Genomic DNA, 55,278 nt, shown 5'->3' with positions numbered 1-55,278 from the left:
CTCGCGGAGCTGGACGACGTCGACGCCGTTGGCGAGCACGGCGTCGAGGAACTCGGCCAGGTCACCGCGCCGGCGCCGGCCGTCGGTGCAGAGGTAGAGCCGGGCGTCAGAAAGCGAGGGCCTGGGCACGCCGCTTGACCTCGGTGTGGCGGCCCGCGCGGATCGCCTCGACGGGCGAGCCGGGCAGCGAGTCGTCCGGGGTGAACAGCCACCGCAGCGCCTCGGCGTCGTCGTAGCCCGCGTCCAGCAGCACGGTCAGCGTGCCGGGCAGGCCCTTCATCACGTCCCTTCCGTCAAGGAACACCGCGGGCACGTGCGGCCCGCCGCTGCCCCGGCGCACGCCGAGCAGCTTGTGGTCCTTGAGGAGTTGCTTGGTCCGCCCGAGCGAGAGCTGCAGGCGGTCGGCCACCTCGGGGAGAGTGAGCCACTCGTTGACGAGCTGGTCGGTCTCCCGGTCGATCTGTGCAACAGAAAGCGTCACGAAACCACAACTACCACATGGCGCGCTTGCTCAAACAACACAATCCCGTAGAGGGACATCGGGATCTACCAGGCGTTCCGGGTCCATCCGGTGCCCTGCCTCGATGATGCGGCGGCCCTGGACGAGGTCGCGGGGCCGGTCCACGGCGAGCACCGCGGCCAGCGCGCCGTCGCCGGTCAGCCAGCAGGCCGACCACTTGCCCTCCGGGTCGCCCCGGTACAGGAGGCGGTCGCCGGCCGGATGGTGGCCCGCGTACTGGACCATGTGGCCGAACTGCTCGGACCAGAAGTACGGCACCGGGTCGTAGACGGCCTCCTCGCCCAGCAGGGTGGCCGCGGCGACCTCGGGCGCGCCGAGCGCGGTGTCCCAGTGCTCCACCCGCAGGCGCGTGCCGTAGCGGCGCGACCACCAGGCGGCGCAGTCGCCCACCGCGACCACGCCCGGCAGGGAGGCGCGCAGGTGCTCGTCGGTGACGACGCCGTTGTGCAGGTCGATGTCGGCGCCCGCCAGCCACTCGACGGCCGGGCGGACCCCGATGCCGGAGACGACCACGTGCGCCTCGACGAACTCGCCGTCCACCAGCCGCACCCCGCCCTCGTCCACCGACGCGACCATGGTGTCCAGCCGCAGGTCGACGTCCTCGTACCAGCCGGTGGTGCGGGCGCCGATCCCGGCCCCGACGGCGTGGAAGAGCGGCGCGGGTCCGGCCTCAATCACGGTCACCTCGCAGCCCGCGCGGCGGGCGGCCGTGGCCACCTCGGCGCCGATCCAGCCGGCGCCGACCACGGCGACGCGGGCGCCGCGGACCAGCCGGGCGCGCAGCTCCAGCGCGTCGTCGAGGGTGCGCAGCACATGCTGCGGCCCGTCGCCGGGCAGCGTGATCGGCTCGGCGCCGGTCGCGATGACCAGCCCGTCGTACGGCAGCTCCCCCTCGCCGGTCTCGACGACGCCCGGACGCAGGCCGGTGGCGCTGACACCGGGGCGGAAGTCCACCTCCAGCGTCGCGAGGTCGGAGTCGACGAAGCTGGAGTCGCTGGTGCCCAGCAGCACCGCCTTCGACAGGGGCGGCCGGTCGTACGGGCGGTGCCGTTCCTGTCCCAGGAGGGTGATCTCGCCGCCGAACCCCCTCGCCCGCAGGGCCTCGATGCTGCGCACGCCGGCCAGGCCCGCTCCTGCCACCACGACACGGTTCACGGTCAAGACCATAACGGGGCCGCCGCCTGCGCTCCGCACCGAGGCCGTAGGCTGGAGGGGTAAGACGCGCGGGAGTCCGGCCGTGACCGGGCTGAGAGGAAGGCTTGACCGGGCCTTCGACCGCAATCCACCTGATCCGGATCATGCCGGCGAAGGGAGCGCGCATGGAGCTGGTCGTGGGCGGCGGGATCGTCGGGCTGTCGATCGCCTGGCGGCTGTCGCGGGCGGGGCGGCCCGTCACCGTGGTGGACCCGGCCCCGGCCTCCGGGGCCTCGCACGCGGCCGCCGGCATGCTGGCGCCCGTCAGCGAGGTCGCCTACACGGAGGAGCCGCTGCTGCGGCTGGGGGTGGCGTCGCTGCGCCGCTGGCCGTCGTTCGCCGCCGAGCTGGCCGAGGACGCCGGCCTGCCGCCGGGCGTCCTGGCCCCGTCCCGCCCACCCGGGCCCTTCGGCGGCGCCCGTCCCGTGCCGTCGTCCCCTTCGCGGTCGGGCCCCGTCCTGTCGTCCCCGGCGCGGTCGGGCCCGGTCCCGTCGTCCCCGGCGCGGTCGGGCCCGGTCCCGTCGTCCCCGGCGCGGTCGGGCCCGGTCCCGTCGTACGGGCTGGACTTCCGTGCCGACGGCACCCTGGACGTGGCGTTCGGCGCGGACGACCTGGCGGCACTCGACGAGCTGGCCGGGTTCATGGGCAAGCTGGGGCTGCCGGTGGAGCGGCTGACGGGCCGGGAGTGCCGCCGCCTGGAGCCGATGCTGGCCCCGTCGGTCCGGGGCGGGCTGCTGGCGCCGGGCGACGCGTGGGTGGACCCGCGCCGCGTCACAACAGCCCTGCTGGCCGCCCTGGAGCGGCTGGGCGTCCCCGTGGTGCCGGGCCGGGTGTCCGAGCTCCTGCGTGCCCCCGGCGGCCCCGGTGGCGGCTCCGGGCGCGGTCAGGCGGTCGTGGGCGTGCGGCTGGACTCTCCGGCGGACGGCGGGGACCTGCCGTCCGAGATCCGGGCCGACGGGGTGATCCTGGCCGCCGGAGCGTGGAGCGGCGAGCTGTACGACCTCCCGATCCGGCCGGTCAAGGGCCAGATCATGCGGCTGCGGTCCCCCGAGCCGCTGCTGGGCCGGTGCGTGCGCGGCATGGTCCACGGCGCCCCCGTCTACCTGGTGCCGCGGGGCGACGGCGAGCTCGTGGTGGGCGCCACGCAGGAGGAGATGGGGTTCGACACGCGGGTGACGGCCGGCGGCGTGTACGAGCTGCTGCGCGACGCCCGGGAGCTGGTGCCCGGCGTGACCGAGCTGGAGGTGGCCGAGGTGGTGGCGGGCCTGCGTCCCGGCACCCCGGACAACCTGCCGCTCATCGGCCCGGCCGGCGTCCCGGGGCTGACGCTGGCGACCGGGCACCACCGCGGCGGGGTGCTCCTGGCGCCGCTCACGACGGCGATCCTCCTGGGCGAGGAGCCCGAGTCGGCGGCCCTCTGCTCCCCGGCCCGCCACCACCCGGCCCCCGGCGCTCACGACAGGCCCTCCGGCCCCTACGACGGCAACTCCGGCTCCGAGGAGATGGGATGAGAGTGACGATCAACGGCAGCCAGCGCGAGGTGCCCGACGGCACCACCGTGGCGCAGGCCGTACGGATCCTGACCACCGCCACCACCGGCGTGGCGGTGGCCCTGAACGACGAGGTCGTGACGCGCGGCTCGTGGGACACCACGGCGCTCGGCGACAGCGACCGCGTCGAGGTGCTCACGGCGGTGCAGGGTGGATGACCTGATCATCGCCGGGGAGAAGTTCTCCTCCCGGCTCATCATGGGCACCGGCGGCGCGCCCTCGCTGGAGGTGCTGGACCAGGCCCTCGCCGCCTCCGGCACCGAGCTGACCACGGTCGCGATGCGGCGGCTCGACCCGTCGGCCCGCGGCTCGGTCCTCGACGTGCTGCGCGTGCGCGGCATCAAGGTGCTGCCCAACACCGCGGGCTGCTTCACCGCGGGCGAGGCCGTGCTGACGGCCAGGCTGGCCCGCGAGGCCCTCGGGACGAACTGGGTCAAGCTTGAGGTCATCGCCGACGAGCGGACGCTGCTGCCGGACCCGATCGAGACGTTCGACGCGGCCGAGCGGCTGGTGGCCGAGGGCTTCGTGGTGCTGCCGTACATCGGGGACGACCCGGCGCTGGCGCGCCGCCTGGAGCAGGCCGGCTGCGCGGCCGTCATGCCGCTCGGCGCGCCCATCGGCTCCGGCCTCGGCATCCGCAACCCGCACAACATCGAGCTCATCGTGGAGGCGGCCTCCGTGCCGGTGATCCTCGACGCGGGCATCGGCACGGCCAGCGACGCCGCGCTGGCGATGGAGCTGGGCTGCGACGCCGTGCTGCTGGCGACGGCGGTCACCCGCGCGCAGCGTCCCGACCTGATGGCGGCGGCCATGCGGGGCGCGGTCCAGGCCGGGCGGCTGGCCCGCCAGGCCGGGCGCATCCCGCGCCGCCGCTACGCCGAGGCGTCCTCCCCGATGACCCCGTGACCCCGTGACCCGGTGACGTGGGCCCCCACGAATCGGGTCAAGCCGGCCCCGGCGTCACGCCGGGGCCCGCGGGGCCTCCGTGAGCCGGTGGATCCCCTGGTCCCGGAGTGGTCCGGGAGGTCAAGAGAGGGCGCGGCAGGGGCCACGGCTCCGCATCGTTTCGGGTGGTCGCACCCTGGCGGTGGCCAAACGCCCGTAAACTCGGCGGCGTGGACACGACGACGGCGGACCCCCTGGTCGGGCGACTCCTCGATGGGCGCTACCGCATCGAGTCCCGGATCGCGCGGGGCGGCATGGCGACCGTCTACCTCGCCCTGGACGTCCGGCTCGACCGCACGGTCGCGCTGAAAGTCATGCACCGCTCGCTCGCCGAGGACCCGGCGTTCGTGCGGCGCTTCATCGGCGAGGCCAAGTCCGTGGCCAGCCTCTCCCACCCCAACGTGGTGCACGTCTTCGACCAGGGCACCGACGGCGACGTCGTCTACCTGTCGATGGAGTACGTGCCGGGCAGGACGCTGCGCGAAGTACTGCACGAGCGGGGCAGGCTGCCCGCCCGCGAGGCGCTGGAGATCCTGATCCCGGTGCTCGCGGCGCTGGGCGCGGCCCACCAGGCGGGCATGGTCCACCGCGACGTCAAGCCGGAGAACGTCCTGATGACGGCCGACGGCCGGGTCAAGGTCGTGGACTTCGGGCTGGCCCGCGCCATCGAGGCGACCAACCAGACCCGTACCGGCGTGATGATCGGCACGATCGGCTACATGTCGCCCGAGCAGGTGACCACCGGCCGCGCCGACGTCCGCACCGACGTCTACGCGGCCGGGATCATGCTGTTCGAGCTGGTGACCGGCCGGCAGCCGTACGACGGCGAGACGCCCATGTCCGTGGCCTACCGCCACGTGCACGACACCGTCCCGGCGCCGTCGTCGCTGACCCCCGACGTGCCTCCGGTGGTCGACGCGCTGGTGGCGCACGCCACGGCGCGCGAGCCGGACGCCCGGCCCGCGGACGCGACCGCGATGCTGGTGGCGGCCGTCGAGGTGCACCGCCAGCTTCCCCGGCTGACCGCGCCGGGCCTCTCCCACTCCTCGGCGCAGCACTCGATGCCGGGCACCGGCTCGTACGCCCCCTCGGGGCCGCTGGCGGCGCCCACGGCACAGCCGTCGTCCGGCGCCCACCCCTTGCCCCCGGGACCCCGCACAGGGACACACACAGGGGCGCACACAGGGGCTCGCACCGGGCCCCAGAGCGGCGCCCGGCCCACCGGCCCGGCGGCCGGCGGCTACGGCTCGCAGCCGGCCTCCCAGCCGGGCCTGCCTCCCGGGTCGCCCGCGATGACGCTGGCCATGCCGCAGGTCCCGCCGGGCGGGGCGGCCGGGCCCAACCCCACGGTCGTGCAGCCCCGGATCGAGGGGCCGGCCGAGCACGCGGGCGGGCGGCGGCGCGGCGGGTTCCGGCCGAGCTGGATCATCATCGGCCTGGCCGTCGTCATGGTGGCGGCGATCGGCCTGACCGCCTGGTACGTCTCCCGTCCCCAGTACGTGGCCGTGCCCGCCGACCTGGTCGGCAAGGACGTCTCGATCGTGGAGCAGAAGCTCACCTCCGGCGGATTCAAGGTGCGCCTGGCGCCGGGCGAGTACAACGACAAGGTGAACGAGGGCCTGGTGCTCCGCATCGACCCCGTGACCGGGCAGCAGGTCCTGGCCGGCGCGACCGTGACCCTGGTGCCCTCCCTCGGTCCCAAGCTGGTGCTGGTGCCCAAGGTGGCGGGCATGTCGGCCGACGACGCCCGCGCCACCATCGCCAAGGCGGGCCTGACGGTCGGCAGCGTCCGCCGGCTGGCCAGCCCCGACGTGGCCCGCAACACGGTGATCCGCACCTCGCCGCTGGTGGGCGAGAAGCTCAAGGAAGGCTCGAAGGTCTCCATCTACGTGAGCGCCGGGCTGACCATGCCGGACGTCAGCCACATGCCCAAGGACCAGGCCGCCGCCTACCTGCAGGAGCAGGGCTTCCAGGTGCAGGTCAACGAGGTGGACGACGACGCCGAGCCGTGCACGGTCATCGCCCAGGCGCCCAAGGCCGACGCCGAGGTGGACCGGGGCGCGGTGGCGATGGTCACGGTGGCGCGCTGCCAGACCGACATCGGCGAGTGGTTCCGCAGGGGCGACAACGAGGCCCGCGAGGACCAGCAGTTCCAGATGATCCCGCAGGTGATGGGCAAGAACATCAACGACGCCCGCCAGGAGCTCCAGCAGCTCGGCTGGAGGGTCAAGGTCCGCAAGCTGGGGCGCGGCAGCGGGGTCGTCCGCTTCCAGCAGCCCCTGCCCAACAGCGAGCGCCCGCCGGGCTCCGAGGTCACCCTCTGGCACTGACGTCCCGGCACTGACATCCCCGCGTGGGGGACGCCGGTCCGGGGGCCGGCCGCTCAGCCCGTGAGGTGGCCGTGCAGGCGCACGCGGGCCAGGCCGCCGTCGGGGTGGATGTCGACCCGCACGTGCGTCACCGGATCGGCGTGGCCGAGGCGGAAGCGGTGCGGCGTGTCCGGCTGCAGCCGCGTCCATGGCAGCAGCTCGACCTCGCGGTCCCCGTCGAGGCCGGTGAGCGTCACGGCGGCGGGCGCGTTGAAGATCAGGTTCGTGGTGTCGATCTCGGCGAGCCTGACGACGCCCCGCCCGGCCAGCCGGATGACCAGCCACTCGTTGCCCTCCTCGCGGCGGCGGGCGGTCTCCCAGCCCTCCGCCTGATGGCGGGCCAGGCCGGGGGCGATGACGTTGTCGGGGGCGGAGTAGTACGCGTTGGAGCAGGCGGTGACCCGGCCGCCGTTCTGCAGCGCCGCCAGGTCGAGGCTCAGGCCGTCGTACACCGACAGGTCGGGGCGCGCCTCGCCGTGGACGCGCAGCCGGGCGATGCCGCCGTCGGGGAACATGTTCAGCCGCACGTGCGTGTAGCGGCCGTCGTCGGCCACCTCCACCGGGTGCTCGGCGTCGCCGCGCAGCGGCAGCCGGGGCACGATCTCCACCCAGCGGGCGCCGGCCAGCTCGGCGGGCGACGGGTGTCCGTCCACGGCCGCCGCCTCGACCGACGCGTGGGTCGGGTGGTTGCCGGTGAACCAGGCCGTGTCGATGACCACGCCCCGGACGGCGCCGGGCAGTCCGAGCCGGACGATCGCCCAGTCGTGCCCCGGCTCGCGCCGTCGCCGCGTCTCCCACCCGTCGTACACCTGGCCCCTGCCGCCGAACGTCTCCGGCCGGAACGCCGGCCGGCCGGGCCGGATCAGGCTCTCCTTCTCGGCGAACGACTCGTCGCTGGCGGCGACGACCGAGCCGCCCAGCGTGCGCAGCGCCAGGTCGGGCAGCGTGGTGAAGCCGGAGGTGGGCCGCTGCGACATCATCTACTTCTCTCCCAGCAGGAAGGTCCCGTACGGCTCTCCGTCGACGGGCCGGCCCCGGAGCCACGTGGTGAGCACCACGCCCTTCAGGGTGCGGCCGTGGTACGGGGTGACGGGATTGCGGTGGTGGAGGCGGCCGGCGTCCACGAGGTTCGGGGCGTCGGGGTCGAAGGCCACCAGGTCGGCGTCATTGCCCGGCTTTATCGCGCCTTTTCGCGAAATTTTGGCTATTGCGGCTGGATGGGTGGACATCCAGCGGGCCACGTCCGCCAGCCCGTACCCCCTGCGGGACGCCTCCGTCCAGACGGCGGACAGCCCGAGCTGGAGGGAGGCGACGCCGCCCCAGGCGGCGGCGAAGTCGGGCACCTTGAGGTCGGCGGTGGACGGCGAGTGGTCGGAGACGACGCAGTCGAGCACGCCGCGCGCCAGGCCGTCCCAGAGCAGGTCGCGGTTGGCCCCGTCGCGGATCGGCGGGCAGCACTTGAAGCTCGTGTCGCCCTCCGGCACCTGCTCGGCCGTGAGCGTGAGGTAGTGGGGGCAGGTCTCGGCGGTGACCGGCACGCCCCGCGCCCGGGCGTCCTCCAGGGGTTCGAGGCAGGCGGCGCTGGAGACGTGCAGCACGTGCACCCGCGCGCCGGTCTCCTCGGCCAGCCGGATCACCTGCTCCACCGCGCTCCGCTCGGCCGCGCCGGGCCGCGACTCCAGGAAGTCCCGGTACGCGGGTCCGGCGGGCTCGGCCAGCAGCGCCGGGTCCTCGGCGTGCACCACCAGGAGCCCGCCGAACCCGGCGATCTCGACCATCGCCCGCCGCGCCTCGCCGGGGCCGAGCGGCGGGAACTCGTCCACCCCGGAGGGCGACAGGAAGCACTTGAACCCGCGCACCCCGCGCTCGTGCAGCGGCCGGAGCCACTCCACGTTGCCCGGGACGGCGCCGCCCCAGAAGCCGGTGTCCACGTGGCAGCGGCCCTCGGCGGCGCGCAGCTTCGCGTCCAGGGCGTCGGGGCTGACGGTGGGCGGGATGGAGTTGAGCGGCATGTCCACGATCGTGGTGACGCCTCCGGCCGCCGCCGCCCGGGTCGCCGACGCGAACCCCTCCCAGTGGGCGCGGCCCGGCTCGTTCACGTGGACGTGGGTGTCGACCAGGCCCGGCAGGAGGGGCAGGTCGCGCAGGTCGACGTCCTCGGCGGCCTCGACGGGGGCGGCGTACGCGTGCAGCGCCGTGATCCTGCCCCCGCGCACGGCGACGGCGGCGGGCCGCACGCCTTCGGGGGTGACCACCCTCCGCGACCGCACCACCAGCTCGTCCATGACCGTCTCCTTCCCCCGTCCCTTCATCGCGTGCCGCATGTGCCGGGAGTCAGAGGCGGTCGGCGGCCAGGCGGGCCGCCAGGCGTTCGAGGAGGGCGGCGGCGTCCGTCATGCAGCGCTCGGGGTCGGGCTCCAGGTCGGTGAGCGCGTACGCGGCCTCGATGCCCGCCGCCTTCAGGTCGGCGTCGGACAGCGTGCGGCGCCCGCAGACGGCCACCACGGGCACGCCCGCCCTGGCCGCCGCCTGAGCGACCCCGACGGGGGCCTTGCCCCGCAGCGACTGCTCGTCCAGCGATCCCTCCCCGGTGACCACCAGCCGGGCGCCCTTCACCAGCTCACCGAACCCCAGCAGGTCGAGCAGGTACTCGATGCCGGGACGGATCTCCGCCCCCAGGAACGCCAGGGCGGCGAAGCCCACCCCGCCGGCCGCCCCCGCGCCGGGCGCGCCCGCGACGCCCATGGGCCGCGGCCTGTCGTCGTGCTCGACCGCGCCCACGAGCCCGTGCGTCCTGGTGGCCACGGCGGCCAGCCTGGTCAGAGCGGCCTCCAGCACCTTGACCTGCGCCGGGTCGGCGCCCTTCTGCGGGGCGTAGACGGCCGCGGCGCCGTGCGGGCCGAGGAGGGGGTTGTCGACGTCACTGGCCACCACGAACTCGATGCCCGAGAGGTCGGCGAATGCGCTGATGTCGATGCGGTCGAGCCTGGTGAGCGCCGCCCCTCCGGGCTCCAGCTCCTTGCCGTCCGCGTCGAGGAACCGCGCGCCGAGGGCCCGCGCCATGCCCGCCCCGCCGTCGGTGGACGCGCTGCCGCCCAGGCCCAGCACGATCCGCCGGGCGCCCCGGGCCACGGCGTCGGCGACGAGCTCGCCCGTGCCGTGGCTGGTGGCGGTCAGGGGGTCACGGCCGCCGGGCAGCCGGCGCAGCCCGGACGCCTCGGCCAGCTCCACCACCGCGGTCGGGACCCCGCCGGCCCCGGTGCCGGAGGGCGTCCCGGTGGGGTGCCAGGCGTAGGAGGCCCGTACGGGCAGGCCGGTAGGGCCGGTCACCTCCAGCGTGACCCGGGTGAAGCCGCAGGCCACCACCGCGTCCACCGTGCCGTCGCCGCCGTCGGCCACCGGCAGCTCCACCACCGGGACGCCCAGTCCGGCCGACACCCTCGCGGCGACCTCCGCGGCCGTCAGCGAACCCTTGAACTTGTCCGGGGCGACAAGCACGTGCTCAACCACTGCGAACTCCCACGCGACGACGAACGTTGCCCGGCCCTCCCACCCCGCCCGGCCGGTCGAGCGGTCGGAGCGGCGGCGTGCCGGCGTGGGACTCATCATCACACTTCCCCCACCGCCGCCCGGCGCGGGTGCCGGGTGAGCCGGCCACGGGTCAGCTGCCGCGGCGGGTGGAGGCGGAGGCGCCGGTGCGTGTCCGGTCCCCGATCCACCGGGTGAGGGCGTCGAGGTGGCGGGGGGCCGGGCGGACGCCGCCGTCCGTACGGACACGGTGGTCGGCGCCGGGGAACACCTCCACGGTCAGCGTCGCGCGGGGATGGCGGCCGGGACGGCAGGCCGCGCCCGCGAGCAGGCGGACGCTGTCGGCCACCGGGACCAGCTCGTCGGCGCCGCCGAAGAGCGCGAGGTGGGGGCAGCGCAGGCGGTGGACGTCCGGGAGGGGGTCGTGGTCCTGCTTGCGGCTGAGGAAGCCCCAGAGGCGCTCGTCCATGCCGGCCCAGTGGTCGCCGAGCGTCGACGGCCCGCCGCCCGCCTCCACGAGCCGTGCCGCCGCGGCGAAGCCGGCGCCGCGGCGTCCCGCGTCCACGAGGGCGTCGTACAGGGCGAGGGCCGTGCCGGCGTCCCGGGGGGCCGCGCCGGCTTGGCGCAGGCGGTTGAGCAGCGCGTGGCGTTCCTGGACCGCCGGGGTCGTCGCGGGGCCGCTGTTGGTGACCACCCAGGGCAGGTCGTCGCGGGCCGTGGCGGCGCGCAGGACGACCCAGCCGCCCTCGCTGTGCCCGAACAGCCCCACCGCGTCGGCGCGCACGCCGGGTCGCGTGCGCAGGAAGTCCAGCGCGGCCACGGCGTCGGCGGCCAGGTCGTCGACGGTCGCGTCGCGCCAGTCGCCGGACGACGCGCCGACGCCGCGCTTGTCGTACGACAGCACCGCGATGCCGGCCTCGACCAGGTGCCGGCGGATCGGGGGGAAGTAGGTGTCGTTGTCCCGGTCGGTCGGACCTGACCCGCCGACCATCACCACGCCCGCGCCGCCCGCCGCGGTGCCGGGGACCGCCAGCGAGCCGGCCAGCGCCACCTCGCCGCTCGCGAAGGTGACGTCGTGCGCGTTCGGACGGGTCGGCATGCCCACCAGCCTACGGATCAAGGCGCGGGCGGGGGCCGGACCTTCCCGGCCGACGGCGTCAAGGGTCCCGTCGCGGCTCCGGGGTGACCGGGACGCCCCGTTCCCGCGCCAGCCGGGTCAGCCGGCGGTGCGCCCGGGCGCCCGCCTCCCCCGCCGTGTCGTGGGGCACGGTCCGCAGCTCGCCGTCCTCCACGACCGTCTCGCCGCCCACGAGCAGGCGGGCCAGCGGCGGCTGCGCGGTGGCGAGGACCAGCGCGCACACCGGGTCCTCCACCGCCGAGGCGAACGGCCCGTCCACCCGCCACAGCGCCACGTCGGCCAGCTTGCCGGGCTCCAGGGTGCCGAGCTCGTGACCACGGCCGAGGTTGCGGGCCCCGCCCAGGGTGGCCAGCTCCAGCGCCTGGCGGGCGGTCAGCGCCGTGGGCCCGTTCAGCGCCCGCTGGAACAGCAGGGCCTGCCGCATCTCCCCCGCCAGGCCGGTCAGCTCGGCGGAGGCGCTGCCGTCGACGCCGAGGCCCACGTTCGCGCCGCGCCGCAGCATCTCGGACACCCGGGCGACGCCCGCGCCGAGCCGGCCGTTGGACGACGGGCAGTGCGCGGAGCCGGTGCCGGTCGCGGCGAACCGGTCGATGTCGGCGTCGCTCAGGTGGACGGCGTGCGCCACCCACACGTCCTCGCCGAGCCAGCCGAGCTTCTCCATGTGATCGACCGGCCGCACGCCCGTCTGCTCCAGGCAGAGCTCCTCCTCGTCGAGCGTCTCGGCCAGGTGGGTGTGCAGGCGCACGCCCTTGGACCTGGCCAGCGCCGCCGCCGCGGTCATGAGGTCGGAGCTGACCGAGAACGGCGAGCACGGCGCCACCGCGATCCGCAGCTTCGAGGAGAACGACGGGTCGTGGTAGGTGTCCACGGCCTCGGCGGTGGCGTCGAGGATGGCGTCCAGCGGCTCGACCACCTCGTCCGGCGGCAGCCCGCCCCGTGACCGGCCGCGGTCCATGGAGCCGCGCGCGGGGTGGAAGCGCAGGCCCACCGCGCGGGCGGCGTCGATCTCGGCCGCCAGCAGGTCGCCGCGGCCCCGGGGGAAGAGGTAGTGATGATCGCTGGAGGTCGTGCACCCGGACAGCGCGAGGTGGCCGAGCCCCGCCGTCGCCGCGCCGTGGACCACCTCGGCGTCCATGGCCGCCCACACGGGGTAGAGCGTCACCAGCCACTCGAACAGCGTCGCGTCCTGGGCCAGTCCCTGGGAGGCCCACTGGTACAGGTGGTGGTGGGTGTTGACGAGGCCGGGCGTCACCAGGCAGCCGGTGCCGTCGATCCGCTCCGCGCCGGCCGCCCCGGGGACCTCGCTCATGGGACCGAGGGCGGCGATCCGGTCGCCCTCGACGAGGACGTACCCGCGGCGGATCTCGGGCCCGGCGACGGGCGCAACGTACGCGTTCTCGATGAGCAGCGCGCTCAAGCGCCTCCCTCCCCCTGTGGCGAGCCGGCCGTCGCCCTGCGGCCGGCGGCGAGGCGGACGGCGTCGAGGATCTTCTCGTAGCCGGTGCAGCGGCACAGGTTGCCCGCCAGCGCCTCGCGGATCTCCGCGTCGGAGGGCCGCTCGACGCGGCTCAGCAGGTCGTGGGCCTGCACGATCAGGCCGGGCGTGCAGAAGCCGCACTGGACGGCGCCGCACTCCACGAACGCCTCCTGGACGGGATCCAGCCGGCCGGCCTCGGCCAGGCCCTCGACGGTCCGCACGCGGCGGCCGTCGGCCTGCCCGGCGGCGACCAGGCAGGCGCAGACCGGCGTGCCGTCGAGGTACACCGTGCAGGAGCCGCACTCGCCCTGCTCGCAGGCGTTCTTGGAGCCGGGCAGCCCCAGCCGCTCGCGCAGCACGTACAGGAGGCTCTCGCCCTCCCAGACGTCGTCGGCGGTCTCCTCGCGGCCGTTGACGGTGAGCGTGACGCGCATCAGGCGGCCCTCCTTCCCACGTGGTCGTGCCAGGCCCAGGTCAGCGTCCGCCGGGCCATCACGGCGACGGCGTGCCTGCGGTAGGCGGCGGTGCCGCGCACGTCGTCGATCGGCGAGGCGGCGGCCGAGCACAGCTCGCCGAAGCGCCGCAGCAGCCCCGCGCCGAGCGGCGCGCCGGGCGGCGCGTCCCAGTCGAGCTCGCGGGCCAGGAAGTCCTCGGCCTCCGTCGCGCGCAGCGGCGTGGGCCCGGCCGAGCCGATGCCGGTGCCGGCCCGCCGCTGCGCCGGGTGCAGCGCCAGGGCGAACGAGCAGACCGCGATGACCATGGCGTTACGGGTGCCGACCTTGGAGAAGTACTGCGGCCCGGCGGCGACGCCGGCGCGCACGGCCCGGATCAGCTCGTCCGGCTCCAGCGCCGGCCGCTTCACGCCCAGGTAGAAGGCGTGGGCCGGGATCACCCTGACTCCCCGGTCGCGCGACTCCACCTCGACGACGGCGCCCGCGGCCAGCAGCGGCGGGTGGCTGTCGCCGGCGGGCGAGGCCGCGCCGAGGTTGCCGCCGACCGTCCCGCGGTTGCGGATCTGCGGCGAGCCGACGGTCCGCGACGCCTGCGCCAGCCCCGGCAGCACGCCGCCCAGCTCCTCGACCACGGTCGTGTACGGCACGCCCGCGCCGAGCCGGCACACGCCGTCCGCCACGGACCACTCCCGCAGCTCCGCCACCCGGGTGAGGTCCAGCAGCGCCTCGGGCCTGCGCACGCCGAAGTTGATCTCCACCATCACGTCGGTGCCGCCCTGGAGGGGCAGCGCCTCGGGCCGGTCCGCCTTGGCGGCCAGCGCCTCCTCCCACGTCGTGGGGCGCAAGAAGTCCATCGTCACTCCCAACCGTCACTCCCAGGCGAATCCGGGCTCGGGCGCGTCGTCCCGCAGCACGGTCCCCTCGATGAGGCCGTAGGGGCGGTCGGCGGCGTGGAACACCTCGTTGTCGTTGTCGAGGCCGAACGGCGACAGGTCCACGGCGACGTGGTGCCGGTTCGGCAGCGCGAGCCTGATCTCGCAGATCTCGGGGCACTCCGACAGGGCCCGCTCCCCCATGGCGTACAGGGTCTGCTGGAGCGACAGGCTGTGCGTGCCGGCGAACGCCGCCAGCAGGCAGGACCGCACCCGCTCGTACGAGTCGCCGTAGGAGGGGGTGTCGCCGGCGTGCCGCCACCGGGCGGTGACGGCGGTGGCGAGCACGCGGTCAGTGGCGGGCGGGAGGGTCGTGTACTCGTCGACGGCGTAGCCGTGGAACTCCGAGCCGGTGGTGTTGAGGACGACGAGGTCCGTCAGCCCCGACACGACGGTGGCCCGGCCGTCGCGGTCGTGGTGGACGACGCAGGTGCGTACCTCGCCGCCCCGGCGCACGAACGAGTGGCCGGTGACGGGGATCCGGTCCCAGGCGTACTCCTCGACCTCCACGCGGGCGTGGCGGATCGCCTGCTGCGCGGTGGTGAAGTGGCGGGCCAGCAGCAGCGCGAAGTCCTCGACCTGGTCCACGCCGTGCTTCCTGGCCAGGGCGTACACGGTGTTCTTCTGCGTGTCGGTGGGCAGCACGGCGGTGTTGTCACCGGTCAGGTGCACGGCCTCCATGTCGCCCGACAGGGAGGTGCTGACGTTGACGTCCTTGAGGTGGTGGGTCGCTCCGTCCCTCGTGACGCGCACGAGCCTGGTCTCCGCCTTGCCGTAGCGGTTGGGCCCCAGGATGATCGCCATCTAGCTCCCTCGGTAGGTGGAGTACGCGTACGGGCTGAGCAGCAGCGGCACGTGGTGGTGCGCCGAGGGGTCGGTGACGGTGAAGGCGACGACGACCTCCGGGTAGAAGGTCTCGGCCAGGTAGCCGCCGGTGTCGAAGACGACGCGGTTGACGCCGGGGCCGGGCGTCCAGCCGGTGATCCGGCCGTCCTCGTCGGTGCGGCCCTCGGCCAGCACCCCGCCGTCGTGCTCCAGCCGTACGAGGACGCCGGCGGCGGGACGGCCGCTCACCGCGTCGAGGACGTGCGTCGAGAAGCTCACGGCCTCTCACCCCGGCTCACTGTGCCTCCCCGAGGAGCCTGCCGACGCGCAGCCGGGTGATCTCGGCCAGCTCGTGGCGGACGACGGCCCGCTCGGCGGCCTCGTCGTTGCCCAGGCGCTCGCGCAGCCGCGCCAGCATCTCGGTCCCCGTCAGACCGGCGGCGCAGATCAGGTAGACGTGGCCGAACCGGTCCTCGTAGGCGCGGTTGCCCTCGGCCAGCTCCCGCCGCGTCCGGTCCTCCACGCCCGCCTGCTCCCGGCGCGACCAGGCGGCCTCGCGGGCGGCGCCCGCCGGGCGCTCGCCGATACGCGGGTGGGCGGCCAGCGCCTCCAGCACGTCCGGCCAGTCCAGGCCGCGCACGGCCGCCTCGGCCGCGCCCGCGAGCCGTTCCGGGTCCTCGTACGGCCGGCCGGCCGCGACGGCGGTGGCGAACGCACGGGAGGCGCAGCAGGACAGCAGCTCCCGCTCCGCCTCGGCGTCCGCCGCCGCGTTGAACCGGTCCAGGGCGGTGAGCGTCTCGGGCATGCCAGCAGTACACACATGCCCGTCATTCCCGGTCCATCCCCGAGAACTCCGAACCGCGCGCCCCGTTGGCCAGGTCTTTTCGTGGCATGCTCCAAGGCGCGTGCGCGGCGGGAACGGTCGGCGGCGCCTCCTAAACTGAGAGCATCATGACCTCACGCTCTCTCATCGGCGCACACGTCTTCGTCACCGGCGGCCTGGCCAAGGGCGGCCTCGCCTACATGGCCGAGATCGGCGCCGAGATGATCCAGGTGTTCGTCACCAACCCGCGCGGCTGGGCGCTCGCCGAAGGCAGGCCCGACGAGGACGCCAAGCTCGCCGAGTCGGGCGTCGAGACCTACGTCCATGTGCCGTACCTCGTCAACTTCGGCTCGCCCAGCCCCGAGACGCTCGCCAACTCGGTCGCGGTCCTGCGCCACACGCTGCGGCGCGGCGCCGAGATCGGCGCCAAGGGGGTCGTGGTCCACACCGGCTCGGCCGTGACGCAGCCGCGCGACGACGCGATGCGCCAGCTTCACGAGCACCTGCTGCCGCTGCTCGAAGAGATCCCCGACGGCGGGCCCGACGTGCTGCTGGAGCCGATGGCCGGGCAGGGCGCGATGCTGTGCGCGACGGTCGAGGACGTGGAGCCCTACCTGGCGGCCCTCGACTGGCACCCCCGGGCCGGGGTGTGCCTCGACACCTGCCACGCCTTCGCCGCCGGCCACGACCTCACGAGCGAGGAGGGGCTGCGGGAGACGTTCGACACGCTGCACAAGGTGGCGGAGGGACGGCTCAGGCTCATCCACGCCAACGACTCCAAGGACGCGTGCGGCTCCAAGAAGGACCGCCACGAGAACATCGGGGCCGGCCTGATCGGCAGCGCGCCGTTCGGCGCGCTGATGCGTCATCCGGCGGTGGCGGGCGTGCCCATCTGCATCGAGACGCCCGGCAAGGCCGACCAGCACCGCGCCGACCTCGACCTGTTGAAGAGCCTGCGCGACCAGATCTGAGCCGGCCCTTCCGGGGAGGAAGGCTCGTGTGGGGCGCCCGCTGGCGCGATCCAGCGCCCCCGATTGGCGGATCGCGGCCAGAGGCTCGCGGCCCTGGCGGGCGCCCCTACACGTGGCCGGCGGACGGGCCCTACCCCCCGGCAGGGGCCCGGCGGCCGTGGTGACCTGGGCGGTCACCGGCGGATCCGGCGCATCAGGCGTGCGGTGAGCCCCCCCGGCTCGTCCCCCGATGCGCCGGGGTGGCTGGTCCGATGCCGAAACACTACGGTCGCGATCTTCCGGCCGACACCCGGTTTCCGCACAGCTCGATGAACGGTGTGTAGTCATCGCCATACGGAGCGTCGCCGTCGGACGAGCGGTCATTCCGGCGCGACGAGCGGTCTCCCAAGGGGCTCGCGCACCGGCGCGAGGGGTGTGAACGGCGAGTGAACGGAGCGCGGACACCCGAGGACGGCGAGCCAGGACCCGATTACCCCGCTGTGACCAGCGGAAACCACCGCGCGTCACAGAACCTGGGCAGGCTGGAGGGGGCAGGCACGCGGGCAGGGCGCGCACGGCTTTCACACCCGCCCGGTCCCCGCACGAGCGTGCCCCTCACGCCCCCCGGGGGGGCGTCCCGAGCCCCCAGGTCCGGGCAAGGGCCGGGCGAGGGGGCCGGGGATCAGGTGCAGGCGCCCCTGTGCTGGTGAACGAGCGCCTCGCGGACCTGCCGGCTGTGGCGGCGGCTGACCCTGAGGATCTCCGTGCCGACGGTCAGGGTCACCCTGCCGCCCTCGAAGCGCATCTCGCTCACGTGCCGCGCCGACACGAGCGTGCTGCGGTGGACCCGGATGAAGCCCGCCTCGGCCCAGCGCCGCTCCAGCGCGGCCAGCGACATGCGGACGAGGTAGCTGCCGTCGACCGTGTGCAGCCGCACGTAGTCGCCCTTGGCCTCGGCGAACCAGATCGACTGCTGCGGCACGAAGCGGGTCCGCCCGCCCAGCTCGACCGGGATCACGTCCTCGTGGCCGGACTCGGCGGCCGGACCGGCGGCGGCCTGGAGCCGGCGGACGGCCTCCGACAGGCGCTCGGCGCGGACGGGCTTGAGGAGGTAGTCGACGGCCTCCAGCTCGAACGCCTGCACCGCGCACCGCTCGTGGGCGGTGACGAAGACGAGCTTGGGCGGGCTCGGGAAGCCGCCGACCAGGCGGGCCAGGTCGAGCCCGCTCAGGCCGGGCATCTCGATGTCGAGGAACACCCCGTCGAGCCGGTCGCCCGCCCCGATCATCTGGACCATGTCCTGGAGGGCAGCGACGCCGTCGGACGCGGTCAGCACCTGCTCGACCCGCGCGTCCTGGCGGAGCAGGTATGCCAGCTCCTCCAGTGCGGGCAGTTCGTCGTCAACGGCCAGGAGACGCAGCATGGCATCTACGCTGACGCAAGAACGCCAAGGTCACAAGCGATACGCAAACCCACAGTAAAGATTTGGCCACAAAGAGCCAGATCCTCTCCCGGTTTGCCCCGATCAAGAGTTACTCGGGCCCTTCGCCCGGCTCCTCCTGATACGAGTAACGCTGCTCGCCCCACGGGTCGGCGATGTTGTGGTAGCCCCGGTCCTCCCAGAAGCCCCGCCGGTCCTCTAACAGGTACTCCACGGCCCGCACCCATTTGACGCTCTTCCACGCGTACAGGCGGGGCACCACGAGGCGCACCGGGAGGCCGTGCTCCGCGGCGAGGGGCTTGCCGTCGAGCTCCAGCGCGAACAGCGTGTCGGCGGCCGTGAAGTCGGACATCCGGATGTTGGCGCTGTAGCCGTACTCGGCCCAGATCATCACGTGCCGCACCCGGGGGTCGGGCGGCGCGGCCGCCAGGATGGCGGCCGGGCTCACACCGCGCCACTCGCTGCCCATGATCGACCACTTGGTGACGCAGTGGAGGTCGGCCAGCACGCTCCTGCGGGGCAGCCGCTCGAAGTCGGGCCAGGTGACGCAGTGCTCCTCTCCGGAGGCGGTCGCGCCGAAGACGCGGAAGTCCCAGCTCTCCGGCTTGAAGGCGGGCACCCTGCCGTAGTGGATCACTGGCCGGCCGCGCGGCACGTACTGGCCTGGCGGCAGGCGCGACTGCTCCACGGGCACTCCCCTCGCACGGTGTCGTGGTCCGGAGTCATCCTCCCACCCGGGCCGCGGGGGATCCGCGTCCGGGTGCGATACGTGTTCCCCGGCGGTGCGCTACTATGACGGGACTATGCGCACCGCGATCCAGTTTTGGTATGGCGACGGACCCGAGTCCGTTCGCCATCTGACGCTGCGCTAGCAGACAGGCGAACGAAAGGCCCCGGGTCCGTCAGGACCCGGGGCCTTTCGCGTTGTCCGGACACTTTTCCCTTCCCGAACTTCACTTCCAGCGGCATCGCTTCAAGGAGGCACAGATGGTGATCGTGATGGGCCAGGAGGCCACGCGTGAGGACGTCGAGTCGATCGTGGCGGTCGCCACGGCGGCCGGGGTCGAGGCGTTCGTGAGCAGGGGCGTGCAGCGCACGATCGTCGGCCTGGTGGGCGACGTCGCCCAGCTCGACGCCGCGGGGCTGCGCGGCATGGACGGCGTGCGGGACGTGATGCGCGTGTCGACCCCGTACAAGCTGGTGAGCAGGGAGAACCATCCCGAGCGTTCGACCGTCCACGTGGGCGGCGTGCCGATCGGGCCCGGCACCGTGACGCTGATCGCGGGCCCGTGCGCGGTGGAGACGCCCGAGCAGACGCTGGGGGCGGCCCGGATGGCCCAGGCGGCGGGCGCGACGCTGCTGCGCGGCGGCGCCTACAAGCCGCGCACGTCGCCGTACGCCTTCCAGGGACTGGGCGAGCAGGGGCTGCGCATCCTGGCCGACGTGCGGGAGGAGACGGGCCTGCCGATCGTGACCGAGGTGGTCGACGCCCACGACGTGGCGCTCGTCGCCTCGTACGCCGACATGCTCCAGGTCGGCACCCGCAACGCGCAGAACTTCGCGCTGCTCCAGGCGGTCGGCGCGGCGGGCCGGCCGGTCATGCTCAAGCGCGGCATGAACGCCACGATCGAGGAGTGGCTCATGGCCGCCGAGTACATCGCGCAGCGCGGCAACCTCGACATCGTGCTGTGCGAACGGGGCGTCAGGACGTTCGAGACCGCCACCCGCAACACGCTGGACATCTCGGCGGTGCCGGTCGCGCAGCGCCTGTCGCACCTGCCGGTGATCGTGGACCCGTCGCACTCGGGCGGGCGGCGTGACCTGGTGCTGCCGCTGACCCGCGCGGCCGTGGCCGTGGGCGCCGACGGTGTGATCATCGACGTGCACCCGCAGCCGGAGCTGGCGCTGTGCGACGGCCCGCAGGCGCTGGTGGACGGCGACCTGGACGAGCTGGCCACGGTGATGCGGGACCTGCCGCCGCTGCTCGGCAAGACCGCCGCGGCGGCGCTGACCGTCTGACGCGCCCGCGGATGTGCCCGTAGATGTGCCCGTAGATGTGCCCGTCCCGCCACGAGCGACCTGCCGTGGTACGGCGGCCCGGCCACGAGCCCGCCGCCGTACCGCCCCGCACGGGCTCTACAGGGTGTACTCCTGGATGGAGTCGGCGAGTTGGACGGCCAGCTCCTCGGCGTCGAGGCGCTTCTCGATCTGCTTGAGGTCCTCGATCTTGGCGCGGGTCTCGGCCCGCTTGGGGGCGAGGAGGCTGCAGCAGTCCTCGTCGGGCAGCTCGGAGATCTCCAGCGTGCCGATGCGCCGGGCCTCGGCCATGATCTCGGTCTTGTCCCAGCCGACCAGCGGGCGCAGGATCGGCAGCTCGACGGCGTGGTCCTGGGCGGTGATGTTGGTCAGCGTCTGGGAGGAGACCTGGCCGAGCGCGTCGCCGGTGATCAGCGCCGCGGCGCGGATGCGGTGGGCGACCTCCTCGGCGGTCTTGAGCATGAGCCGCCGCTGGGTGATCACCGCGAGCCGGTCCTGGCCGGAGGTGCGGATCGACTGCTGCGCCTTGCCGAACGGCACCACCCACAGCCGCGACTGGCCCTGGAAGCGGTCCAGCTTGCGCACCAGCGCGTACGCCTTGTAGATCGACTCCGAGGTGGTGAACGGGATGCCGGAGAAGTGCAGGAAGTCGACGTGGAGGCCGCGCCGCATCATGCGGTAGGCGGCCACCGGCGAGTCGATGCCGCCCGACATGAGGACGAGCGCCCGGCCGCTGCTGCCGACCGGCAGCCCGCCCTGGCCGGGCAGCCCGCCGGTGAAGACGAACACCTCGTCGCGGTCGACCTCGATGTGCACGGTCAGCTCGGGGCGCCGCAGGTCGACCGGCAGGCCGTACTCGTCGTTGATGGCGCCGCCGACGAGCCGGTCGAGCTCGTTGGAGCGCAGCGGGAAGCGCTTGTCGCGGCGGCGGGACCGGACCGCGAACGGCGCCTTGCGCCGGACCTCGTCGGTGTCGCGCACGAGCTCGATGCCGGCCTTCAGGACGGTGTCGGGGTCCTTGGCGACGCGCCAGGCGGGGTGGATCCAGACCAGCCCGGGGACGTCGGCGACCCGCCGGGCCACGGTCTCGGCCTGCTCGGGGGTCGAGCCCGCGGGCAGGAAGATCGCGATGACGCCGTGCCTCTTGCGCACGTCGAGCTCCAGGCCGAGCTCCTTGAGGGCGTGGCGGATGTTGGCGATCAGGCGCCGCTCGAACAGCTCGCGATTCTTGCCCTTGAGGACGATCTCGCCCAGCTTGAGCAGAACGCACGGCTCGCCCAGGGCGGACATCGTCATGGTGGAACCTCCGGGGAAGACAGGGATGCGCGCCGCGGGCAACGCCGCGACCCATCGAGTTTAGTCCGCCCGCGGCCTCACAGCTCCGTCCGGGCAGCTGTGAGCACTTCTCATGTTCCCGACACGCCCACTTGACAGATAGTCCGGTTATCCATGCGTATGGGACAGGACAACTGGCACAATCCGGTGACCCCTATTGCAAGGAACTCCACCGTATGTCTTCCGCTGTTAACCACTTCACCCATGGGCTCATCACGCCGGTCCTCGCCTACGTGATGTCGTGCATGGGCTCGATGCTCGGACTGCGGCTGACCGCTCAGGCTCGCGCCTCGCGCGGCGCCTCGCGGGTGCGCTGGCTGCTCGGGGCGGCCGTCTCCATCGGAGGCACGGGCATCTGGGTCATGCACTTCATCGCGATGATGGGATTCCAGGTCGAGGGCACCCAGATCAGGTTCGACGTGCCCCTGACCGCCGCCTCCGCGCTGGTCGCCATCGTGGTCGTCGGCACCGGCCTGTTCCTCGTGTCGTACGGCCGCGGCCGGGTGCTCGCGCTGCTCGGCGGCGGTCTGCTGACCGGCCTCGGCGTGGCGAGCATGCACTACCTCGGCATGTACGCGATGAACATGTCCGCGCACGTCTCCTACGACCGCACGTTCGTCGCCGCCTCGGTGGTCATCGCCGTGGTGGCCGCCACCGCCGCCCTCTGGTTCACCATGCGGGTCCAGAGCCCCGTCTGGATCGCCGGCGCGGCCCTGGTCATGGGCGTGGCCGTCTCCGGCATGCACTACACCGGCATGTACGCGCTCATGGTCACGGTCGACCCCGAGCCCGGCGTGGTGGGCGGCGCCGACGCGCTCGACTTCCTGGTGCCCCTGATGACCGTGATCAGCCTGATCACGCTGACCATGCTGCTCATGGTGATCCTGTCGCCCTCGGAGCAGGAGCTGAACGAGGACGCGGAGCTGACGGCCCGCCTGGAGCAGCGCAGGCGCACCCGGCAGCAGCTCACCGACACCCCGCTCGCCGAGGCCACTCCCATCACCGGCACCGGCCGGCGCCAGCGGGGCGGCCCGCTGTTCGCCGCGCCCGTCGCCGACCAGCCCTTCGCTCCCGGGGCTCACCCGCACGGCTCCCCCGCGCCCGATTCCTTCACCCCCGGACCGCAGCAGGCCCCTTACTCCGGCCGTCCGTATCCTGACGCCCGCGCGGAGCCCGGACAGGGCGCGCCCGTCATCCCGTTCCCCGGCACGCCCGCCGGGCAGCCCCAATCGCCCGAGCCCGCCGCCGACCCCCGGCAGCAGCCTTCCGGAAAGAGATCACGATCTCGCCGTAGGTAGTTGATTTCGGTCGAGCCGAGCCCGATACTCCAGGCATTGCCGAGGGGGGCTCACGTTGTCGATCGACCAGTTCTCGTACGGGTTACTCACTCCCGTTCTCGCCTACGCCATGTCCAGCGTCGGCTCGCTGCTCGGCCTGCTGCTGGCGTCACGGGCGCGCCTGATCGGCGGGCGGGAGAGCCGGTTCTGGCTGGCCGGCGCGGCGCTCGCCATCGGCGGCACCGGGATCTGGACCATGCACTTCATCGCGATGATCGGCTTCGCCGTGGAGGGCGCGGAGATCCACTACGACGTCCCGCTGACCGCCGCCTCCGCGCTGCTCGCCGTGGCGGTGGTGGGCGCGGGGCTGTTCCTGGTCTTCCGCCGCGGCGAGCAGGGCTCGCGTCCGATCGCGGGTGGCGAGCAGGGCTCGCGTCCGATCGTGCGTGGCGAGCAGGGCTCGCGCGTCGCGGGTGATCGGCAGGGCTCGCACCTGATCGCGGGCGGCGTCCTGACGGGCCTCGGTGTGGCCGGCATGCACTACCTGGGCATGACCGGGATGCGCCTGGACGGCCACATCTCCTACGACCCCGTCACCGTGGTCCTGTCGGTGGCGATCGCGATCGCGGCGGCGACGGCCGCGCTGTGGTTCTCGCTGCGCGTCCGGGGCGCCCTGCGTACCGGCGGAGCGGCCCTGGTCATGGGTGCGGCCGTCTCCGGCATGCACTACACCGGCATGTACGCCATGGCCGTGGAGGTGCACTCCGGCGGGACGACCGTCGGGGGCACCGAGCCGATCGACTTCCTGGTGCCGCTCGTCGTCGGCGTCAGCGTGGTGACCGTGGGCCTGCTGCTGGCCGTGCTGCTGTCGCCGTCGGAGCGGGAGGTGCGCGCCGAGCGGGAGTTCCAGGACCGCATGCTGGGACGTGAAAGGGGCGCGCCGGAAACAGATCTGTTCGGCACGCCCCGTGGATGACGCCGCCCGTGGCCGCCCCCGTGACCTTCCGGGCGGGCGTCTCCTGGGTACGGCTCGCGTCGCGTAGTGGGCCGCCAACTCGCCGCGGCGCAAGCCGTACCCCGAAGGGGATCGTCGGTGACCCCTCGGCTCCGAAGGTACGGCCCGCCGCTTGCAGGCGGCTTACAGGTCGCTTCCGGCCCGCATGCCCGCCCGGGCTCCGCTATCCGAAGAAGACCTCGGCCTCGGCGTACCTCTCCACCGGCACGGTCTTCAGCTCGGAGGTGGCCTCGTCGAGGCTGACGCGGACGATGTCGGTGCCGCGCAGCGCGACCATCGTGCCGTGGTCGCCCTCGTGGGCCGCGTCGATGGCCTGGAGCCCGAACCGGGTGGCCAGCACCCGGTCGAACGCGGTCGGCGTGCCGCCGCGCTGGATGTGGCCGAGCACGGTGGTGCGGGCCTCCTTGCCGGTGCGCTTCTCGATCTCCTTGGCCAGCACCTCGCCGATGCCGCCCAGCCGTACGTGGCCGAACGCGTCGAGCTCGCCGGCCTGGAGCGCCATCTGTCCCTCGATCGGGTGGGCGCCCTCGGCGACCACGAGGATGGGCGAGTAGCGGGTACGGAAGCGGGACTCGACGTACTCGCAGACCCGGTCGATGTCGAACGGCTTCTCCGGGATGAGGATGACGTTGGCGCCGCCCGCCATGCCGGCGTGCAGCGCGATCCATCCGGCGTGGCGGCCCATGACCTCGCAGATCAGCGCGCGGTGGTGGGACTCGGCGGTCGTGTGCAGCCGGTCGATGGCCTCGGTGGCGATGTTGACGGCCGTGTCGAAGCCGAAGGTGTAGTCGGTGCCGGACAGGTCGTTGTCTATGGTCTTGGGCACGCCCACGACCTTGACGCCGCGCTCGAACAGCTGCCGGGCGACCCCCAGCGTGTCCTCGCCGCCGATGGCGATCAGCGCGTCGACGCCGCCCGACGCGAGGTTCTCCTTGATCCGGTCGACGCCGCCCTCGATCTTGATGGGGTTGGTGCGCGAGGAGCCGAGGATCGTGCCGCCGCGCGGCAGGATGCCCCGCACGGCCTGGATGTCCAGCGGCATCGTGTCGCCTTCGAGGGGCCCGCGCCAGCCGTCGCGGAACCCGACGAACTCGTGGCCGTAGACGCTGACTCCCTTGCGGACGACGGCCCTGATGACAGCGTTGAGACCAGGGCAGTCGCCGCCCCCGGTCAGCACTCCAATACGCATGACGGGTTCCTCCCGTTGGGCTTCACACGACCAGAACCGCATTGTGCCCACATCCGCGGGCACTGGTCTAGACCAAACGCGGGGCGTAGTGATCGCCAGGCCCTCAGGACTTCGCCTGCCGCTTCCCTACCCGGGTCGCGCGCGGCACAATCCGGGAGGACGATCTTCGCCGTGGGTCGTGCCGGCTCGTGCACCGTCACGGCCGCCGCTCGTACAAGGAGAAGCCCGGATGGTTGTGCGCCGCTTCCCCCGAGGGCGATGATCAGCTGTCGCACCGCGAAGGACGGGAGCCGCCGTGGGAGATGTACTGGTGACCGGAGCCACCGGAGGGATCGGGACCGCGCTGGTCGGCGCGCTCATGGGCGCCGGGCATCGGGTGATCGCCGTGGGGCGCGATGTCGGGCGGCTGGACGTGCGCGGGATCGAGGCGGACCTGGCCGAACCCGGGACACTGGCCGCCGCCGTGGGCACGCTGGAGGAGGCGGGCGAGCTGGCGGACGTGCGGGCGGTGGTGCACTGCGCGGGGATCTCCCCCGTCGAGGCCGTCGCCGAGGCCGGTCCCGAGACGTGGCGGCGGACGATGGCGGTGAACGTGGCCTCCGCCGCCGAGCTGGTACGACTGACGCTGCCCGCGTTGCGGCGGTCCAGGGGACATGTGATCTTCGTCAACGCCTCACCCGGGATGACCGGCGTCCCCCGCTGGTCGGCGTTCGTCGCCAGCAAGTCGGCACTGCGCGAACTGGCCGATTCGCTGCGCGAGGAGGAGGCCGTCCATGGGATACGCGTCACCACGATCTATCCCGCGGCGACGGCCACCGACCTGCTGGGTGAGGTCAGGAGCGCCTTCGGGCGCCCGTACGATCCCGAGGCGTGCATCCGGCCGCGGACGCTGGCCGCGATGATCGTCTGGGCGCTGAGCGCACCGGCCGACGCCTACGCCTGCGAGCTGTCCGTCCTGCCGTCCCCGCGCTGACCCTCTCGCCGCGAGCGACCCGCCGCCCGCGCACCAGATCTGCACGTCCACGCGTCCATGCCCATGGAGAGCGCCGAAGAAGGCGTCAACCTTCGGTTGACGTTCGGCTATCGTCAACCTATGGTTGACGCATGGATGGAACCGTTCGCCTCGACGAACTCATCAACGCGATCAAGAGCCGTCACCCCGACGGCGACCCGCTGGGGCAGCTCGCCGACGCCGTCGTGCTGGGTGAGCAGCTCGGTGAGGTGGCCGACCACCTGATCGGCCACTTCGTGGACCGGGCCCGGCACTCCGGCGCCTCGTGGACTGAGATCGGGCGCAGCATGGGCGTGACCAAGCAGGCCGCCCAGAAGCGCTTCGTGCCCAAGGAGACCTCGCTGGCCGAGGACCTGCGCTCGTACGGGCGCTTCACCGAGCGGACCCGGGCCGTCATCGTGGCCGCGCAGACGGGGGCCCGGGAGGCCGGGGCGCGGCACATCGAGCCGGAGCATCTGGTCCTCGGGCTGCTGAGCGAGCCGGACTGCCTGGCCGTGAAGGCGATGGACAAGCTCGGCGCGCCACCCGGCACGGTGCGTCAGGCCATGGAGAGCCTCACCTCCGCCCGGCCCGGCGAAGGCTCCGGCGAAGGCTCCGGGGACGACTCCCCCGCTGGGGCGGAGCCGGGTGCCGGAGGGCCGCCGTTCTCGCCGCAGTCCAGGAAGGCGCTGGAGCTCACGCTGCGCGAGGCGCTGCGGCTCGGTCACAACTACGTCGGCACGGAGCACGTGCTGCTGGGCGTGCTCTCACTGGGCGAGGGCCCGGCGGCGCACCCGGTGGCGACGGTGCTGGAAGGGCTCGGCGTGACCAAGGAGGCGGCGGAGCGGGAGATCAGGGAGGCACTCGCCGCCATCCTCCGCGACCGCGGCTAGCCGGCCTCGTTCCTCGCCGGCGGGGACGGGAGGAGGCGCGGGCCTGGCGTGCGGTCGCGGGCGATCCGTCGCAGCAGCTCGTGCAGGCCGAGCGGCGTCCGTGCCGGGCCCGGCGCCTTCCAGCGCGGGCACGGGCCCTCGCAGCGGATCAGCCGCCCGTACAGGCCGACGCGGGTACGGCCGGGGCCGGGGTGGAGGAAGGCGAGGGGCGCGCCGCTCCGGCCGGCACGCGTGAGGGCGGCGCGCATGTCCGGCGACCAGTACGCGTCCCATCCGGGGGACACCACGGCCCGCGCGCCGCGCAACGCGCCCGGCGCCAGGTCCACGCTGGTCAGGTACGCCAGCGGCACCCCGCTCCGCTCGGCCACGGCGACGGCGTGCCGCTCGTAGGCGGTGAAGAAGTCCGCGCCCGTCCCGTCGTACGGCCGGTCGAAGGTGACCTTCGGCGCGGACCCGCCGCCGGTCGCGAGGTCCCGGCCGCCCCAGGTGTTGTGCGCCTGCCAGGTGGTGACCGCGTTGACGAGGACCACGCGGCCCCGCGCGGAGGCGGAGCGGACGGTGATCGGCACGTACCGGCCGCCCCCGGTGGACGCGTCGAGCCGCACCAGGTAGACGCCCTCCCGCCAGCCGGTGGTGTCCACGGTCAGGGAGGGCCGCCAGTGGGCGGCGGTCACCATGCCGCCGACGGTGATGGGCGCCGCCTGCCGTACCCCCGGAACGGCCTCGGACCGCCAGACCGGCTCGGGACGCGCCCCCATGCGGAAGGCCTGCGCGGTGAAGGTGGGCGCGGTCGTGGACACCAGCAGCCGGAACCGCTCGCCCGGCAGCACGCTGACGCGGTCCGCGTAGCCCTCGATCTCGTGCTCGCCGCCCTGCTCGCCGACGCGCCACGCGGCCCGCGCGCCGCGCGCCCCCTGCCGCTCGCGTCCCGGACCGGCCGGCCCGGCCGCCCGTCCACCGCCACCCGGCCCCTCGACGCCCGGGCCCGCCCCACTCTCCGAAGGCCGGCCGGAGACGGCGGGGGTGGGCAGCGGCGAGGGGCTCGGGGGCGGGGCGAGACCGGGCGGCGGGGCGGCGCCGCACCCGGCGGCGAGCACGAGCGCCAGCCCGGCGACCATGATCCTGAACGCCGGGGGACCGGACGCGGGGACACCGAACGCGGGAACGCCGACGGGCAAGCCCCGCGACGACGCCTTGGTAGCGGGAGACGTACGCACGGGACCCCATCGTCACGACCCCGGACCGGCCCGGCCGCCACTTGACCCACTCCTTAAGGCCCCCGTACCCGGCCGCGACCGTCACACCGGCAGCACGCAGCCCGGGCTCTCCACCTCGTACGCCTCCCCCGTCGGCACCGGCACCCCGTCCTCCAGCGCGAACACCGTCACCCCGCCCGAATGCTGGTTGGCCACGTACATCCGGTCGCCGTCGATGGCGAAGTGGCGCGGCCAGGCGCCGCCGGAGGGCACCTCCGTCACCGGGGTCAGGTCGTCGGCCCGCAGCACGGAGACGGTGTCCGGGCCCCGGTTGGCCACGTACACGAAGTCTCCCGCCACCTCCAGGTGGGACGGCTGGTTGCCGGCGGCCGCCCGCGAGGCGGCGCCGGTCACGCGGCTGCCGCCGTCGATGGCGGTGACGACGCCGTCCAGCTCGCCCACGACGTACAGGCGCGACCCGGCGAAGGTCATGTGGCGCGGGCCGGTGCCGGGCGGCAGGCGCAGCGGCTCCAGCGGCTCCCCGTCGAGCGTGTAGCGGCGGATCTCGTCCGTGCCGAGGTCGCTGACGTGCAGGACGTCCTCGTGGAAGACCGCCTGGTGGGCGTGCGGGCCCTCCTGGCGGTCGGCCACGGGGCCGGAGCCCTCGTGGCGCAGGGCGACCGCCGCGCCGGTGAAGGCCCCGCGTTCGTCGAGCCGGTGCAGGGAGAGGGTGCCGTCGCCGTAGTTGGCGACCGCGAGGAGCGTGCCGGACGGGTGGACGGCCACGTGACACGGGAACCGGCCCTCGCTGGGACGCTCGGCCAGCGGCGACAGGCCGTCCTCGGCCCGGAACGCCGTGAGCCAGCCCTGCTCCAGCTCCCCCACCGCGTACAGCACCGGCAGATCGGGATGGGCGGCCAGGAATGACGGCGAGGCGATGCGGGTCAGCTCGCCGTCACCCGTGACGATGCCCGGGCCGTATCCGCCGATGTACAGGTGCTTCACGACAAGCGTCCTCTCATGGTTGACTAGAGCAATGAATTCGTTGACCCAAGCAAGGGTTTCTGAGATCAGAGCCTTCAACCGGTTCTATACGAAGGTCATCGGGGTTCTCCAGGCGGGGATGCACGACTCGGCGTACTCCCTCACGGAGGCGCGGGTGCTGTACGAGCTGGCGCACGCCGAGCCGATGGAGACCGGGGAACTGCGCGGGCTGCTGGGGCTCGACGCGGGCTACCTGAGCCGGATCCTCACCCGGCTGGAGGGCGACGGGCTGCTGTCGCGTGAGCGGTCGGCCGCCGACGCGCGCAAGCAGGTCGTACGGCTCAGCGAGGCGGGCACGACCACGTTCCGCACGCTTGACGCCCGGTCCGCCGAGGAGATCGAGAGGATGCTCGGCGGCATGGCCGAGAGCGACCAGGAGCGGCTGATGACGGCCATGGCGGCGATCAGGCGGCTGCTCGGCGACGCCCCGGGGCGCGAACCGTTCGTGATCCGGCCGCCGCGCACCGGCGACCTCGGCTGGGCCGTCCAGCGGCACGCCGACGTCTACAGCCGCGAGTACGGCTGGGGCATCGCGTTCGAGCGGACCGTGGCCGGGCTCATGGGGAAGCTGGACTTCTCCGCCCGCGACGCGGGCTGGATCGCCGAGGCGGGCGGCGAGCGGCTGGGCTGCGTGTTCTTCGAGCACGTCGACGACCGCACCGCCAAGCTGCGGATGCTGCTGGTCGAGCCGTCCGCCCGGGGGCTGGGCCTCGGGCGGCGGCTCGTCGAGGAGTGCGTGCGCCACGCCGCGGACTCCGGCCACAAGCGGATCACACTGTGGACCCGCGACTGCCTGGTGAGCGCCCGGCGCATCTACGCGGGGTTGGGATTCGTCCTGGAGTCCAGCGAGAAGGGCCGGGAGAACGGCGTCGAGGTGGTCGACGAGATCTGGTCCCGCGACCTGTGACGGACCCGGTCCGTCGGCGCCGCCTTCCCGGCCACCGGCAGACCCGGCCCGTCAGCGTCGCCTGCCCGGCCACCAGTTGAGCGGCCCGGCCAGCCGCATCAGGCTGGGCACCAGCACCGCCCTGATCACCGTCGCGTCCACCAGCACGGCGACCGCCATGCCGACGCCGAGCATCTGCACGAACGTCACCCCGGCGGTGGCGTACGCGGCGAAGGACAGCGCCAGGATGCCGCCCGCCGCGGTGATCAGAGGCGCACCCCGCTGGAGGCCGGCCGCCACGGCCTCCGTGGTGTCGCCCGTCCTGGTGTACTCCTCCTCGATCCTGGACAGCAGGAACACCTCGTAGTCCATGGACAGGCCGTACGCGATGCACAGCATGAGGATGGGGATGCTGGGGTCGAGGCTGCCCGTGGGCGTGAACCCGAGCAGGCCGGACAGGTGCCCGTCCTGGTAGACCCAGACGAGCGCGCCGAACATGACGCCGAGGCTGAGCAGGTTGAGCACGGTCGCCTTGACCGGGATGAGCAGGCTGCGGGTCATGGCGAACAGCAGGACGAACGTGACGCCCAGCATCAGCCCGAGGACCAGTGGGAGCCGGTCCACGACCGAGGCCCGGTAGTCCGCCAGCTCCGCCGGATAGCCGCCCACCAGCACGGGGAACGGCGGCTCGACGGCCCGCACGGCCGTCACCAGTCGCACCGGGTCGCCGGCCAGCGCCTCGGCCGAGGGCACGACCGACAGCCACGTGCCCTCCTTGCCGGTGAAGCGGGCCGGGTCTGCGGCGCCGGTCCGCCGGCCTTCCGCGTACGAGCCGGCCGCCGAGTCGACCTGGGCCACGCCGGGCAGCCGCGACAGCGCCACGGCGTAGGCGTCCACCGGCCCGCCGGCGGCCGGGGAGGCGGCCCGGCCCCTGGAGATGATCTGGATGGCGTCGGTCTCCTCGGCGGGGAAGCCCTGCCGGATGACCTCCTGAGTCTGCCGGGCCGGGGCGTCGGCCGGCAGGACGCGGTCGTCGGCCACGCCGAACCGCAGCCCCAGGAACGGCGACGCGAGCAGGAGCAGCAGCGCGGTCGCCAGGCCCCCGAAGACCAGTGGCCGGCGCATCACCCGGCCGGCGAGCGCGTGCCAGAAGCCGCCGACCCCCTCCCGCCCGCCCCGCCGGGGCAGCATCGCGCCGCCGGCGTAGGCGAGGACGGCCGGCAGCACGAGCACGGCCGCGACCACCCCTCCGGCGACGACGGCGATGCCCGCGTACGCGAACGAGCGCAGGAACCCGAACGGCAGCACGAACAGCACCGCCAGCGAGGCGGCCACGGTCAGCCCGCTGAAGAGCACGGTCCGCCCCGCGTGCTCGACGGCCGCGGCGACCGCCTCCACCCGGTCCAGCCCGCGCCGCGCCTCCTCGCGGAAGCGGGCGATCATGAACAGGCAGTAGTCGACGCCGAGCCCGAGACCCATCGCCAGCGTGAGATTGAGGGCGAACGTGGAGATCTCCGCGAACGCGAGCACCCCGCGCAGCAGCGCCAGCCCGACGACCATGGCGAACACCCCGGCCAGGATCGGCACCAGGGCCGCGGCGACCCGCCGCTGGTAGAGCCAGAGCAGGACGAACACCAGCGGGAAGATGACCAGCTCGGCGCGGACGAAGTCCTGGCGGGCCAGCGGCACGGTCTGGCGGAACACCTCCTCCCCTCCCCCGGCCCGCACCTGGAGGAGCGCGTCGCCCCGGGTGATCTCGGGCACCAGGCGGGGCAGCACGTCCTGCCTGACGTGGCCGGCGTCCCCGGGGACGCGCGCGACGATCAGCGCGTGCCGGCCGTCCTCGCTGCGCAGGGTCGCCGAGTCGCCGCGGGTCCAGTACGACGCGGCCTCGGCCACGCCGTACGAGCGGGCGACGCGGGCGGTGAGCGCCCGGCCCGCCTCGGCGACGGCGGGATCGTCCACGGTCCCGGTCCTGGGACTGACCAGGAAGATCAGGTCTGGGCTGCCGGTGGCGAACCGCGTTGTCAGCTCGGCCTGCGCCTGGTCGGACTCGGAGCCGGGCGCCTCGAACCGGGCCAGCGACAGGCGTGGCACCGTGCCGGCCGTGAGGGCGGCGGCGGCCACCAGCAGGGCAAGGGCGAGCGCGAGCACCGTGCCGCGCCGCCGGGCGAGGAGGCGACCGAGCCGGCGCAGGGACGGCCCGCCCTCGCGTTCGGTCGGCGGAGGGCCGGTCTCCGGGACCACGGGCGCGGTCGGGTTGGTCATGCGGGCTCCCCGAAAAAGTCGGTAATCTACTCGTGTTTCATTCGTCGAGGCTAGAAATACAAGCAAAAGCTCGCATTTGTCAACGGGGAGGGCCGCCATGACTGAGCGCGTGGTGCGCAGGCAGGCGCGCGGACTGAGGCGCATGGCGGAGATCCTGGACGCGGCGGAGCTGGTGATCGCCGACGTGGGGTACCCGGAGCTGACGACCAACCAGGTCGCGGCCCGGGCCGGGCTGTCACCGGGGTCGCTGTACCAGTTCTTCCGCAACAAGGAGGAGATCCTCGACGGGCTGGTGGCGCGCTACACCGACGAGCGGGAGGAGTTCTGGGCGGCCAGGCTGGCGGAGGTCACGCCGGAGGTGCCGCTGGAGGCGCTCGTCGGCCGGCTCGTGGACGAGAGCGTGGCGTTCAAGACGCGCTCGCCCGCGTACTGGACCCTGCTGTACGGCTCGGCGACCGGCGACAAGCTCGCCGCCGCGGCGGCGCGGCTGCACGAGGCGATCGCCGGGCAGGTCGCGGCCATGCTGCGGCGCCGCTCCCCCGGCCTGGAGCCGGCCCGGGCGCTCACGCTCGGCACGATGGCGGTGGCGGCCGTGAAGGCGGTCATGCCGCTCGTCACCACGGCTGCGCCGCAGCGGGCGGAGGAGCTCGTGGACGAGCTGAAGGTCATGCTCGTGCGCTACCTGAGCGGAGATCAGTGACGGAAGGGACCGGCCACCTCGAAGGTGTGGCCGTCCGCCGGGTCGCCCGCCGGGCCGCGCCGGGAGGAGAAGTACAGCCGCGAGCCGTCGGGCGAGAACGCGGGCCCGGCCGGTTCGGACGCGCCGTGGCCCTCCAGCAGCAGGAACGGGCTGATCGTCCGGTCGGGGGTGATGACGTCGATCTGCATGGTGTCCCTGGCCACGTACAGGTCGCCGGACGGGGCGGCGGTGACGGCCCGCACGCCCTCGCACAGCCGCTCGATCGTGGACGTCTGCGCGTCGTAGGCCCACAGGCCGCGGTCGCCCTTCGTGGTGAAGTAGCAGACGCCGCCGGCGTAGTGGCAGCCCTCGGCGCCGTCGAACCGGCGCGCCTCCTCCACCTGGTGGCGCGCGGCCTTCAGCAGCGCGGCGGGTGACGGCACCGGCCGCCACTCGCCCGAGACGCACAGCGCCTCCAGCCGGCCCTCGGTCAGGTCGCCCCAGTCGCCCGGCACGAACCGGTAGAAGCACCCGTCGGCCTCCCCCTCCGTGAGGTAGACGACCTCCCGGTCGGGGTCGCACGCGGCGGCCTCGTGCTTGAAGCGGCCCATGGCCAGGCGGGGGCGGGCGGCGCGGGTGCCGTACGGGTCGCACTCGAAGACCCGCCCGCGGTGGCCGAGCTCGCACGACAGCCACGTGTTCCAGGGGGTGGCGCCGCCCGCGCGGTTGAGGTCGGTGCCGGACAGGATGCGGTAGGCGTCGGCCACCGCCCCGCCGGGCCCGAACCTGATCGCCGCGGCGCCGCCGAGCAGCGGCAGGTCGGAGTTGGAGACGTAGATCCAGCCGCTGCCGTCGGGGAAGCAGGCGCCGCCGTCGGGCGCCGCGTGCCACGTCAGGCCGGCCACCCTCCGGCCCGTGCGCGCCACCACCCGGCCGGTGAACCCGGCGGGCAGGACCAGCCCGTCGCCGCCGTACGGTGCGAGCGGGCCGTACGGGCCCACCGCCTCCCGGCGGAGCGGGCCCGTGCGGAGGAGAGTCTTGCGGGACATGGTCAGGCCTCCCTCTGGGTCCACGCTAGTCGACCGCATGGACATGAATGGCGGGATCCCGGACACCGAACAGCACGCGAACCCCGGCCCACCGGCCCCTCGCAACCGGGCATATCGCCCACGTCCCCCTGCCCTCCGGCAGCAGAAGCCCGGGGGCCGCGCGGGCTCCCGGGCTTCGCCGACGCGACGCGGTCAGCGCTGGGCCTGGAACATCCAGCGTTCCTTGTCGATGTCCTGCGCGATCGCGATGAGCACGTCCTGGGTGACCGGGTCGGGCTCCTCCGTCTGCTCGATCCGCTCCCGCATACGCCGTCCGACCCCGTCGAGGATGTCGGTGATCGTGGCGATGACCTTGCCGTCCTCGACCCAGCCGCTCTCCGGCTGCGCCAGCTTGGTGCTCTTGGCCAGGGTGGAGGAGCGGCCGTCGGGGTTGATCCCCAGCGCCGCCGCGCGCTCGGCCACGGTGTCGGCGTGCTCGCGCGCCAGCGAGACCAGCTCGTCGAGCTGGAGATGGATCGAGCGGAAGTTCGGCCCGACGATGTTCCAGTGCATCTGCTTGGCGACGAGCGACAGGTCGATGAGGTCGACCAGGGCGCCCTGCAGGCACTCGGCCACCGTGCTCTTCGCCTCGCCCGAGAGCGGTCCGGTGATCTGCACCATGATGTTCTTCCTCCCCGTAGTAGGACATCTCTCCTTCTTCTGAACCATTTCGCCCGCTTTAATCCTGCATATTGACACTGCAACAGTGACAGTGTCATTGTGGAGGCATGGACGAGACCTGGACCATCGGTGAGCTGGCGGAGCGGGCGGCCGGCCTGCTGCGGGCCGGCGGGCCGAACGGCAACGGCCGGGTGCGTGAGGTCCCGGGCGAGCGTCTGATCAGGTGGTACACGACGATCGGCCTGGTGGACCCGCCGCTGTCCCGGCGCGGCAGGGTCGCCCGGTACGGCCGGCGCCACCTGCTGCAGCTCGTCGCCGTCAAGCGCCTGCAGGCCGCCGGGCTGTCGATCGCCGACATCCAGGTGGCCCTGGCGGGCGCCACGGACGCCATGCTGGAGACGGCGGGTCACCCGGACACCGCCGTGCCTCCGGGCGGGCGCCCGGAAGGCCCCCCGGCTGCCCGGCCGGCCGCGAAGGCCGTCCCCGCGCCCCGTCCCGACGGCATCTCCGCTCCGGACCCCCGGGGCGGCGCTTCCCCGGAGGGCGAGCAGGCCCGCTTCTGGACGCGCCCCCCGAGCGGCCGCACCCCGACCCCGGCCGCGACCCCGGCCGTGACGCCGGCCGTGACCTCGATCGCCGCCGACGACGCGGCGGCGGCCGGTGGGCTGGTGCGCGGGATCAGGATCGCGCCCGGCGTGACGCTGGTGCTCGACGGCGCGGGCCGCGTCCCTTCCACCGACGACGTCCAGGCCGTGCTCGGCGCGGCCGCCCCGCTGCTGGCAGTACTCCAAGAGAGGAAGCTCGCATGAAGATCGTTCCACTCGAGGCCGAACGGTGCCGGCCCGTGCCGGACGCCGGGTTCGGCGCCCTGCGCACCGACCGGGGCAACCTGCCGCTGGAGAGCGTGGACGTCTCGGCCGCGATCTCCGGTCTGGTCGCCGGGGTGGAGGTGGCCCAGGGCTTCCGGAACCCGTTCGACGTCACGCTGGAGGCCACGTACGTCTTCCCGCTCCCCGACCGGGCGGCCGTGACGGCGTTCCGGATGGAGGCCGACGACCGGGTGATCGAGGGCGTGCTCAAGGAGCGCGGCCAGGCGCGGGCCGACTACGACCGGGCGCTGCGCGAGGGCAGGCGGGCGGCGATCGCCGAGGAGGAGCGGCCGGACGTGTTCACGATCCGGGTGGGCAACATCCTGCCCGGCGAGCGGGTCACCGTCCGGATGTCGCTCAGCCAGCCGCTGCCGTACGAGGACGGCGCGGCCACGTTCCGCTTCCCGCTGGTGGTGGCGCCCCGCTACATCCCTGGGACACCGCTCGACGGCACGTCCGCCGGGGACGGCACGGCGCCCGACACCGGCGCGGTGCCCGACGCCTCGCGGATCACCCCGCCGGTGCTGCTGCCCGGCTTCCCCTCGCCGGTGCGGCTGTCGCTGGCCGTGACCCTCGACCCCGCCGGGCTGGACCTGCGCGACGTCTCCTCCAGCCTGCACGTCGTGGAGGAGGACGCCCACACGGTACGGCTGCGCCCCGGCGAGCGGCTGGACCGGGACTTCATCCTCAGGCTGGCGTTCGACGCCTCGACCTCGCTCCAGCTCGACACCGGCGAGACCCCCGGCGAGAGCACCGGCGAGACCTCCGGCGGCGAGGGGACGTTCGCGCTGACCGTCGTCCCGCCCGCGCTGGAGGCGCCGCGCGCCCCCCGTGACCTGGTGCTGCTGCTGGACCGTTCGGGCAGCATGGCGGGCTGGAAGATGGTCGCCGCCCGGCGGGCCGCCGCCCGCATCGTCGACACCCTCACCTCCGCGGACCGGTTCGCGGTGCTGACGTTCGACTCGGTGGTGGAGCAGCCGTTCGAGGGGCTCGTGGAGGCGTCGGACCGCAACCGGTACCGCGCCGTCGAGCACCTGTCCCGCGTGGACGCCCGGGGCGGCACCGAGCTGCTGGAGCCGCTGCGCGAGGCCGTGTCGCTGCTGCCGCCCGCCGAGGGCCGCGAGCGGGTGCTCGTCCTCGTCACCGACGGCCAGGTGGGCAACGAGGACCAGATCCTGGAGCAGGCCGGCGGCGCGCTGTCGGCCATGCGCGTCCACGCCGTCGGCATCGACCGCGCCGTGAACGCCGGCTTCCTCGGCAGGCTCGCCGGGCTCGGCGCGGGCCGGTGCGAGCTGGTCGAGTCGGAGGACCGGCTCGACGCCGCCATGGAGCAGATCCACCGGCGCATCGGCGCACCCCTGGTCACGGACCTGGAGCTCAAGGGCCTCGACGTGGTGCCGGGCACGCTCACGCATCTGGGCTCGATCTTCCCGGGCGTGCCGCTGCGGGTGTACGGGCGTCACCGGGGCGGCGGGCCGGTGACCGTGCGCGGCCTGGCGGCGGGCGAGCCGTGGGAGCGGCAGGTCGCCGGGACGGCCGTGGACAACCCGGCCCTGCGGGCCGTCTGGGCCCGCGCGCACCTGCGCGAGCTGGAGGACCGGTACGCGATGGGCGAGCACGAGCTGGAGGCGCGGATCGTCCGCGTCTCGCTGGAGCACGGCGTGCTGTGCAGGTTCACGGCGTACGTGGCGGTGGACAGCAGGACGGTGGCCGAGGGCGGGCCGGAGCACCGGGTCATCCAGCCGGTCGAGCCGCCGAGCGGCTGGGAGATGCCGTCGGCGCCGCCGATGCCCGGGTTCATGGCCCAGGCCGCGGTGATGTCGGCGCCGAGCCCGATGCGGGCGTCCTCGCCGACGTTCGAGGCGGCGTTGGACCAGGGAATCCCGATGAGCCCGGGCCCCGCTCCGGGTGCCCCCGCGGGCGGGGGCGGCGGCGCGGGCGGCGCCGGAGGGTACGGAGGTTCCTCGGGCGGTTCGGTGGGACCGCGGGGCCCGATGTTCGGGCGGCCGGGGGCTGCGCCGCGTCCCGCCCGGCGCGCCTCGCGCGAGCTGGGGTCGGTACGGGGACAGCTCGTGGCGGAGCTCGACCGGCTCAGCGCGCTGCACACGGCCGACGCCCTCTACCTGGCCGACCTCGGCTCCCGGCTGGCGGCCCTGTCGGCGTACCTGGGCGGTCACACGGAGCTGTCGGACCTGGCGCGCGAGCTGGAGGCGGCCGAGCGTCCGGGCACGGACCTGACGGCACTGCGGCGGCACGCCATCGAGGTCCTCACGTCCCTGACGGGCGGCGGCCCCGGCGGCGGCTCGGGCGGCGGCTCCGGGGAGAAGCCGCCGCGCGCTCCCTTCTGGAAGCGCGCCTGACGAGCCGGTCCCGTCCTGACCGTGACACGGCCAGGACGGGACCGGTGTTCCGGCGAGAATTCAACGTGCGCGGGCAATGCGGAGAGAACCGGCGAAATCGCGCAGCGTGCCGAATGCGTTCCGCCCTCGTGGCGGCACCGTCCGGCACGACAGAAAGGGCCCGAATCACTCCCGAGAGCGTCGTGAGGGAATGTCGCGACTCGCGCCCTCAGCGTGACGCGACCCTGCTTGACGCCTTCTCCATGCCCTGTGACCTGCCGCCGCGCCTCCCGGGCCGGACGTCAGGCAGGTGCAACCACAATCGCCGGAAATCTGGCGTCAAATACGGACCAGGAACGACGGTCGCCTTTTCCGGTAAACGCGGAAACCCCGCGCCCACCGGCGTCCCCGAAATACCGCGCACCGTCCGGTCCGGTACGGCGCGGCCCATAGGCTGGAGCGTGTGAGCACTCTTGTCCTGGACGGCGGCCTGGCCACCCACCTCGAAACGCTCGGCGCCGACCTGAGCGACGAGCTGTGGTCGGCGCGGCTGCTGATGGAAGACCCGGACCTGATCCGGCGCGTCCACGCCGACTACTTCGCCGCGGGCGCCCACGTGGCGACGACGGCCAGCTACCAGGCGTCGATCCCCGGCTTCCTGCGACGCGGCGCGAGCGTGGCGCAGGCCGAGCGCCTCATCAGGCTCTCGGTCGAGCTGGCCGCGCAGGCGCGCGACGACGCCGGGGGTGGGCTGGTGGCGGCCAGCGTGGGCCCGTACGGGGCCTACCTGGCCAACGGCGCCGAGTACACCGGCGACTACGACCTCGGCGAGGAGGGGCTGCTGGCCTGGCACCGGCCCCGCTGGGAGATCCTCGCCTCGGCCGGCGCCGACCTGCTGGCCTGCGAGACCATCCCGTCGTACGCCGAGGCGCGGGCGCTGGCGCGGCTGCTGAAGGAGACGCCGGGGCTCAAGGCGTGGGTGAGCTTCTCCTGCCGGGACGGCGAGCACATCAGCGACGGCACGCCCATCCGTGAGGCGGCCGCCCTGTTCACCGGCGACCCGCAGGTGGTGGCGGTGGGCGCGAACTGCACCGCGCCGCGCCACGTGCCCGGCGTGATCGCGGCCCTGTCCGGAGGGCTGCCGGTGGTCGTCTACCCCAACTCGGGCGAGACGTGGGACGCGGAGGGCCGCCGCTGGCTCGGGCTGACCGATCCGGTGGAGTACGGTCAGGCGGCCAAGGAGTGGGAGCGCGCGGGGGCGTCCCTGATCGGCGGCTGCTGCCGCTCCACCCCCGACCACATCAGGCAGATCCGCACCCACCTGTCCTGACCCCCGGCCTGTCCTGACCAGCGGCCTGTCCTGAGCCCCCGGCCCGTCCAGCCCCGACCTGGCGTGGAGTGAAGCGGGCGGCGCCCTCCGGGCGCGGCCCGCCCCTGGTCAGGCCGAGGCGCCCACCGGTGTGTCGCGGCGGCGGCGCAGCAGCGTGTCCACCGCCAGGGCGCCGCCCCCGGTGAACCCGACCGCCAGCGCCCCGGCGGCGAGCGACAGGACGAACTCGTATCCGCCCTTGTCCGCGCCGAACCCGCTGGCCCCGTGGACGAACACGATCGCGCCCACCATGTCGAGCGCCAGCAGCGTGCCCGCGATCGGCAGCGCCGCGCCGAGGATCAGCGCCAGGCCGCCGGCCACCTCCAGCACCGCGATGGCCGGGGCGGCGACGCCGGCGAGCGGTACGCCGATCGACTCGAAGAACTTCGTGGTGCCCGCGATGCCCATGACGGCGAACTTCTGGTAGCCGTGCACGAGGAAGATGACGCCGAGCGCCACCCGGGCGAGCAGCAGGGCGACGGGGCGCGCCTGGTCGATCATGCTGTCTCCTCAGACAAGTGGTTCGTTCAGTTTTGAACGACTGTAGCAGGATGGTTCAAATCTGAACAACGCGTACACTTGGGCCGTGACGGACACCCGGTGGCTAGACGACACGGAAATGGCGGCGTGGCGCGCCTTCCTGTCCACCTCTCACCTGCTGGAGCGGCGCATCGAGGAGCAGCTCAAGGCCGCGGCCGGGCTGACGCACCCGCAGTACGAGATCCTGGTGCGGCTGGCCGACGCCCCCGGCCGCCAGTTGCGCATGACGGAGCTGGCCCGGGACGTGGTGGTGTCGAAGAGCGCGCTGACGTACCAGGTCACCCGCCTGGAGAGGGCGGGCCTGGTGGAGCGCACCACGTGCCCGTCGGACGACCGCGGCGTGCTGGCCGTGATCACCGAGGCCGGCCTGCGCTGCCTCGAACGCGTGGCGCCGGGTCACCTCGACGTCGTGCGCTCCTACCTCATCGACCGGCTCACCCGCGACGAGCTGGAGGTCATGACCACGGCCCTGGCGAAGACGGAGCAGGCCCTGAGGCGGTGAGGAGCGAAGGTCAGTGCTTGGCGGCGGCCCGGGTCGCGCGCTCCATCTCGACCTTGGCGCTGGCCGCGTACTTGTCGACGTACTCCTGGCCCGACAGCTCCATGAGCGCGTACATGATCTCGTCCGTCACCGCCCGCAGGACCAGCCGGTCGTCCTCCATCCCGTAGTAGCGGGAGAAGTCGAGCGGCTTGCCGAACCGGACGCCCGGCCGGATGCCCATCTTGGGCAGCGGGTGGCCGGGGGGCATCATCTCGAAGGTGTTGACCATGGCCCACGGGATGACCGGGGCGCGTGACTCCAGCGCGAGCCGGGCGACGCCCGTCTTGCCCTTGTAGAGGCGGCCGTCGGGCGAGCGGGTTCCCTCGGGGTAGATGCCGAGGATGTGGCCCTCGCGCAGCACCCGCAGGCCGGTGCGCAGCGCCGCCTCGCTGGCCTTGCCGCCGGAGCGGTCGATCGGCACGGTGCCCACGCCGCTGAAGAACAGCCGCGTGAAGAAGCCCTTGACGCCCCGGCCGGTGAAGTAGTCCGACTTGCCCAGCGAGATGACCTTACGGCGCAGCTGCAGCGGGCCGAAGAAGTGGTCGGCGAACGACAGGTGGTTGCCGGCGAGGATGACCGGCCCCTGTTTGGGCACGTTGTCCGCGCCCTCGGTCCAGGGCCGGAACACGAGACGGAGGAACGGCCCCAAGATGGCCTTGACCACCCAGTAGAACACCCGGCCACCTCTTCCTCTGCGCTTCATCTGTGAGCAACGTCATCTTCGCATCTCAGACTCGATGCTCCTACCCACCTCTCGCACAAAGGGCCTGGATCGTGCGACGATCGGGCAATTCCGGGATGAAATCCCTTCGAGGAGCTGTTATGCCGCTCATGCCAGGCGCGGAGCCGTACCATCACGAAGCAGGCCAGATCGGCGTGCTGCTCTGCCACGGGTTCACCGGCACGCCGCAGTCGCTGCGGCCGTGGGCGGAGTTCCTCGCGGAGCACGGCCTGAGCGTCTCGCTGCCCCGCCAGCCGGGCCACGGCACGACCTGGCAGGAGATGAACCACACCCGCTGGGAGGACTGGTACGCCGAGGTGGAGAAGGCGTTCGAGGATCTCCAGGGGCGCTGCGCCGAGGTGTTCGTGGCCGGCCTGTCGCTGGGCGGCTGCCTGGCGCTGCGGTTGGCCGAGGTGCACGGCGACGCGATCAAGGGGGTGGTGGTGGTCAACCCGTCGATCGCGAACGACGTGCCGCTGATGAGGCTGGCCCCGCTGCTCAAGTGGTTCGTGCCGTCGGTGCCCGGGGTGGCGAACGACGTGAAGAAGCCGGGCGTGACCGAGCTGGCGTACACGCGCACCCCCGTGAAGGCGGCCGCCTCGCTGCCGGGACTGTGGTCGCTGGTGCAGGCCGACCTCGCCCGGGTGACACAGCCGCTGCTGGTGTTCCACAGCACCGACGACCACGTGGTGAAACCCACCAGCGTGGCCGTCCTCCGGCAGAAGGTCCCGCAGGCCACGATCGAGGAGCTTACGGATAGCTACCATGTTGCGACGCTCGACAACGATGCCGACAGGATCTTTGCCGGTAGCCTCGGCTTCATCAGGACACATGCCTCGGTACCCTTGCAGAGGGACTGATCGCACCCAGGGGGAAGTCGCGATCGCTGCGGAGAGGCCCATCTAGGTGACGCCCCAGAGTGACGAGGACGAGGTCTGGCGGCAGATCGTCGCGTCCTTCAACGACACCGCCGAGCGCGACTCGGCCGATCAGCCGTGGCCGGACAGCGAGAACGTCCCCCTCGACCAGACGCACCGGGTGATCCAGCCCGCGGAGCCCGCGCCGGCCGAGGAAGCCGAGCCGGAGCGGGACGAGCACGACGATGAGGACGACGAGGGCCATTTCGAGCCGCCGCCCCCTCCCCCGCTGCCCAAGCTCGACCTGACCACCAAGCTGGCCTGGGCGGGGCTGTTCGGCGGGCCCGCCTACCTGCTGCTGGCCGCGATGGCCGACTGGCGGATGGAGGGCTGGGCGCTGTTCACGGCGGTGGCGGCGTTCATCGGCGGCTTCGTGGCGCTGGTGGTCCGCATGGGGGACGGCCCGCCGAACGACTCCGGCTGGGACGACGGAGCCGTCCTCTAGCTCCGGTCAGAAGGGGCGGAACGCGGTTCAGGAGTCCTTCGGCGGCGAGCCGCCCGGGCCGAAGGTCTCCACCACGTCGGTGTAGCGGTCGGCCGCGTCGACGGCGTGGCCCACGGCCCACACCGCGCCCTTGCCGGGCAGGTAGGTGACGGCCTGCAGCCGCACGCTGCTCCTGCCCTCCGCGGCCGCGCCCCGGATGATCTCGCAGTCGCCCTTCTCGCAGCGCATCATGAACGGCTCCGTCTCATGGGACGGGTCGTAGCCGGAGATCCAGTAGCGGCCCTTGCCGTCGCCGGTCACCCCGTACAGGCGGGCGTCGGTGCCGGGCAGCGGCACGCGCCGCCAGTGCTTGCCGTCCCACGACATCACGAGCGGCTCGACGTCGCTGGGCCCGTGGTAGACGCCGCCGACGGCCATGGCCCGCTTGCCGCCGTCGATCTGGACGTCGCGCAGGTAGCCGCCGGGCACGTCGGGCACCGGCATGGCCTTCCAGGTGTCGCCCGACTCGTGCATGATCAGCGGCTGGCTGCCGGTGTCGCCCACCGCGAAGCCCTCGGACACCGCGTAGAGGGCGCCCTCGATGTCGGTCTCCTGGACGGTCCACCTGCCGCCCTGCCCGGTGACGATGAGCCCGACCGTCCAGTCCTTCTTCTTCGGGTCGGGGTCGCGGGTCTTGCCGCGGCCCACGGCCACCACCCGACCGGGCCGGGCGTCGACCCCGCCGAGCCAGTCGCCGGCCCACAGGCCCGGGGCCCGTACCCGGTCGAAGCCGTTGACGTCGCCGTGCGCGATGTACGGGACGCCGTCGTGGCCGTCGCCCACGGCCCACACGTCGGAGGACGAGGCGGCGGCGACGCCGCGCAGGTTTCCCGCGCCGCTGGCGTCGCGGATCGCCACCTCGGCCCAGCGGGCGCCGTCCCAGTGGCGGATCGTGCCGCGGTTCTTCCAGACGTCCCAGATCTCCTGCTGCCCCACCGCCCACACGTCGTCGGCGGACAGGGCGGCCACGTCGGACAGCGAGCCGTCGGCGGTCAGGCGCGCGCTCGTCGAGTGCTGCCACGCCTCCACGGAGGCGGGGCGTGGCTCGGCATGCGCGGCGGGCGTGACCTGGGACCAGGCCAAGGGCGTCGCCATGATCAAGGAAAGCGCACACCGCCGGAAGCGACGGGTCATGAGCAAATGCTACGGGTTCATGACAGGTCCCCGGAGCCCAGCCCCCGATTCCAGCTCCGCGACCACCGGCAGGTGGTCCGAGGCCGCGGCCAGGTCGGCCGGGGCGGCCTCCGCCCCTCCGCAGGCGTGAACCCGCAGGTCAGGAGAGGCGAAGACCGCGTCGATGCGCGCCTGGGGGTGCCGGGCGGTGAAGGTCGGCCCGTCGCCCCGCGGCGCCGCCGGGTAGCAGTCGGTGAGGCGGGTGGCGGCGTAGCGCCAGGCCGGCTGGTGGTCGCGCTCGTTGAAGTCGCCGCACAGGACCGGCGCCGCGCCGAACCGGGCCGCCGCCGCCTCCAGCAGCGCCATCGCCTCGGTCACGTGGCGCAGCCGGGCCGCGCCGTTCAGGTCGAGGTGCGTGGAGCCGACGGCCAGCCGCGCCCCCTCCACCTCGACGACGGCGATGGCCAGGCCACGCGCCTCCAGGCCGGCGAAGATCCGCAGTACGTGGCTCTCGGCGTCGATCAGCCGTACCCGGGGCGCGGCGAACACGGCCACGCCGCCGAGCCGCCGCCCGGCCACGACCCGCAGCCCGCACGACCCCGCCAGCGCCTCCCGCCGGCTCCGCCAGCCGAGCAGCCGCGGCGCCTCCTGGACGCACAGCAGGTCGGCGCGGAGCGCGCCGATCACCCGGGTGAGCGCGGGAACGCTGTCCTTCATCCCCCGGACGTTGTAGGTCGCCAGCCTGACCGTCACGGACGGACCGTCATCCCGTCAGCGATGCCGGGCCAGGTCGGCGGCGCCCACCATCCCGGCGGCGGCGCCCAGCTCGGCCATGCGGATCTCGGGGAGCGGCCGGTGCCCGCGGCCGGTCAGCCGCCGGGCGAACGTCTCGCGGGCGCGGTCGAGGAACAGGTCGGCGGCGCGGGACACGCCACCGCCCACGATGAAGCAGCCCGGGTCGAGGACGGCGGCGAGGTCGGCCATGCCCTGGCCGAGCCAGTCGGCGAGGGTGGCGAACGCCGCCAGCGACGCCTCGTCGCCGCGCCGGGCCGCCTCGGTGACCTCCTCGCCCTCGATCTTGCCGTTGGCCAGGCCGAGCAGGATCTCGGCGCGCTCGGGCTGCTCCTCGGCGATGCGCCTGGCCTCCATGACCAGCGCGTTGCCGCTGGCGTACTGCTCCCAGCAGCCGTGCTGGCCGCAGCCGCACTGCCGCCCCTCGGGCACGACCTGCATGTGGCCGAGCTCGGCCGCCATGCCCCAGTGGCCGCGGAACAGGACGCCGTCGAAGACCAGGCCGCCGCCGATGCCGGTGCCGACCGTGAGGCAGACGATGTGGGACTGCCCGCGGCCCGCGCCGAACCGCGTCTCGCCCCAGGCCATCGCGTTGGCGTCGTTCTCGATCACCACGGGCAGGCCGACCATGCCGCTGATCTTCTTCTGCAGCGGCTCCTCGCGCCAGGCGAGGTTGGGCGCGAAGCGGACGACGGACCGCGTCTCGTCCACGAAGCCGGCGGCGCCGACGCCGACGGCCTCGATCTCCCGGCCCTCGGCCAGCTCGCGGACCACGTCCGCGACCGTCTCCGCGATGAGGTCGGGCCGGTCGGCCGGTGTCTTGCGCAACGCCTGCTCGACGATCGTGCCGTTCTCGTCGACGACACCCGCCGCGACTTTCGTGCCGCCGATGTCCACGCCGATCGTGAGCATTGCCGCAGCCTCCTATCCCAGGTCGATGTGCTGCACGGTATCGTGCCCGCGCTCGCTGTCGTCGCGCGACCTACGGGGGGAGGCCGGCTTGCTGAACGCGTCCAGCGTCTGCCGGAAGGCGGCGAACAGCTCGCCGCCCGCCGCCACGAGGTGGCCGGTCACGTCGCCGCCGGACTCGCGCTGGGCCGCGATGGCCCGGCACACCGGGCAGGCGCGGCAGATGTACTCGTCGTGGGGCTCGGAGACGGCCTCGCCCCACACGTCCTTCTCCTTGCGCCCGCCGCCGCCGAACGAGCCGCCGGCGAAGGAGTTGAGCACCGTCCGGCCGACCTGGCGGGTGGCGCGTCCCTGGATCGTGTCGAACAGCTTGCGCGCCTCGTCCGCGACCGTGCCGATCGGGTCACGGCCCAGCGGGTCCCGGCCGCCCGCGTCCCGGCCGCCCGCGTCGCGGCCGGTCCCGTCGCGGTTGCCCGCGTCGCGGTTGCTCGCGTCGCGAAGCGGGTCCCCGTGGGGGTCGGTGGCGCCGGCGTCTCTGTCGCGGGAGTCCCTCTCGCGGGGGTCCCTGTCGTTGTTCTCGGTCATCTGGCCCTCCCTGGCTCCGGAGCGTCCGCCCGTCTCGCTCACGTGGCGGCCGGCCCCTCGTCGTGGCCGCCGGATCCGCTCGTCGCGCCGGATCGGGCTCCCGAGCTGAACCGTACCCGCAGGACGCCGTCGAGGAGCACCGCGCCGGCGATCTCCCTGCGGGCCAGCGCCACCGGCAGCGCCAGGATCCTCCGGTACGGCCCCGCGGTGACGATCAGCTCGTCGCCCTTGCGCGCCAGGTCGACGTCGTCGCGGTCGGCGCCGGGCAGGTCGAGCTCCAGCTCGTCGGCGGCCAGCCGCAGCGGCGGGCGCACGCGGGGCGGCCCGAACGGGTCGGCGTCGCCGTACAGGCGCTCGCCGACGGCCGCCAGCGCGTCGACGCCCACGGGCTCGGCCGGCAGGTACGGCACGGCGTGCACGGGCAGCGGCGCGAACGACTCCTCGGCCTCGGCCAGCAGCCTCGTCTGGGCGTCCACCCACTGGGCCCGCCACTCGTCGGCGCCGCCGGCCGGGAACACCCGGTTGGCGATGACCGCGTCGACGCGGTAGCCGTACAGGTTGAGCGAGGTGAGGGTGCGCCGCGCCTCGGCGAGCACCACGGCCTCCGGCGTGAGCACGAGCCGCACGGACGCGCCGTCGCCGGTGAGCAGCTCGCGCACCTCCAGCAGGGCGCGGTGCAGGCGCTCACCCGCGCCGACCACCTCGTCGCCGGGGGTGCTGACGCGCGCGACGCTCCGCACGAACGGCGACGCGAGCTTCATGATCTTCCGGCCGACGGGGAGCAGCCTGCTCACGTGCCAGTCGAGCGCCTCGGGCAGGGCGAGCAGCCGCAGCGTCTCGGCGGTGGGCGCGCAGTCGACCACGATGACGTCCCAGACCCCGGACCGGGCGTGCTCGCGCAGCTCCAGCAGCGCGATGATCTCCTCGGCGCCCGGCAGGACCGTCACCTCCTCGGAGGTGATCTCGTCCAGGCCGAGCTCGGTGAGCAGGCCGCGGGCGTAGTCGCGCAGCTCGCCCCAGTGGCGTTCGAGGGACTTCTGCGTGTCGACCTGGTGCAGGTGCAGGCCGGGAGCGACCTCGCCGGGCTCGACGGCGAGCGCGTCGGCCAGCGAGTGGGCCGTGTCGGTGGACACGACCAGTGTCTTGAGGCCGCGCCGGGCGGCGAGCGTGGCGGTCGCCGCGGCGGCCGTGGTCTTGCCCACGCCGCCCTTCCCGGTGAACAGCAGGACCCGGGGCCCCACCTCAGCGGCCTTCGACACGCTTCTTCAGGCCCTTGAGGGCGGTGTCCACGATGACCTTCTCGGCCTTGCGCCGCAGCATGCCGATCATCGGCACCTTCAGCTCGGCCGCCAGTTCGTACGTCACCTCGGTGCCCGTGCCCGCCTCGGCCAGGAGGTAACTTCCGGCCAGCTCGGCGACCATCTTGCCCGGCTCGGCGACCCGCCAGGAGACGCTCTCGTCGTCGTGCCAGGTGTAGCCGAGGGTGTAGGTGTCGCTGATCACGCCGGCGTCGAGGACGAAGCGCACGGTCCCGGCCCTGCCGTCGGCGCCCGTGGTCAGGACCTCGGCGCTCTTCACCTGGCCCGCCCACTCGGGGTAGGCGGGGAAGTCGGCGATGATCGCCATGACGCGGGCCCGGCCGGCGTCGATGACGATGCTCGAAGTCGTGCGATCAGCCATGCGACCACCGTAATGCAGAATCCGCTCCTTGCGGCGGACCGCCGGACCCCGCTGATCACCATTCGCCGATCACCATTCGAGGACGTACGGAACGCCGGTTCCCCGGAAGTGGCCGACGTTCACGCACTCGGTGCGGCCGATGCGGGTGCGCCGGTACAGCGGCTGGTGGACGTGGCCGAAGAGCGCGTAGCGGGGCTGGGTGCGGCGGATCGCCTCCAGCGTGGCCTCGCTGCCCCGCTCGAGGCGCCGGGCGACCACGTCGTACAGGAGCTGGGGCACCGCGGGCGGGATGTGGCAGCACAGCACGTCGACCTCGCCGAGGGCCTCCACCTTCGCGGCGTACTCCTCGTCGCTGATCTCGTACGGCGTGCGGTAGCGGGTGCGCAGGCCGCCGCCGACGAACCCGAACCGCAGGCCGCCGATCTCCACGCTCTCGCCGTCGAGCACCCGGTGGCCGTCGCGCGTGTAGTCGGCCCACAGGCGCGGGATGTCGACGTTGCCGTAGGTGAGGTAGGCGGGCGTGGGCATGGCCGCGAACAGGCGCTCGTACTGGGCCCGCACCCGGCCCTCGATGTGCTCGCGCGGGTCGCCGCCGAGGCTCGCCCACAGGCGGGCGGACAGGGCGCGGGCCTCGTCGAAGCGCCCGGCGGTGCGCAGGCCGATGAACTCCGCGGCCCGCTCCGCGCCGAACAGCTCGGCGAAGATGCCCCGCGCGTGGTCGGCGTAGTCGACGAACAGGATCAGGTCGCCCAGGCAGACGAGCGCGTCCGCGCCCGCTCCGGCGGCGGCCAGCGCGTCGGCCCGGCCGTGCACATCGCTGATGACGTGAACCCGCATGCGGAAGATCCTAGGCGCGCCTTCGGCGGACCGCTGGTGGGAATTCCGGGCGGCTGCGAACGGGCTGCCGCACGATCGACGGCTGCTAGCGTGAGAAATTGCTTCATAACGCCTGGATGACGAGACTACCGATGGGTAACTTATCCCGGTAACGTCCAGGCCGTCCCCGAAGCGTGCACCTGGAGGAGTTGGTCCGTGCGCGAGTACAGCGTTCCCGTGCTGGTGGATGTTCCTGCCACCGCGAGCCTGCCCGACACGGTGTTCGACAGGGCCGAGCGGGAGCCTGGCAGGGTCGTCATGCGGCGCAAGGTGGACGGCGCGTGGGCCGCCGTCACCGCCGCGGAGCTGCGGGACCAGGTCGTCGCCCTGGCCAAGGGGCTCATCGCGGCGGGCGTCGAGCACGGCGACCGCGTCGCGCTCATCTCGCGCACCCGCTACGAGTGGACGCTGATCGACTACGCCGTCTGGTCGGTGGGCGCGGTGCTCGTGCCCGTCTACGAGACGTCCTCGACCGAGCAGGTCCGGTGGATCCTGACCGACAGCGCGGCCCGGGCGGCGTTCGTCGAGCTCGACGCGCACGAGGAGACCGTGCGCGAGGCCGCGCCCGGCCTGAAGGACCTGTGGCGGGTCGAGGCCGCGCTCGACGGCCTGCCGGGCGCCTCCGAGATCTCCGACGAGGACGTGGCCGAGCGCCGCCGGCGGGTGTGCGGGGCCGACCTCGCCACCGTCGTCTACACCTCGGGCACCACCGGCCGCCCCAAGGGCTGCCGGATCACCCACGACAACCTGCTCTACACCGGGCGCAACGTGGTGCGCGGGCCGCTGGAGCCGCTGTTCACCGGCGAGGCCCCGGCCGCGCTGCTGTTCCTGCCACTGGCGCACATCTTCGCCCGCATGATCCAGGTCGCGCTGGTCGAGGCCGGCGCGGTCCTGGCCCACACCCCGAACATGAAGAACGTGGCGCCCGACCTGGTCGAGTTCGGGCCGACGTTCCTGCTGGGCGTGCCGCGGGTGTTCGAGAAGGTCTACAACGGCGCCGAGCAGAAGGCCATCTCGGGCGGCAAGGGCGCGATCTTCGCCCGCGCCGTCGACACGGCGGTGGCCTGGAGCCGCGCCGAGAGCTCGGGCGGCGCGCCCCTCGGGCTGCGCCTGCGGCACGCCCTGTTCGACCGGCTCGTGTACGGCAAGCTGCGCGCGGCCACCGGCGGGCGCCTGTCGGCGGCCGTGAGCGGCGGCGGCGCGCTCGGCGAGCGGCTCGGCCACTTCTTCCGCGGCGCCGGCATCGAGGTCTTCGAGGGGTACGGCCTGACCGAGACCTCCGCCCCCTGCACCGTCAACATGCCCGGAGCCAACAAGGTCGGCACGGTGGGCAAGCCGCTGCCCGGGGTGACGATCCGCATCGGCGACGACGGCGAGATCCTGGCCAAGGGCCGCCACGTCTTCCGCGGCTACTGGAACAACGACGAGGCCACCAGCGAGGTGCTCGACGGCGACGGCTGGTTCCACACCGGCGACGTGGGCGAGCTGGACGCGGACGGCTATCTGCGGATCACCGGGCGCAAGAAGGAGATCCTGGTGACGGCGGCCGGCAAGAACGTCGCTCCGGGGCCGCTGGAGGACGCGCTGCGGGCCCATCCGCTCGTCTCGCAGGCCGTGGTCGTCGGCGACGGCCGCCCGTTCGTGGGCGCCCTGGTCACGCTGGACCCCGAGGCGCTGGAGCACTGGCGGTCCACGCGCGGAGGGACCGGCAAGGCGGCGGAGCCGAGCGCCGACCCGGAGCTGCGCGCCGAGATCCAGCAGGCGGTCGACCGGGCCAACGCCACGGTGTCGAAGGCGGAGCAGATCAAGAAGTTCGCGATCCTGGACGCCGACATCACCGAGGAGAGCGGGCACCTGACGCCGACCCTCAAGATCAAGCGCAACATCGTCCTGCGTGACTTCGCCGCCGACGTGGAGCGCCTGTACGGCTCCTGACCCATGACGTCGTCGTCGAGCCCGCTCAGCCGGCCCCAGGTGGATGAGCGTGCAGGCGGCGACCTGCTCGCCGCCGTCCCGCCCTGCACGACACTGGCCTGAGCTTCTGTCCGGTATCGCGGCGGGATGGCCCCCGACGCCTGGTGGCATTTTCCGGATATCTCGGTGTTTGCCCAGGTAGACGCCTCGAAAATGTCGAATCGGCGCCCGGAAAAGGCGCTCGGATTCCTCATTCGCCTGAGTACTCTTGCCCCAAGAAATCGGGACCGGAGATCCATTACATCCCCGGTCCCTACCGACGAAGGTAGGGGAGATTCTCTTGAGCATCAAGGACGCGGCGCTTCAGTTCGGCACGGCGATCGAGAACCAGCTGATCCAGGTCCGCGCCGACCAGATGGAGCTCGGCCAGCAACTGACCGAGCGGATCAACGGCGTCGCCAACTACGTCAAGGCCCTCGACGGCAAGCTGACCGTCCTGGACGGCAAGGTGGCCGTCCTGGACGGCAAGGTGACCGCCCTGGACAACAAGGTGACCGCCCTGGACACCAAGGTGACCGCCCTGGACACCAAGGTCGACACCCTACAGCACCAGATGACGGTCCTGCAGGAGGCCCAGACCTCGATGCAGGACACTCAGCGCACGATGCAGCAGACCCAGTTCGCCATGATGGACATCCTCGTCACCATCCAGGACAAGCTCAACTAGCCTCCGGCTCGCGGGAGGCGTCAGCCCTTGGTGGCGCCTCCCGTGAGGCCCTTGACGAACTGCTTCTGCAGCAGCAGGTAGAACACCAGGATAGGCAACGTGGCCAGGAACATCAGGGCGAACATGCCGCCGAAGTCCGCCGCGTACTGCCCGAGCGACTTGTAGATCCCGGTCATGATGGTGGTGCCCTCGCGGGGCCCGTAGATGATGAGCGGGTTGATGAAGTCGTTCCAGATCCACACTCCGAGGAAGATGAGCACGCTGGCCGTGGCGGGACGCAGCAGCGGGAAGACGATCCGCCAGAACGTCTGCCACCGCGTGGCCCCGTCGATGGCGGCGGCCTCCTCCAGCTCCCTCGGGACGCCCTTCATGAACCCCGAGAAGACGAAGACCCCGAACGGCACGTAGTAGCCGACGTTGAACAGCACGAGCCCCGGCAGCGTGGACATGAGGCCGAGGGCCCGCAGCACCTGCGTCATGGGGATGAGGATGACCTGCGGCGGGATCATCAGCCCGCACAGCAGCAGCACCATGATGGCCCTGGACCACCAGGCCGAGCGCCGGGCCAGGTAGTGGCCGAGCATGGCCGACAGCAGGGTCAGGATGACGATCGACAGCCCGGTGACGAGCACGCTGGTGCGCAGCGACGACCAGAAGAGGCTGTCGGGGCCGGTCAGGACGCGCCACAGGTTGTCCAGGGTGGGCGGCGCGGGCAGCGACATGGCGCCGCCGGCGACCTGCCGGCTGTCCTTGAAGACGTTGATCAGCGCGATGTAGAGCGGGATGAAGAAGACGCCGCCGACGGCCAGCGCGACGAGAGGGCGCAGCCACGGCGCGCGCGATCCGGTCACAGCTGCACCTCCCGTCGTTGCAGGAACCGCAGGGTGACGACCGACAGGGCGGCGATGAGGACGAGCATGACGATGGCCTCGGCGGAGGCGTAGCCGGTGCGGTTCTCCACGAACCCCTCCTGGAGGACGACGAACGCCACGGTGGCCGTGGTGCCGGTGCCGGGGCCGCCGTTGGTGATGACCTTGACGTGGTCGAAGATCTTGAACGCGGAGATCAGCAGCACGACGGTGTTGATGGTGAGCGCGGGCGCGAGCAGCGGCCAGGTGACGCTGCGGAAGCGCCGCACCGGGCCGGCGCCGTCGATCGCGGCGGCCTCGGCCAGCTCCTGCGGCACGCCCTGGAGGCCGGCGAGGTAGACGACGACGCAGAAGCCGAGCATCTGCCAGCAGACGATGGACGACAGGGAGTAGAGCGCGAGGCCGGGGTCGGACAGCCAGCCGGGCGGCTCGGCCACGCCCAGGCCGCGCAGCGCCTGGTTCACGGGGCCGTCGTCGGCGAGGATGCGGGTCCAGATGACGCTGATGACCACGGAGCTGATCACCATGGGGGTGAAGAACACGCTGCGCAGCGCGTTGTAGAGCCAGCCGCGCCGGTCGAGCAGCACGGCGATGGCGACGCCGAGCACGTTCGGCACGATGACCACGATGAGGGTCAGGATCGAGGTGACCCGCAGCGACTCGAGGAACGTCTCGTCCTGCAGCAGCAGCCGGTAGTTGCGCAGCCCGACGAACTGCGTGTCGGGCCGCAGCAGCGCCTGGTTGGTGAGGCTGTAGCCGAAGCTGAGCCCGATGGGCAGGACCACCAGGCACAGGTAGATGAGCGTGCCGGGCGCGGCGAAGGTCAGGAAGTGCCACAGTCCCGGCCCGGCCGGCCGCCGGGGCGCGCTCCGGCGGCCGGGGCTCCCCGACGTGGCGCGGCCGGGCCCGCGCCTGGTGGTGTCGACGGCCGTCAAGAGATCGTCACCCGGTCTTCTCCCATTCGGTGTCGAGGAACGTGAGCGCCTGGTCGACGTTCTTCCTGCCGCTGACGAGGTCCTGGGCGGTGGACCAGAACTTGCCCTGCATGCCGGGCAGCATGGCCGCGTCACCGGCCTCCCAGCCGAACGCGGGCACGGTGGCCTTCTCGGTGACCGCCTTCTGCCACAGGTCGTACACGGCCTTGAAGACGGGTCCGGTGTCGGAGGGCGGGGTGTAGCCCTTGACGGCGGGGAAGAGCGCGTCGGCCTTGACCGAGGCGTCGAGGTTCTCCTTGGTGAGCTGGAAGGCGAGCGCGAACTCCTTGGCGGCGGCCGGGTTGCGGGCGTCGGCGCTGACGGACAGGCCGCCGCCGGTGAAGGCCGGCAGGTGCAGGCTCCCGTCGTCGCCGGGCCAGGCGAACACGCCGATGTCGTCCTTCATGTCCGACTGGTCGGCCGCGGCGGCGAACCAGCTGCCCATGGGGTACATCGCGCCCTTGCCGCCGAGGAAGGCCTCCTGGGTCTTGGGGTAGTCCTGGCCGATCTGCCGCTTGTCGAGGTAGCCCTTGGCGGCGAGGTCGGCGAACTTCTGGGTGGCGGCCTTCATGGCCGGGTCGGCGGCGAACGTCGCCTGGCCGCCGCGCCGCCTGGCCATCCAGTCGGGCGTCCTGGCGTACAGGTCGGTGGCGAGGATCGCCGTCCACGGCTGGGAGGTGACGAACGCGCCGCCGCTGACGAACGGGGCGATGCCCTTGGCCTTGAGCTTCTCGGCGGCGGCGAGCAGCTCGGCGTAGGTCCTGGGCGGCTCGGCGATGCCGGCCTGCGCGAACAGCTTCTTGTTGTAGAAGACGTTCGGGATGGTCTGCGTGTTGGTCGGCAGCTGGAGGACCTTGCCGTTGACCGCGCCGCAGGTGGGGCAGAGGAAGTCCTTGAGCTCGGCCTCGGTCCAGGGGGCGAGGTGCGACTCCAGCGCGACGAGGTCCTGCATGCCGATCTGCACGTCGGGAAGCTGCCCGGAGGCGGCGAGCTGCTTGGCGTAGTCGTTGCGCTCCGACTCCGACGGCGCGGCGACCAGTTCGACGTCCAGGTCGGGGTGAGCCTTGGTGACCAGCTCGACCTGGGCCTTCCAGTACGACTCGGGCAGGTTGGGCGAGGGGAAGACGAGGAAGGAGACCTTCTGTTTCCCGCCCTCCGAGGAGGGCGCCGAGGACCGGTCGGTCCCGGAGGTGCCGCTGGAGCAGCCGCTGGATGCCAGGGCCACGGCGACCGTGATCGCACCGGCCGCTAAGAGCTTGTTCACTCGTGCCACCCTTCCGAGGGAGACCACGACTCATCCGACCATTGTGGGAGAGCACTGCGTCGCCGGACGAGCGACAGCCGCCTGTTTCGCGCAATAGGTAGGATCACTTGTACGTGCGCCCGCTCTCCGTTGTCAAGGCACATCGGTCATACGCCGAGCCTGAATGCGCCAAAGGTAGGATCACTGGCCGCTAGGGCGTGCGGACAGTGGTCGGAGTGGTCACGCGACGCCGGCGTACGCGCGGCGCCACCCGGGGGTGACCGGCTCAGAGGAGCGTCTGGAAACGGGTGGCGACCAGGTCCCAGGACCACTCGTGGGTGGTCCAGTCGCGGCCGGCGGCGCCCAGCTTGCGGGCCCGTTCGGGGTCGCCGAGCAGCTCCGCCAGGGCCGCGGCCACCTCGCCGGTGTCCTGCCCGTCGACGAGCAGGCCGGTCTCGCCGTGGCGCACCGCGTCGGGCGCCCCGCCGGAGGCGCCCGCCACCACGGGCAGCCCGGTCGCCGACGCCTCCAGGAACACGATGCCGAGCCCCTCCACGTCGACCCCGCCCCACCGGGTACGGCACGGCATGGCGAACACGTCGCCGGCCGCGTAGTAGCCGGGCAGCGCCGAGGCCGGGACCGTGCCGGTGAAGCGGATCGACTCCCGCCCGGCGGCCATCCGTTCCAGCCGGCGACGGTACGGGCCGCCGCCCACCAGCAGCAGCACGGCGTCCGGAACCGCCGCGACCACGTCCGGCCAGGCCGCGATCAGCAGGTCCTGCCCCTTGCGCGGGACCAGCCTGGACACGCACACCACCACCGGCCGGCCGGCCAGGCCGAGCTCCTCCTTGGCCCGGCCGGGCACCGCCTCGGGACGGAACCGGCCGGTGTCCACGCCCGGGGCCAGTTGTACGAGCTTGGCCGGAGGGATGGCGGCGGCCAGCCGGGCGCGCGTGTACTCCCCCAGGTAGGTGACCACGTCGGCGTGCTCCCCGATGCGGCGCAGCACCGAGCGGAACCCGGGCCCGGCCGCCCACGCCGCCTCGTGGCCGTGGGTGTCTCCCAGCTCAGAGCGCTCTGGCGGGTTCACGGCCGAGTTGCGGCCCACCTGGAGCCGCAGGAGTCCCTTTACACACTCCGTGTTCGATGAATA

At 73.3% G+C, this 55,278-nt stretch carries 54 protein-coding genes, 1 pseudogene and 1 riboswitch (1 of these 56 only partly in view); of the genes and pseudogenes, 20 read left to right on the top strand and 35 right to left on the bottom strand.

Annotated elements, in window-relative coordinates:
* The 3 genes in view from thiE to ABZS51_RS18245 are tightly spaced (at most 30 nt apart) and all read right to left on the bottom strand, a layout consistent with a single transcriptional unit that may run on beyond the window.
* On the bottom strand, positions 1–129 hold the start of the coding sequence (gene thiE, locus ABZS51_RS18255; RefSeq protein WP_355442015.1) for a thiamine phosphate synthase. Its footprint begins 507 nt before the window's first position; 129 of the gene's 636 nt are visible here — the first part of the coding sequence; the start codon lies at positions 127–129; the stop codon falls past the left edge of the window.
* On the bottom strand, positions 107–481 hold the full coding sequence (locus ABZS51_RS18250; RefSeq protein WP_310714270.1) for an Rv2175c family DNA-binding protein: 375 nt from the start codon (positions 479–481) through the stop codon (positions 107–109). Before ABZS51_RS18250 ends, thiE begins: the two co-directional genes overlap by 23 nt.
* A 30-nt stretch (positions 482–511) precedes the next feature.
* On the bottom strand, positions 512–1,675 hold the full coding sequence (locus ABZS51_RS18245) for an FAD-dependent oxidoreductase (RefSeq protein ID WP_355442012.1): 1,164 nt from the start codon (positions 1,673–1,675) through the stop codon (positions 512–514).
* Between the two features lie 58 nt (positions 1,676–1,733).
* Positions 1,734–1,850: riboswitch (TPP riboswitch) on the top strand.
* Here ABZS51_RS18245 and ABZS51_RS18240 point away from each other — a divergent pair.
* The 4 genes from ABZS51_RS18240 (at position 1,840) to ABZS51_RS18225 (ending at position 6,539) form a co-directional block, all read left to right on the top strand.
* Positions 1,840–3,225 carry an FAD-dependent oxidoreductase gene (locus ABZS51_RS18240; RefSeq protein ID WP_355442009.1) on the top strand — a complete coding sequence of 462 codons (1,386 nt, stop codon included), beginning with the start codon at positions 1,840–1,842 and terminating at the stop codon, positions 3,223–3,225. It overlaps the preceding riboswitch by 11 nt.
* Positions 3,222–3,422 carry a sulfur carrier protein ThiS gene (gene thiS / locus ABZS51_RS18235; RefSeq protein WP_310714264.1) on the top strand — a complete coding sequence of 67 codons (201 nt, stop codon included), beginning with the start codon at positions 3,222–3,224 and terminating at the stop codon, positions 3,420–3,422. Before ABZS51_RS18240 ends, thiS begins: the two co-directional genes overlap by 4 nt.
* Positions 3,415–4,170 (top strand): thiazole synthase, encoded by a 756-nt coding sequence (locus ABZS51_RS18230; RefSeq protein ID WP_355442006.1) that lies wholly within the window; start codon positions 3,415–3,417, stop codon positions 4,168–4,170. Before thiS ends, ABZS51_RS18230 begins: the two co-directional genes overlap by 8 nt.
* A gap of 209 nt (positions 4,171–4,379) precedes the next feature.
* Positions 4,380–6,539, top strand: a complete 2,160-nt coding sequence (locus tag ABZS51_RS18225; protein ID WP_355442003.1) for a PASTA domain-containing protein — start codon at positions 4,380–4,382, stop codon at positions 6,537–6,539.
* A gap of 53 nt (positions 6,540–6,592) precedes the next feature.
* Here the strand turns inward: ABZS51_RS18225 and alc are convergent, their stop codons facing one another.
* The 10 genes from alc to uraD are packed head-to-tail and all read right to left on the bottom strand — an operon-like array spanning position 6,593 to position 15,735.
* Complete coding sequence (alc, locus tag ABZS51_RS18220; RefSeq protein WP_355442000.1) at positions 6,593–7,558, bottom strand: allantoicase; 966 nt, start codon at positions 7,556–7,558, stop codon at positions 6,593–6,595.
* Complete coding sequence (gene allB / locus ABZS51_RS18215; RefSeq protein ID WP_355441997.1) at positions 7,559–8,863, bottom strand: allantoinase AllB; 1,305 nt, start codon at positions 8,861–8,863, stop codon at positions 7,559–7,561.
* 49 nt (positions 8,864–8,912) lie between these two features.
* Positions 8,913–10,187 (bottom strand): glycerate kinase, encoded by a 1,275-nt coding sequence (locus ABZS51_RS18210; RefSeq protein WP_355441994.1) that lies wholly within the window; start codon positions 10,185–10,187, stop codon positions 8,913–8,915.
* 52 nt (positions 10,188–10,239) lie between these two features.
* A complete protein-coding gene (locus ABZS51_RS18205) occupies positions 10,240–11,205 on the bottom strand; it encodes an alpha/beta hydrolase (RefSeq protein WP_355441990.1) in 966 nt (321 codons plus the stop codon).
* 58 nt (positions 11,206–11,263) lie between these two features.
* Complete coding sequence (locus ABZS51_RS18200) at positions 11,264–12,661, bottom strand: 8-oxoguanine deaminase (protein WP_355441987.1); 1,398 nt, start codon at positions 12,659–12,661, stop codon at positions 11,264–11,266.
* Positions 12,658–13,155 (bottom strand): (2Fe-2S)-binding protein, encoded by a 498-nt coding sequence (locus ABZS51_RS18195; RefSeq protein WP_355441984.1) that lies wholly within the window; start codon positions 13,153–13,155, stop codon positions 12,658–12,660. The genes ABZS51_RS18200 and ABZS51_RS18195 overlap by 4 nt, the downstream gene beginning before the upstream one ends.
* The gene (locus tag ABZS51_RS18190) at positions 13,155–14,027 is read right to left on the bottom strand and encodes an FAD binding domain-containing protein (RefSeq protein WP_310714248.1); all 873 of its coding nucleotides are present in this window, start codon (positions 14,025–14,027) and stop codon (positions 13,155–13,157) included. Before ABZS51_RS18190 ends, ABZS51_RS18195 begins: the two co-directional genes overlap by 1 nt.
* Before the next feature lie 15 nt (positions 14,028–14,042).
* Positions 14,043–14,909, bottom strand: a complete 867-nt coding sequence (gene pucL / locus ABZS51_RS18185) for a factor-independent urate hydroxylase (RefSeq protein WP_355441981.1) — start codon at positions 14,907–14,909, stop codon at positions 14,043–14,045.
* Positions 14,910–15,209, bottom strand: coding sequence for a hydroxyisourate hydrolase (gene uraH / locus ABZS51_RS18180; protein WP_310714244.1), 300 nt, complete (start codon positions 15,207–15,209; stop codon positions 14,910–14,912).
* A 16-nt stretch (positions 15,210–15,225) separates the two neighbouring features.
* On the bottom strand, positions 15,226–15,735 hold the full coding sequence (gene uraD, locus ABZS51_RS18175) for a 2-oxo-4-hydroxy-4-carboxy-5-ureidoimidazoline decarboxylase (protein WP_355441977.1): 510 nt from the start codon (positions 15,733–15,735) through the stop codon (positions 15,226–15,228).
* A gap of 146 nt (positions 15,736–15,881) precedes the next feature.
* On the opposite strand from uraD, the gene ABZS51_RS18170 reads away from it, so the two are divergent.
* Entirely contained in the window at positions 15,882–16,724 is an 843-nt protein-coding gene (locus ABZS51_RS18170; protein ID WP_355441974.1) for a deoxyribonuclease IV, read from the top strand.
* 661 nt (positions 16,725–17,385) lie between these two features.
* Here ABZS51_RS18170 and ABZS51_RS18165 read toward each other — a convergent pair.
* A complete protein-coding gene (locus ABZS51_RS18165) occupies positions 17,386–18,126 on the bottom strand; it encodes a LytTR family DNA-binding domain-containing protein (RefSeq protein ID WP_355441971.1) in 741 nt (246 codons plus the stop codon).
* A 109-nt stretch (positions 18,127–18,235) separates the two neighbouring features.
* On the bottom strand, positions 18,236–18,832 hold the full coding sequence (locus tag ABZS51_RS18160; RefSeq protein WP_355441968.1) for a molybdopterin-dependent oxidoreductase: 597 nt from the start codon (positions 18,830–18,832) through the stop codon (positions 18,236–18,238).
* Between the two features lie 299 nt (positions 18,833–19,131).
* Between ABZS51_RS18160 and aroF the strand changes: the two genes are divergently transcribed.
* Positions 19,132–20,163, top strand: coding sequence for a 3-deoxy-7-phosphoheptulonate synthase (aroF, locus tag ABZS51_RS18155; RefSeq protein ID WP_310714233.1), 1,032 nt, complete (start codon positions 19,132–19,134; stop codon positions 20,161–20,163).
* Positions 20,164–20,280: 117 nt separating this feature from the next.
* On the opposite strand, the gene thiI is transcribed toward aroF, so the two are convergent.
* A complete protein-coding gene (gene thiI / locus ABZS51_RS18150) occupies positions 20,281–21,477 on the bottom strand; it encodes a tRNA uracil 4-sulfurtransferase ThiI (protein WP_310714232.1) in 1,197 nt (398 codons plus the stop codon).
* Between the two features lie 215 nt (positions 21,478–21,692).
* Between thiI and ABZS51_RS18145 the strand changes: the two genes are divergently transcribed.
* Complete coding sequence (locus ABZS51_RS18145; protein WP_355441965.1) at positions 21,693–22,814, top strand: MHYT domain-containing protein; 1,122 nt, start codon at positions 21,693–21,695, stop codon at positions 22,812–22,814.
* Positions 22,815–22,869: 55 nt separating this feature from the next.
* A complete protein-coding gene (locus tag ABZS51_RS18140; RefSeq protein ID WP_355441962.1) occupies positions 22,870–23,769 on the top strand; it encodes an MHYT domain-containing protein in 900 nt (299 codons plus the stop codon).
* Positions 23,770–23,971: 202 nt separating this feature from the next.
* Here the strand turns inward: ABZS51_RS18140 and ABZS51_RS18135 are convergent, their stop codons facing one another.
* Positions 23,972–24,997: a 6-phosphofructokinase gene (locus ABZS51_RS18135; protein WP_310714226.1), complete on the bottom strand. Its 1,026-nt coding sequence runs from the start codon at positions 24,995–24,997 to the stop codon at positions 23,972–23,974.
* Positions 24,998–25,292: 295 nt separating this feature from the next.
* Here ABZS51_RS18135 and ABZS51_RS18130 point away from each other — a divergent pair, with 295 nt between their 5' ends.
* Positions 25,293–25,970: an SDR family NAD(P)-dependent oxidoreductase gene (locus tag ABZS51_RS18130; protein WP_355441959.1), complete on the top strand. Its 678-nt coding sequence runs from the start codon at positions 25,293–25,295 to the stop codon at positions 25,968–25,970.
* A gap of 131 nt (positions 25,971–26,101) precedes the next feature.
* On the top strand, positions 26,102–26,881 hold the full coding sequence (locus ABZS51_RS18125) for a Clp protease N-terminal domain-containing protein (protein ID WP_355441957.1): 780 nt from the start codon (positions 26,102–26,104) through the stop codon (positions 26,879–26,881).
* Here the strand turns inward: ABZS51_RS18125 and ABZS51_RS18120 are convergent.
* On the bottom strand, positions 26,878–28,098 hold the full coding sequence (locus ABZS51_RS18120; protein ID WP_355441954.1) for a N,N-dimethylformamidase beta subunit family domain-containing protein: 1,221 nt from the start codon (positions 28,096–28,098) through the stop codon (positions 26,878–26,880). The two genes, ABZS51_RS18125 and ABZS51_RS18120, sit on opposite strands and share 4 nt — an antisense overlap.
* Before the next feature lie 81 nt (positions 28,099–28,179).
* Positions 28,180–29,082 (bottom strand): beta-propeller fold lactonase family protein, encoded by a 903-nt coding sequence (locus ABZS51_RS18115; protein WP_355441951.1) that lies wholly within the window; start codon positions 29,080–29,082, stop codon positions 28,180–28,182.
* A 118-nt stretch (positions 29,083–29,200) separates the two neighbouring features.
* Here ABZS51_RS18115 and ABZS51_RS18110 point away from each other — a divergent pair, with 118 nt between their 5' ends.
* Positions 29,201–30,028 (top strand): helix-turn-helix domain-containing GNAT family N-acetyltransferase, encoded by an 828-nt coding sequence (locus tag ABZS51_RS18110; protein WP_355441948.1) that lies wholly within the window; start codon positions 29,201–29,203, stop codon positions 30,026–30,028.
* Positions 30,029–30,079: 51 nt separating this feature from the next.
* Here the strand turns inward: ABZS51_RS18110 and ABZS51_RS18105 are convergent, their stop codons facing one another.
* Positions 30,080–32,275 carry an MMPL family transporter gene (locus ABZS51_RS18105; RefSeq protein ID WP_355441945.1) on the bottom strand — a complete coding sequence of 732 codons (2,196 nt, stop codon included), beginning with the start codon at positions 32,273–32,275 and terminating at the stop codon, positions 30,080–30,082.
* Between the two features lie 97 nt (positions 32,276–32,372).
* Between ABZS51_RS18105 and ABZS51_RS18100 the strand changes: the two genes are divergently transcribed.
* A complete protein-coding gene (locus ABZS51_RS18100) occupies positions 32,373–32,975 on the top strand; it encodes a TetR/AcrR family transcriptional regulator (RefSeq protein WP_355441943.1) in 603 nt (200 codons plus the stop codon).
* Here the strand turns inward: ABZS51_RS18100 and ABZS51_RS18095 are convergent.
* Both ABZS51_RS18095 and ABZS51_RS18090 read right to left on the bottom strand, forming a co-directional pair.
* Positions 32,969–34,003, bottom strand: a complete 1,035-nt coding sequence (locus tag ABZS51_RS18095; RefSeq protein WP_355441940.1) for an alkaline phosphatase PhoX — start codon at positions 34,001–34,003, stop codon at positions 32,969–32,971. The two genes, ABZS51_RS18100 and ABZS51_RS18095, sit on opposite strands and share 7 nt — an antisense overlap.
* A gap of 192 nt (positions 34,004–34,195) precedes the next feature.
* Positions 34,196–34,663 carry a DNA starvation/stationary phase protection protein gene (locus tag ABZS51_RS18090; RefSeq protein WP_355441938.1) on the bottom strand — a complete coding sequence of 156 codons (468 nt, stop codon included), beginning with the start codon at positions 34,661–34,663 and terminating at the stop codon, positions 34,196–34,198.
* A gap of 107 nt (positions 34,664–34,770) precedes the next feature.
* Here ABZS51_RS18090 and ABZS51_RS18085 point away from each other — a divergent pair, with 107 nt between their 5' ends.
* From ABZS51_RS18085 to mmuM, 3 genes are all read left to right on the top strand, one after another.
* Positions 34,771–35,472: a helix-turn-helix domain-containing protein gene (locus ABZS51_RS18085; protein ID WP_355441935.1), complete on the top strand. Its 702-nt coding sequence runs from the start codon at positions 34,771–34,773 to the stop codon at positions 35,470–35,472.
* Entirely contained in the window at positions 35,469–37,892 is a 2,424-nt protein-coding gene (locus ABZS51_RS18080; protein ID WP_355441931.1) for a VIT domain-containing protein, read from the top strand. Before ABZS51_RS18085 ends, ABZS51_RS18080 begins: the two co-directional genes overlap by 4 nt.
* Positions 37,893–38,325: 433 nt before the next feature.
* Positions 38,326–39,201, top strand: coding sequence for a homocysteine S-methyltransferase (mmuM, locus tag ABZS51_RS18075; protein ID WP_355442074.1), 876 nt, complete (start codon positions 38,326–38,328; stop codon positions 39,199–39,201).
* A gap of 108 nt (positions 39,202–39,309) precedes the next feature.
* On the opposite strand, the gene ABZS51_RS18070 is transcribed toward mmuM, so the two are convergent.
* Positions 39,310–39,741, bottom strand: a complete 432-nt coding sequence (locus ABZS51_RS18070) for a DoxX family protein (protein ID WP_310714200.1) — start codon at positions 39,739–39,741, stop codon at positions 39,310–39,312.
* 85 nt (positions 39,742–39,826) lie between these two features.
* Between ABZS51_RS18070 and ABZS51_RS18065 the strand changes: the two genes are divergently transcribed.
* The gene (locus ABZS51_RS18065) at positions 39,827–40,282 is read left to right on the top strand and encodes a MarR family transcriptional regulator (protein ID WP_355441927.1); all 456 of its coding nucleotides are present in this window, start codon (positions 39,827–39,829) and stop codon (positions 40,280–40,282) included.
* A gap of 10 nt (positions 40,283–40,292) precedes the next feature.
* Here ABZS51_RS18065 and ABZS51_RS18060 read toward each other — a convergent pair whose 3' ends face one another.
* On the bottom strand, positions 40,293–40,997 hold the full coding sequence (locus ABZS51_RS18060) for a lysophospholipid acyltransferase family protein (RefSeq protein WP_355442071.1): 705 nt from the start codon (positions 40,995–40,997) through the stop codon (positions 40,293–40,295).
* 146 nt (positions 40,998–41,143) lie between these two features.
* Here ABZS51_RS18060 and ABZS51_RS18055 point away from each other — a divergent pair, with 146 nt between their 5' ends.
* Together ABZS51_RS18055 and ABZS51_RS18050 are read left to right on the top strand one after the other, a co-directional pair.
* Positions 41,144–41,902: an alpha/beta fold hydrolase gene (locus ABZS51_RS18055; protein ID WP_355441923.1), complete on the top strand. Its 759-nt coding sequence runs from the start codon at positions 41,144–41,146 to the stop codon at positions 41,900–41,902.
* Between the two features lie 46 nt (positions 41,903–41,948).
* A complete protein-coding gene (locus ABZS51_RS18050; RefSeq protein WP_310714193.1) occupies positions 41,949–42,404 on the top strand; it encodes a hypothetical protein in 456 nt (151 codons plus the stop codon).
* Positions 42,405–42,431: 27 nt separating this feature from the next.
* On the opposite strand, the gene ABZS51_RS18045 is transcribed toward ABZS51_RS18050, so the two are convergent.
* The 7 genes from ABZS51_RS18045 to ABZS51_RS18015 form a co-directional block, all read right to left on the bottom strand.
* Entirely contained in the window at positions 42,432–43,538 is a 1,107-nt protein-coding gene (locus tag ABZS51_RS18045; protein ID WP_355441920.1) for a hypothetical protein, read from the bottom strand.
* Positions 43,539–43,586: 48 nt separating this feature from the next.
* On the bottom strand, positions 43,587–44,309 hold the full coding sequence (locus ABZS51_RS18040; protein WP_355441917.1) for an endonuclease/exonuclease/phosphatase family protein: 723 nt from the start codon (positions 44,307–44,309) through the stop codon (positions 43,587–43,589).
* A gap of 18 nt (positions 44,310–44,327) precedes the next feature.
* Positions 44,328–45,260 carry an ROK family glucokinase gene (locus ABZS51_RS18035; RefSeq protein WP_355441914.1) on the bottom strand — a complete coding sequence of 311 codons (933 nt, stop codon included), beginning with the start codon at positions 45,258–45,260 and terminating at the stop codon, positions 44,328–44,330.
* Between the two features lie 12 nt (positions 45,261–45,272).
* Positions 45,273–45,842 (bottom strand): hypothetical protein, encoded by a 570-nt coding sequence (locus ABZS51_RS18030; RefSeq protein ID WP_355441911.1) that lies wholly within the window; start codon positions 45,840–45,842, stop codon positions 45,273–45,275.
* A 38-nt stretch (positions 45,843–45,880) separates the two neighbouring features.
* Positions 45,881–47,101, bottom strand: coding sequence for an ArsA family ATPase (locus tag ABZS51_RS18025; protein WP_310714186.1), 1,221 nt, complete (start codon positions 47,099–47,101; stop codon positions 45,881–45,883).
* Positions 47,085–47,522, bottom strand: a complete 438-nt coding sequence (locus ABZS51_RS18020) for an SRPBCC family protein (RefSeq protein WP_355441908.1) — start codon at positions 47,520–47,522, stop codon at positions 47,085–47,087. The genes ABZS51_RS18025 and ABZS51_RS18020 overlap by 17 nt, the downstream gene beginning before the upstream one ends.
* A gap of 69 nt (positions 47,523–47,591) precedes the next feature.
* Positions 47,592–48,359 (bottom strand): metallophosphoesterase, encoded by a 768-nt coding sequence (locus tag ABZS51_RS18015; protein ID WP_355441905.1) that lies wholly within the window; start codon positions 48,357–48,359, stop codon positions 47,592–47,594.
* Between the two features lie 195 nt (positions 48,360–48,554).
* Here ABZS51_RS18015 and ABZS51_RS18010 point away from each other — a divergent pair, with 195 nt between their 5' ends.
* Positions 48,555–50,333 (top strand): AMP-dependent synthetase/ligase, encoded by a 1,779-nt coding sequence (locus tag ABZS51_RS18010; RefSeq protein ID WP_355441902.1) that lies wholly within the window; start codon positions 48,555–48,557, stop codon positions 50,331–50,333.
* A 319-nt stretch (positions 50,334–50,652) separates the two neighbouring features.
* Entirely contained in the window at positions 50,653–51,039 is a 387-nt protein-coding gene (locus ABZS51_RS18005; RefSeq protein ID WP_355441898.1) for a hypothetical protein, read from the top strand.
* Between the two features lie 20 nt (positions 51,040–51,059).
* Here ABZS51_RS18005 and ABZS51_RS18000 read toward each other — a convergent pair whose 3' ends face one another.
* From ABZS51_RS18000 to ABZS51_RS17985, 4 genes and pseudogenes are all read right to left on the bottom strand, one after another.
* Positions 51,060–51,890, bottom strand: coding sequence for a carbohydrate ABC transporter permease (locus ABZS51_RS18000; RefSeq protein WP_355441895.1), 831 nt, complete (start codon positions 51,888–51,890; stop codon positions 51,060–51,062).
* Complete coding sequence (locus tag ABZS51_RS17995) at positions 51,887–52,843, bottom strand: sugar ABC transporter permease (protein WP_310714173.1); 957 nt, start codon at positions 52,841–52,843, stop codon at positions 51,887–51,889. The genes ABZS51_RS18000 and ABZS51_RS17995 overlap by 4 nt, the downstream gene beginning before the upstream one ends.
* A 7-nt stretch (positions 52,844–52,850) precedes the next feature.
* Positions 52,851–54,146 carry an extracellular solute-binding protein gene (locus ABZS51_RS17990; RefSeq protein WP_355441891.1) on the bottom strand — a complete coding sequence of 432 codons (1,296 nt, stop codon included), beginning with the start codon at positions 54,144–54,146 and terminating at the stop codon, positions 52,851–52,853.
* Between the two features lie 265 nt (positions 54,147–54,411).
* A pseudogene (locus tag ABZS51_RS17985) lies at positions 54,412–55,200 on the bottom strand (glycosyltransferase family 4 protein); the annotation flags it as partial.
* Positions 55,201–55,278 lie beyond the last annotated feature (78 nt).

The organism is Nonomuraea sp. NPDC005501, from assembly GCF_040605905.1.
Taxonomy (GTDB): Bacteria; Actinomycetota; Actinomycetes; order Streptosporangiales; family Streptosporangiaceae; genus Nonomuraea.
Note: the sequence above shows the minus strand (reverse complement) of the source record. Positions and strands in the feature narration are given on the sequence as shown.

What these genes read in the sequence shown, in the direction of transcription:
- ABZS51_RS18205 (WP_355441990.1), bottom strand. Translation starts at nt 11,205, where the DNA reads ATGCCGACCCGTCCGAACGCGCACGACGTCACCTTCGCGAGCGGCGAG.
- ABZS51_RS18095 (WP_355441940.1), bottom strand. Translation starts at nt 34,003, where the DNA reads ATGTCCCGCAAGACTCTCCTCCGCACGGGCCCGCTCCGCCGGGAGGCG.
- ABZS51_RS18080 (WP_355441931.1), top strand. Translation starts at nt 35,469, where the DNA reads ATGAAGATCGTTCCACTCGAGGCCGAACGGTGCCGGCCCGTGCCGGAC.
- ABZS51_RS18125 (WP_355441957.1), top strand. Translation starts at nt 26,102, where the DNA reads ATGGATGGAACCGTTCGCCTCGACGAACTCATCAACGCGATCAAGAGC.
- aroF (WP_310714233.1), top strand. Translation starts at nt 19,132, where the DNA reads ATGGTGATCGTGATGGGCCAGGAGGCCACGCGTGAGGACGTCGAGTCG.
- thiS (WP_310714264.1), top strand. Translation starts at nt 3,222, where the DNA reads ATGAGAGTGACGATCAACGGCAGCCAGCGCGAGGTGCCCGACGGCACC.
- ABZS51_RS18240 (WP_355442009.1), top strand. Translation starts at nt 1,840, where the DNA reads ATGGAGCTGGTCGTGGGCGGCGGGATCGTCGGGCTGTCGATCGCCTGG.
- ABZS51_RS18110 (WP_355441948.1), top strand. Translation starts at nt 29,201, where the DNA reads ATGCACGACTCGGCGTACTCCCTCACGGAGGCGCGGGTGCTGTACGAG.
- ABZS51_RS18035 (WP_355441914.1), bottom strand. Translation starts at nt 45,260, where the DNA reads ATGCTCACGATCGGCGTGGACATCGGCGGCACGAAAGTCGCGGCGGGT.
- ABZS51_RS18135 (WP_310714226.1), bottom strand. Translation starts at nt 24,997, where the DNA reads ATGCGTATTGGAGTGCTGACCGGGGGCGGCGACTGCCCTGGTCTCAAC.
- ABZS51_RS18145 (WP_355441965.1), top strand. Translation starts at nt 21,693, where the DNA reads ATGTCTTCCGCTGTTAACCACTTCACCCATGGGCTCATCACGCCGGTC.
- allB (WP_355441997.1), bottom strand. Translation starts at nt 8,863, where the DNA reads ATGGACGAGCTGGTGGTGCGGTCGCGGAGGGTGGTCACCCCCGAAGGC.
- ABZS51_RS18195 (WP_355441984.1), bottom strand. Translation starts at nt 13,155, where the DNA reads ATGCGCGTCACGCTCACCGTCAACGGCCGCGAGGAGACCGCCGACGAC.
- alc (WP_355442000.1), bottom strand. Translation starts at nt 7,558, where the DNA reads ATGATGTCGCAGCGGCCCACCTCCGGCTTCACCACGCTGCCCGACCTG.
- pucL (WP_355441981.1), bottom strand. Translation starts at nt 14,909, where the DNA reads ATGGCGATCATCCTGGGGCCCAACCGCTACGGCAAGGCGGAGACCAGG.
- ABZS51_RS18055 (WP_355441923.1), top strand. Translation starts at nt 41,144, where the DNA reads ATGCCGCTCATGCCAGGCGCGGAGCCGTACCATCACGAAGCAGGCCAG.
- ABZS51_RS18165 (WP_355441971.1), bottom strand. Translation starts at nt 18,126, where the DNA reads ATGCTGCGTCTCCTGGCCGTTGACGACGAACTGCCCGCACTGGAGGAG.
- ABZS51_RS18070 (WP_310714200.1), bottom strand. Translation starts at nt 39,741, where the DNA reads ATGATCGACCAGGCGCGCCCCGTCGCCCTGCTGCTCGCCCGGGTGGCG.
- ABZS51_RS18090 (WP_355441938.1), bottom strand. Translation starts at nt 34,663, where the DNA reads ATGGTGCAGATCACCGGACCGCTCTCGGGCGAGGCGAAGAGCACGGTG.
- ABZS51_RS18085 (WP_355441935.1), top strand. Translation starts at nt 34,771, where the DNA reads ATGGACGAGACCTGGACCATCGGTGAGCTGGCGGAGCGGGCGGCCGGC.
- ABZS51_RS18015 (WP_355441905.1), bottom strand. Translation starts at nt 48,359, where the DNA reads ATGCGGGTTCACGTCATCAGCGATGTGCACGGCCGGGCCGACGCGCTG.
- ABZS51_RS18190 (WP_310714248.1), bottom strand. Translation starts at nt 14,027, where the DNA reads ATGGACTTCTTGCGCCCCACGACGTGGGAGGAGGCGCTGGCCGCCAAG.
- ABZS51_RS18100 (WP_355441943.1), top strand. Translation starts at nt 32,373, where the DNA reads ATGACTGAGCGCGTGGTGCGCAGGCAGGCGCGCGGACTGAGGCGCATG.
- ABZS51_RS18030 (WP_355441911.1), bottom strand. Translation starts at nt 45,842, where the DNA reads ATGACCGAGAACAACGACAGGGACCCCCGCGAGAGGGACTCCCGCGAC.
- ABZS51_RS18210 (WP_355441994.1), bottom strand. Translation starts at nt 10,187, where the DNA reads ATGATGAGTCCCACGCCGGCACGCCGCCGCTCCGACCGCTCGACCGGC.
- ABZS51_RS18045 (WP_355441920.1), bottom strand. Translation starts at nt 43,538, where the DNA reads ATGGCGACGCCCTTGGCCTGGTCCCAGGTCACGCCCGCCGCGCATGCC.
- ABZS51_RS18170 (WP_355441974.1), top strand. Translation starts at nt 15,882, where the DNA reads ATGACCTCACGCTCTCTCATCGGCGCACACGTCTTCGTCACCGGCGGC.
- thiI (WP_310714232.1), bottom strand. Translation starts at nt 21,477, where the DNA reads ATGACGATGTCCGCCCTGGGCGAGCCGTGCGTTCTGCTCAAGCTGGGC.
- ABZS51_RS18020 (WP_355441908.1), bottom strand. Translation starts at nt 47,522, where the DNA reads ATGGCTGATCGCACGACTTCGAGCATCGTCATCGACGCCGGCCGGGCC.
- ABZS51_RS18105 (WP_355441945.1), bottom strand. Translation starts at nt 32,275, where the DNA reads ATGACCAACCCGACCGCGCCCGTGGTCCCGGAGACCGGCCCTCCGCCG.
- uraD (WP_355441977.1), bottom strand. Translation starts at nt 15,735, where the DNA reads ATGCCCGAGACGCTCACCGCCCTGGACCGGTTCAACGCGGCGGCGGAC.